The organism is Bradyrhizobium sp. CCBAU 051011 (genome assembly GCF_009930815.1).
Lineage (GTDB): Bacteria > Pseudomonadota > Alphaproteobacteria > Rhizobiales > Xanthobacteraceae > Bradyrhizobium.
On the sequence record NZ_CP022222.1, the window covers coordinates 1,770,884 to 1,827,936 of the forward strand.

51 protein-coding genes and 1 riboswitch (2 of these 52 running past the window's edge) are annotated in these 57,053 nt (G+C 63.3%); of the genes, 33 read left to right on the plus strand and 18 right to left on the minus strand.

The features are described 5' to 3' along the window. On the plus strand, positions 1-518 hold the 3' end of the coding sequence (locus ACH79_RS08505) for an amino acid ABC transporter substrate-binding protein (RefSeq protein WP_161850616.1). It extends 523 nt beyond the left edge of the window; only the last 518 of its 1,041 coding nucleotides appear in the window; its start codon lies beyond the left edge, outside the window; its stop codon occupies positions 516-518. 261 nt (positions 519-779) lie between these two features. Here ACH79_RS08505 and ACH79_RS08510 read toward each other — a convergent pair whose 3' ends face one another. Together ACH79_RS08510 and ACH79_RS08515 are read right to left on the minus strand one after the other, a co-directional pair. Next, positions 780-1,916 (minus strand): acyl-CoA dehydrogenase family protein, encoded by a 1,137-nt coding sequence (locus ACH79_RS08510; RefSeq protein WP_161850617.1) that lies wholly within the window; start codon positions 1,914-1,916, stop codon positions 780-782. 132 nt (positions 1,917-2,048) lie between these two features. Continuing rightward, entirely contained in the window at positions 2,049-3,233 is a 1,185-nt protein-coding gene (locus ACH79_RS08515; RefSeq protein WP_161850618.1) for an acyl-CoA dehydrogenase family protein, read from the minus strand. A 161-nt stretch (positions 3,234-3,394) separates the two neighbouring features. Here ACH79_RS08515 and ACH79_RS08520 point away from each other — a divergent pair, with 161 nt between their 5' ends. Both ACH79_RS08520 and ACH79_RS08525 read left to right on the plus strand, forming a co-directional pair. Continuing rightward, complete coding sequence (locus ACH79_RS08520) at positions 3,395-3,940, plus strand: carboxymuconolactone decarboxylase family protein (protein ID WP_161850619.1); 546 nt, start codon at positions 3,395-3,397, stop codon at positions 3,938-3,940. A 247-nt stretch (positions 3,941-4,187) separates the two neighbouring features. Next, positions 4,188-4,682 (plus strand): VOC family protein, encoded by a 495-nt coding sequence (locus ACH79_RS08525; protein ID WP_161850620.1) that lies wholly within the window; start codon positions 4,188-4,190, stop codon positions 4,680-4,682. A gap of 101 nt (positions 4,683-4,783) precedes the next feature. Here ACH79_RS08525 and ACH79_RS08530 read toward each other — a convergent pair whose 3' ends face one another. The 3 genes from ACH79_RS08530 to ACH79_RS08540 form a co-directional block, all read right to left on the minus strand. Next, positions 4,784-6,049 (minus strand): MFS transporter, encoded by a 1,266-nt coding sequence (locus ACH79_RS08530; RefSeq protein ID WP_202639202.1) that lies wholly within the window; start codon positions 6,047-6,049, stop codon positions 4,784-4,786. 149 nt (positions 6,050-6,198) lie between these two features. Continuing rightward, entirely contained in the window at positions 6,199-6,561 is a 363-nt protein-coding gene (locus tag ACH79_RS08535; protein ID WP_161850622.1) for a nuclear transport factor 2 family protein, read from the minus strand. Between the two features lie 27 nt (positions 6,562-6,588). Beyond that, positions 6,589-7,833: an MFS transporter gene (locus ACH79_RS08540; protein WP_161850623.1), complete on the minus strand. Its 1,245-nt coding sequence runs from the start codon at positions 7,831-7,833 to the stop codon at positions 6,589-6,591. Between the two features lie 209 nt (positions 7,834-8,042). Here ACH79_RS08540 and ACH79_RS08545 point away from each other — a divergent pair, with 209 nt between their 5' ends. Next, positions 8,043-10,112 (plus strand): prolyl oligopeptidase family protein, encoded by a 2,070-nt coding sequence (locus ACH79_RS08545; RefSeq protein WP_161850624.1) that lies wholly within the window; start codon positions 8,043-8,045, stop codon positions 10,110-10,112. A gap of 149 nt (positions 10,113-10,261) precedes the next feature. On the opposite strand, the gene ACH79_RS08550 is transcribed toward ACH79_RS08545, so the two are convergent. Beyond that, positions 10,262-10,756 (minus strand): type II toxin-antitoxin system HicB family antitoxin, encoded by a 495-nt coding sequence (locus ACH79_RS08550; protein WP_161850625.1) that lies wholly within the window; start codon positions 10,754-10,756, stop codon positions 10,262-10,264. Between the two features lie 93 nt (positions 10,757-10,849). Between ACH79_RS08550 and ACH79_RS08555 the strand changes: the two genes are divergently transcribed. Next, on the plus strand, positions 10,850-11,719 hold the full coding sequence (locus ACH79_RS08555; protein WP_246738471.1) for a protein-L-isoaspartate O-methyltransferase: 870 nt from the start codon (positions 10,850-10,852) through the stop codon (positions 11,717-11,719). A 15-nt stretch (positions 11,720-11,734) separates the two neighbouring features. Here the strand turns inward: ACH79_RS08555 and ACH79_RS08560 are convergent, their stop codons facing one another. After that, positions 11,735-12,421: a DUF938 domain-containing protein gene (locus tag ACH79_RS08560; RefSeq protein WP_161850627.1), complete on the minus strand. Its 687-nt coding sequence runs from the start codon at positions 12,419-12,421 to the stop codon at positions 11,735-11,737. 33 nt (positions 12,422-12,454) lie between these two features. After that, entirely contained in the window at positions 12,455-12,844 is a 390-nt protein-coding gene (locus ACH79_RS08565; RefSeq protein ID WP_161850628.1) for a helix-turn-helix transcriptional regulator, read from the minus strand. A gap of 218 nt (positions 12,845-13,062) precedes the next feature. Here ACH79_RS08565 and soxC point away from each other — a divergent pair, with 218 nt between their 5' ends. The 10 genes from soxC (at position 13,063) to ACH79_RS08615 (ending at position 21,054) form a co-directional block, all read left to right on the plus strand. Next, a complete protein-coding gene (soxC, locus tag ACH79_RS08570; protein WP_161850629.1) occupies positions 13,063-14,307 on the plus strand; it encodes a sulfite dehydrogenase in 1,245 nt (414 codons plus the stop codon). Further along, on the plus strand, positions 14,291-14,965 hold the full coding sequence (locus ACH79_RS08575) for a c-type cytochrome (protein ID WP_161850630.1): 675 nt from the start codon (positions 14,291-14,293) through the stop codon (positions 14,963-14,965). Before soxC ends, ACH79_RS08575 begins: the two co-directional genes overlap by 17 nt. Positions 14,966-15,015: 50 nt before the next feature. After that, positions 15,016-15,369 carry a sulfur oxidation c-type cytochrome SoxX gene (gene soxX / locus ACH79_RS08580; RefSeq protein WP_161856277.1) on the plus strand — a complete coding sequence of 118 codons (354 nt, stop codon included), beginning with the start codon at positions 15,016-15,018 and terminating at the stop codon, positions 15,367-15,369. A 38-nt stretch (positions 15,370-15,407) separates the two neighbouring features. Continuing rightward, entirely contained in the window at positions 15,408-15,893 is a 486-nt protein-coding gene (soxY, locus tag ACH79_RS08585) for a thiosulfate oxidation carrier protein SoxY (protein WP_371419453.1), read from the plus strand. Positions 15,894-15,974: 81 nt separating this feature from the next. Continuing rightward, positions 15,975-16,286 carry a thiosulfate oxidation carrier complex protein SoxZ gene (soxZ, locus tag ACH79_RS08590; RefSeq protein WP_161850632.1) on the plus strand — a complete coding sequence of 104 codons (312 nt, stop codon included), beginning with the start codon at positions 15,975-15,977 and terminating at the stop codon, positions 16,284-16,286. Further along, positions 16,283-17,149, plus strand: coding sequence for a sulfur oxidation c-type cytochrome SoxA (gene soxA / locus ACH79_RS08595; protein WP_161850633.1), 867 nt, complete (start codon positions 16,283-16,285; stop codon positions 17,147-17,149). Before soxZ ends, soxA begins: the two co-directional genes overlap by 4 nt. A gap of 8 nt (positions 17,150-17,157) precedes the next feature. After that, the gene (locus ACH79_RS08600) at positions 17,158-17,475 is read left to right on the plus strand and encodes a hypothetical protein (protein WP_246738472.1); all 318 of its coding nucleotides are present in this window, start codon (positions 17,158-17,160) and stop codon (positions 17,473-17,475) included. 84 nt (positions 17,476-17,559) lie between these two features. Then, entirely contained in the window at positions 17,560-19,308 is a 1,749-nt protein-coding gene (gene soxB, locus ACH79_RS08605; RefSeq protein ID WP_161850634.1) for a thiosulfohydrolase SoxB, read from the plus strand. Next, positions 19,305-19,766, plus strand: coding sequence for a hypothetical protein (locus tag ACH79_RS08610; RefSeq protein ID WP_371419377.1), 462 nt, complete (start codon positions 19,305-19,307; stop codon positions 19,764-19,766). The genes soxB and ACH79_RS08610 overlap by 4 nt, the downstream gene beginning before the upstream one ends. Positions 19,767-20,013: 247 nt before the next feature. Continuing rightward, positions 20,014-21,054: an MBL fold metallo-hydrolase gene (locus ACH79_RS08615; protein ID WP_161850635.1), complete on the plus strand. Its 1,041-nt coding sequence runs from the start codon at positions 20,014-20,016 to the stop codon at positions 21,052-21,054. Between the two features lie 91 nt (positions 21,055-21,145). Here ACH79_RS08615 and ACH79_RS08620 read toward each other — a convergent pair whose 3' ends face one another. Genes ACH79_RS08620 through ACH79_RS08630 form a run of 3 tightly spaced genes read right to left on the minus strand, consistent with a single transcriptional unit; the run spans position 21,146 to position 23,798 of the window. Further along, complete coding sequence (locus ACH79_RS08620) at positions 21,146-21,976, minus strand: ABC transporter substrate-binding protein (protein ID WP_161850636.1); 831 nt, start codon at positions 21,974-21,976, stop codon at positions 21,146-21,148. Further along, positions 21,976-22,758, minus strand: coding sequence for an ABC transporter ATP-binding protein (locus tag ACH79_RS08625; protein ID WP_161850637.1), 783 nt, complete (start codon positions 22,756-22,758; stop codon positions 21,976-21,978). The genes ACH79_RS08620 and ACH79_RS08625 overlap by 1 nt, the downstream gene beginning before the upstream one ends. Continuing rightward, positions 22,755-23,798, minus strand: a complete 1,044-nt coding sequence (locus ACH79_RS08630; RefSeq protein WP_161850638.1) for an iron ABC transporter permease — start codon at positions 23,796-23,798, stop codon at positions 22,755-22,757. Before ACH79_RS08630 ends, ACH79_RS08625 begins: the two co-directional genes overlap by 4 nt. A 135-nt stretch (positions 23,799-23,933) precedes the next feature. Beyond that, positions 23,934-24,134: riboswitch (cobalamin riboswitch) on the plus strand. Between the two features lie 111 nt (positions 24,135-24,245). On the opposite strand from ACH79_RS08630, the gene ACH79_RS08635 reads away from it, so the two are divergent. The 3 genes from ACH79_RS08635 to ACH79_RS08645 all read left to right on the plus strand — a co-directional run bounded on the left by ACH79_RS08635 (position 24,246) and on the right by ACH79_RS08645 (position 27,263). Continuing rightward, complete coding sequence (locus tag ACH79_RS08635; RefSeq protein ID WP_161850639.1) at positions 24,246-26,522, plus strand: TonB-dependent receptor; 2,277 nt, start codon at positions 24,246-24,248, stop codon at positions 26,520-26,522. 126 nt (positions 26,523-26,648) lie between these two features. Beyond that, complete coding sequence (locus ACH79_RS08640; RefSeq protein ID WP_161850640.1) at positions 26,649-26,819, plus strand: hypothetical protein; 171 nt, start codon at positions 26,649-26,651, stop codon at positions 26,817-26,819. 171 nt (positions 26,820-26,990) lie between these two features. Further along, positions 26,991-27,263, plus strand: coding sequence for a hypothetical protein (locus ACH79_RS08645; protein WP_161850641.1), 273 nt, complete (start codon positions 26,991-26,993; stop codon positions 27,261-27,263). 25 nt (positions 27,264-27,288) lie between these two features. On the opposite strand, the gene ACH79_RS08650 is transcribed toward ACH79_RS08645, so the two are convergent. After that, positions 27,289-27,531 carry a hypothetical protein gene (locus ACH79_RS08650; RefSeq protein WP_057860418.1) on the minus strand — a complete coding sequence of 81 codons (243 nt, stop codon included), beginning with the start codon at positions 27,529-27,531 and terminating at the stop codon, positions 27,289-27,291. Positions 27,532-27,693: 162 nt separating this feature from the next. On the opposite strand from ACH79_RS08650, the gene ACH79_RS42905 reads away from it, so the two are divergent. Beyond that, the gene (locus tag ACH79_RS42905) at positions 27,694-27,849 is read left to right on the plus strand and encodes a hypothetical protein (RefSeq protein WP_202639204.1); all 156 of its coding nucleotides are present in this window, start codon (positions 27,694-27,696) and stop codon (positions 27,847-27,849) included. 116 nt (positions 27,850-27,965) lie between these two features. On the opposite strand, the gene ACH79_RS08655 is transcribed toward ACH79_RS42905, so the two are convergent. Continuing rightward, entirely contained in the window at positions 27,966-29,213 is a 1,248-nt protein-coding gene (locus tag ACH79_RS08655; RefSeq protein WP_161850642.1) for a hypothetical protein, read from the minus strand. A 172-nt stretch (positions 29,214-29,385) separates the two neighbouring features. Between ACH79_RS08655 and ACH79_RS08660 the strand changes: the two genes are divergently transcribed. Both ACH79_RS08660 and ACH79_RS08665 read left to right on the plus strand, forming a co-directional pair. Continuing rightward, positions 29,386-30,603, plus strand: coding sequence for an MFS transporter (locus tag ACH79_RS08660; RefSeq protein ID WP_161850643.1), 1,218 nt, complete (start codon positions 29,386-29,388; stop codon positions 30,601-30,603). 179 nt (positions 30,604-30,782) lie between these two features. Then, positions 30,783-32,525 carry an amidohydrolase family protein gene (locus ACH79_RS08665; RefSeq protein WP_161850644.1) on the plus strand — a complete coding sequence of 581 codons (1,743 nt, stop codon included), beginning with the start codon at positions 30,783-30,785 and terminating at the stop codon, positions 32,523-32,525. Between the two features lie 138 nt (positions 32,526-32,663). Here the strand turns inward: ACH79_RS08665 and ACH79_RS08670 are convergent, their stop codons facing one another. Next, a complete protein-coding gene (locus ACH79_RS08670; protein ID WP_161850645.1) occupies positions 32,664-33,938 on the minus strand; it encodes an MFS transporter in 1,275 nt (424 codons plus the stop codon). A gap of 267 nt (positions 33,939-34,205) precedes the next feature. Here ACH79_RS08670 and ACH79_RS08675 point away from each other — a divergent pair, with 267 nt between their 5' ends. Genes ACH79_RS08675 through ACH79_RS08690 form a run of 4 tightly spaced genes read left to right on the plus strand, consistent with a single transcriptional unit; the run spans position 34,206 to position 38,865 of the window. After that, positions 34,206-34,901, plus strand: coding sequence for an ABC transporter ATP-binding protein (locus ACH79_RS08675; RefSeq protein ID WP_161850646.1), 696 nt, complete (start codon positions 34,206-34,208; stop codon positions 34,899-34,901). Further along, on the plus strand, positions 34,898-37,360 hold the full coding sequence (locus tag ACH79_RS08680) for an ABC transporter permease (protein WP_161850647.1): 2,463 nt from the start codon (positions 34,898-34,900) through the stop codon (positions 37,358-37,360). The genes ACH79_RS08675 and ACH79_RS08680 overlap by 4 nt, the downstream gene beginning before the upstream one ends. Further along, positions 37,350-38,435, plus strand: a complete 1,086-nt coding sequence (locus ACH79_RS08685; protein WP_161850648.1) for a lipocalin-like domain-containing protein — start codon at positions 37,350-37,352, stop codon at positions 38,433-38,435. Before ACH79_RS08680 ends, ACH79_RS08685 begins: the two co-directional genes overlap by 11 nt. Positions 38,436-38,466: 31 nt before the next feature. Continuing rightward, positions 38,467-38,865 (plus strand): MAPEG family protein, encoded by a 399-nt coding sequence (locus ACH79_RS08690; RefSeq protein ID WP_161850649.1) that lies wholly within the window; start codon positions 38,467-38,469, stop codon positions 38,863-38,865. 93 nt (positions 38,866-38,958) lie between these two features. On the opposite strand, the gene ACH79_RS08695 is transcribed toward ACH79_RS08690, so the two are convergent. The 3 genes from ACH79_RS08695 to ACH79_RS08705 form a co-directional block, all read right to left on the minus strand. After that, positions 38,959-40,152, minus strand: a complete 1,194-nt coding sequence (locus tag ACH79_RS08695; RefSeq protein WP_161850650.1) for an ABC transporter substrate-binding protein — start codon at positions 40,150-40,152, stop codon at positions 38,959-38,961. A gap of 177 nt (positions 40,153-40,329) precedes the next feature. Next, on the minus strand, positions 40,330-43,482 hold the full coding sequence (locus ACH79_RS08700) for an efflux RND transporter permease subunit (RefSeq protein WP_161850651.1): 3,153 nt from the start codon (positions 43,480-43,482) through the stop codon (positions 40,330-40,332). Continuing rightward, positions 43,479-44,642, minus strand: a complete 1,164-nt coding sequence (locus ACH79_RS08705; RefSeq protein WP_371419454.1) for an efflux RND transporter periplasmic adaptor subunit — start codon at positions 44,640-44,642, stop codon at positions 43,479-43,481. The genes ACH79_RS08700 and ACH79_RS08705 overlap by 4 nt, the downstream gene beginning before the upstream one ends. 563 nt (positions 44,643-45,205) lie before the next feature. Here ACH79_RS08705 and ACH79_RS08710 point away from each other — a divergent pair. The 8 genes from ACH79_RS08710 (at position 45,206) to ACH79_RS08745 (ending at position 55,027) form a co-directional block, all read left to right on the plus strand. After that, on the plus strand, positions 45,206-46,360 hold the full coding sequence (locus ACH79_RS08710; RefSeq protein ID WP_161850652.1) for an iron-containing alcohol dehydrogenase: 1,155 nt from the start codon (positions 45,206-45,208) through the stop codon (positions 46,358-46,360). 17 nt (positions 46,361-46,377) lie between these two features. After that, entirely contained in the window at positions 46,378-47,928 is a 1,551-nt protein-coding gene (locus ACH79_RS08715; RefSeq protein ID WP_161850653.1) for an AMP-binding protein, read from the plus strand. Between the two features lie 286 nt (positions 47,929-48,214). Beyond that, positions 48,215-49,807 (plus strand): ABC transporter substrate-binding protein, encoded by a 1,593-nt coding sequence (locus ACH79_RS08720; RefSeq protein ID WP_161850654.1) that lies wholly within the window; start codon positions 48,215-48,217, stop codon positions 49,805-49,807. 164 nt (positions 49,808-49,971) lie between these two features. Further along, complete coding sequence (locus ACH79_RS08725; RefSeq protein ID WP_161850655.1) at positions 49,972-50,919, plus strand: ABC transporter permease; 948 nt, start codon at positions 49,972-49,974, stop codon at positions 50,917-50,919. Next, positions 50,909-51,817, plus strand: a complete 909-nt coding sequence (locus ACH79_RS08730) for an ABC transporter permease (protein WP_371419378.1) — start codon at positions 50,909-50,911, stop codon at positions 51,815-51,817. The genes ACH79_RS08725 and ACH79_RS08730 overlap by 11 nt, the downstream gene beginning before the upstream one ends. Then, complete coding sequence (locus ACH79_RS08735; protein WP_161850657.1) at positions 51,817-52,830, plus strand: ABC transporter ATP-binding protein; 1,014 nt, start codon at positions 51,817-51,819, stop codon at positions 52,828-52,830. Before ACH79_RS08730 ends, ACH79_RS08735 begins: the two co-directional genes overlap by 1 nt. Continuing rightward, positions 52,827-53,819, plus strand: a complete 993-nt coding sequence (locus tag ACH79_RS08740) for an ABC transporter ATP-binding protein (protein ID WP_161850658.1) — start codon at positions 52,827-52,829, stop codon at positions 53,817-53,819. The genes ACH79_RS08735 and ACH79_RS08740 overlap by 4 nt, the downstream gene beginning before the upstream one ends. A gap of 179 nt (positions 53,820-53,998) precedes the next feature. Next, a complete protein-coding gene (locus ACH79_RS08745; RefSeq protein WP_161849768.1) occupies positions 53,999-55,027 on the plus strand; it encodes an IS110 family transposase in 1,029 nt (342 codons plus the stop codon). 340 nt (positions 55,028-55,367) lie between these two features. Here the strand turns inward: ACH79_RS08745 and ACH79_RS08750 are convergent, their stop codons facing one another. Then, positions 55,368-57,053: the 3' portion of an acetyl-CoA carboxylase biotin carboxylase subunit gene (locus ACH79_RS08750; protein ID WP_161856281.1), read on the minus strand. The gene runs 276 nt beyond the window's last position; 1,686 of the gene's 1,962 nt are visible here — the last part of the coding sequence; its start codon lies off the right edge, out of view; its stop codon occupies positions 55,368-55,370.

Genomic DNA, 57,053 nt, shown 5'->3' on the forward strand with positions numbered 1-57,053 from the left:
ACATGAAATATACGGAAATGAAGTTTCCCAAGCTGGAAGACGTTCTCAAGGCCTATGAGGGTGGCAAGTGCGACACCTTCACCGCCGACGTCTCTCAGCTCTACGCGCTCCGCCTGAACCTGATCCAGCCGAGCGACCACGTCATCCTGCCCGACGTCATCTCCAAGGAGCCGCTCGCCCCCGTGGTGCGCCAACGCGACGACGACTGGATGATGATCGTGAAGTGGACGCTGTATGCGATGATCAATGCCGAGGAGCTCGGCATCACCTCGAAGAACATCGACGAGGCGCTGAAGTCGAAGAAGCCCGACGTGATGCGGCTGGTCGGCACCGAAGGCGCCTATGGCGAAGATCTCGGCCTCCCTAAGGACTGGGCCGCCCGCATCATCCGCCATGTCGGCAATTACGGCGAGGTCTACGAGCGCAATGTCGGCGAAGGATCGAAGCTGAAGATCCCGCGCGGCCTGAATTCGCTATGGAGCAACGGCGGCATCCAATACGCGCCCCCGATCAGGTAAAGTCTCTCCGCCGTCATTGCGAGGAGCGTAGCGACGAAGCAATCCATTCTCCAGCGGTGCTATGGATTGCTTCGCTTCGCTCGCAATGACGCGGAAATAGTCTGGGTCGCCCGGCTTGACCGGGCGATCCAGTATTCCAGAGACGTTAATGATCAAACGAGAGGCCGCGACGTACTGGATCACCCGCCCCAGTGCGCAATTGCGCACAAGGCGGGTGATGACATGCGCGTGTGAGGCGCTTCGCTCACCCCGAAATAACAATCAGTAACTCTTCATCCGCGCCAACTGGTCGGCGTGGTAGTTGCTGTCGCCGAACAATTCCTGGCAGACCCGCGCGCGCTTCATGAAGAAGCCGATGTCGAACTGGTCGGTCATGCCCATGCCGCCGTGCATCTGCACCCCCTCTTGCACCGCGAGCGTCGCGGTCGTCCCCGCGCGCGCCTTGGCGACTGCGACCGCCGCACCGGCATGATCGAAATCGCCGTCGAGCGTCTGCAGCGCCTTCAGCACGGCCGCGCGGGTTATCTCGATGTCGATATAGAGCTGGGCGGCGCGGTGCTGCAGCGCCTGGAATTCGCCGATCAATTTGCCGAACTGCTTGCGCTCCTTCAGATAGGTGACGGTGCGGCCGAATACCTCTTCGCTTAGGCCCACCATTTCGGAAGCGACCGCGCCGCGGCCGATGTTGAGCACGCCTTCGAGTAGCTGATAGCCCTGATCGACCTCGCCGAGCACCTGATCGGCGTCGACCTCGACATTGCTGAACTCGATTCTGGCGGCGTTATGCGCATCGACCATCACGGTGCGTTCGATCGCGATACCCTTGGCCTTGGGGTCGACCAGGAACAGCGTCAACCCATTGCGCTCACCGGGCGCGCCGCCGGTTCGGCCCGCGACGATCAGGAGATCGGCGGTATGGCCGTCGATCACCAGTGCCTTGGTGCCGTTCAGCTTGAAGCCATTGCCCGAGCGGACCGCCTGCAGCTTGGTCTGCAGCGGGCGATGCTTTGTTCCTTCATCGATCGCGAGCGCGGCCAGGAGCGAGCCGTCGGCGATGTCAGGCAGATGCGCCGATTGCTGCGCCTCGCTACCGCCATGTAGCGCTGATACGGCGAGCACCGCGGTCGACAGGAACGGCGACGGCATCAAGGTGCGGCCGATTTCCTCCATCACCACGCCGGCCTCGACATAGCCGAGCCCGCTGCCGCCAAAATTTTCCGGCACCAGTAATCCGGAAAAACCCATCTCGGCGAACGCCTTCCAGAGGTCGCGGGAGAATCCCGTGGCGTCCTTGCTGTCGCGCAACTGGCGCAGATGCGACACCGGCGCCTTGTCGCTGATAAGGCCACGCGCGCTATCGCGCAGCATGGATTGTTCTTCGGTGAGGACGAGTGGCATGGGGAGAATTCCGGTTTCAAAAGTAACGCGTGATTGTTGGGGCGTCATTCCGGGGCGCGTCGCAGACGCGAACCCGGAATCTCGAGGTTCCGGGTTCGACGCTTCGCGTCGCCCCGGAACGACGGAGAATGCTCACGCCCCCGGCAGATCGAGGATGCGCTTGGCGACGATGCCGAGCATCACCTCCGATGTGCCGCCTTCGATCGAATTGGCCTTGGTGCGCAGCCATGCGCGCGGGCGGGCGCCGCCTCGGGAGCGGTCGCTTTCCCATTCCAGCGCGTCGATGCCGCCGGCCGACATCAGGATTTCGTGGCGACGCTTGTTGAGCTCGGTGCCGTAATATTTCATCGCCGAGGAAAACGCCGGATGCGACTGCCCGGCTTTCGCCAGATCGATCGCGCGCTCGGCCACGGCGGCGAATGCCGCCTCGTCGATGTCGAACGCAGCGATCTGACCGCGCAGCATCGCATCATCGAGCCGGCCGGAATCATCGCTACCGACGGAATCGGCGGCAACTTGTCCGAGCGGACGGCCAACGCCGCGCTCTCCCGTGCCTGAGATCATCGCGCGCTCGTGCTGCAGCAGGTATTTCGCGACATCCCAGCCACGGTTGACGGTGCCTACCACATGCGACTTCGGCACGCGCACATTGTCGAAGAAGGTTTCGCAGAACGGCGAATAACCGGAGATCAGGAGAATTGGCTTGGTCGACACGCCCTTCGAGGCCATGTCGAACAGGATAAAACTGATGCCGTCGTGCTTCTTCGCCGTGGGATCGGTGCGCACCAGGCAGAAGATCCAGTCGGCGTAGTTGGCATACGACGTCCAGATCTTCTGGCCGTTGATGATGTAGTCGTCGCCATCGCTCTCGGCGCGGGTCTGCAGTGAGGCGAGGTCCGATCCGGCGTTCGGCTCGGAATAGCCCTGGCACCAGCGGATCAGACCGGCGGCGATTTTTGGCAAATGCTCTTTCTTCTGCGCCTCGTTGCCGTACTTCAACAGCGCCGGCCCAAGCATCCAGATGCCAAAGCTCGACAGCGGCGCCCGCGCGCCCATCGCCGCCATCTCCTCTCGCAGCACCTTGTGCTCGGCGCGATCGAGCCCGCCGCCGCCATATTCCTTCGGCCAGTCCGGCACCGTCCAGCCCTTGTCGCGCATCCGCTCGAACCAGACGCGCTGCGGCTCCGACGAGAATTTTGCGTTGCGCCCGCCCCAATAGGTGTCGTTCTCCGAAGTCATCGGACGGCGCATTTCCGGCGGGCAATTGGCCTCCAGCCAGGTGCGGGTTTCACGGCGGAATGTTTCCAGATCGGACATATCAGGCGTTTCCATGTGGGATGTTGGAGGTGACCTTAGCCGTCACATCGCGGAATTCAATATATGTCTGACGTCAGCCCATGCAGCGCCGACGGTGGTCACAATGCCCGATCAGGTGTATTCGCAGAGCCGTAACGCTTGAAAAACAAGAGGAAACGGGCATGCGGTTGAAGTTGCTTTCGCCTGGCGAAATGAATGCCGACCAGAAAGAAACCTACGACGAGGCGATATCAGGCAAGCGCGGCGCCCCGCCGGCGCCGATGATGGCCTGGCTCAACAGCCCGCAGATGGCGCGACATGCCACGCGGCTCGGCGAGCAGCTTCGTTTCAACACGATGTTTCCCGCAAAATTGTCCGAGATCGCGATCCTCGTTACCGCGCGACACTGGACGTCGCATTACGAATGGTTTGCGCATAAGCGGCTGGCGCTGAAGGGCGGCATGGATCCGAAGATCATCGAGGACATCCGCGACCGCCGCACGCCAACGTTCGACGACCCCAAGGGCAAAATGATCTACGACCTCGCCAAGTCGCTGCATGAAGGCAAAGGCGTGTCGCAGGCGCTGTATGACGAAGCCGTAAAAGTGCTCACCGAGCGCGGGATCGTCGAAGTGATCGGGCTGTGTGGTTACTACACGATGGTGTCCATGACGCTGAACACGTTTGAGTTCGGACTGCCGGAGGGCGAAGTATCTGATCTTGCGTGATCTCTCCCTCTCCCCGTTCTTCACGGGGTCGAGACGAGCGAAGCTCGCTCTTGGAGGGTCGGGGTGAGGGGCTGCCTCCGCGAATTGTGACTTCCCGATATACCTGTTCCCCCTCACCCGGACTTTCCGCTTCGCGTAAAGTATAGCCGAGGCCCTGCTTCGGCGTTCTTAATTGGACGGCCGCCAGAGGCGGCCTACGCCTCTCCCCGCAAGCGGGGCGAGGTTTAAGAATCGCAAGAGAGACAACATGCCCCAGAATCCACCCATCATCGCCGGCACCCGGATCGGGCACGTCCATCTCAAGGTCGCCGATCTCGAACGCGCGCTGGGGTTCTATTGCGGCGTGCTCGGCTTTGAGGTGATGCAACGGATGGATTCAGGCGCTGCGTTCATTTCGGCCGGCGGCTACCACCATCATATCGGGCTCAACACCTGGGAAAGCAAAGGCGGTCACCCACCTCCGCCGGGCACCACGGGGCTGTTTCACACTGCTATTCTCTATCCCTCGCGCCCGGCGCTGGCGGATGCGCTCTATCGCGTGATTGAGGCCGGCATCGAACTCGATGGCGCCAGCGACCACGGCGTCAGCGAGGCGCTCTATTTGCGCGATCCCGATCAAAACGGCGTCGAGCTCTATCGCGACCGGCCGAAGGAAGAATGGCCGCGCGCGGCCGATGGATCGCTCGCGATGTTTACGAAGCGGCTGGATCTGGAGGATCTGCTGCGGCAGCGGGAGGCGTAGCCTCCACCGTCATTGCCTGCGACAAACGCGAAGCGTTTGCGCAAGGGAGCGAAGCGACGAAGCAATCCATACTTCCCGCGACGGAAGCATGGATTGCTTCGCTACGCTCGCAATGACGGGGTTTTACCACGCACCATAATCAGCACCGCGGCCACCAACTCGACGCCGATGCAGGCATAAAACGGCAGCGTATAACTTCCCGACAGATCGCGCAGCAACCCCACCACGCCTGGCCCGAACGCGTAGGTGATCTGGTTGATCGCCGTGATCAGACTGATCAGCACGCCGAACGAGCGCGGGTCGAACTCGCGTTGCACGATCAGTGCCGGCAGCGTGATCAGATTGCCGACCGAGAAGCCGAATAGCGCGCAGGCGGCGATCAACGCATAATCATTATGGACGTTGATGACGATGACCAGCGCGACCGCCTGGCTGACAAAGGAGAGCGAGGACGCCAGCCGCTGGTTCATCCGGTCGATCACGAAGGAAAACAGCACGCGGCCGACCACCGCCATCGCGGTCAACAGCGCCATCGCAATCGCTGCCTGCTGCCGCCCGATCACCGAATCCAGAAAAGCGATCAGGTGCACGATGAAGCCGACCTGCGCGAACAGCACCAGCGCAAACGCGATCGAGACCGAGAGGAAACCGATATCGCGAAACGCCCGCGCGCGGATTTGCGTCGGCGACGGCGCGTCCGCGGCATCGACCGCGCCCGCACTCAGATGGAGCGGCGGCCGTCCGACCAGCAGCAGGATCACCGGCACCATCAGCGCGACCATCACCGCGGCCGAGAAGGTCATCGCGCCGGAAAAGCCGAAATAGCCGATCGCGGTTACCAGCAGCGGCACGCCGACGATGCCGCCAAAACTCGCGCCGTTCAGCGCCAGGCTGATCGCCATGCCGCGCTTGTCGTCGAACCACAGCCCGAGCGTAGTGGTGATGATGGCAAGGCTTGTCCCCGCCCAGCCGAACGCCAGCACGCCGTTCGCAAGGAAAAGCTGCCAGGGTTCCCTGACCTGACCGATCGATATCGCCGCCGCAGCCATTGCGAACGTCCCCGCGATCAGGCAATTGCGCGGACCGAACGCCTTGATGGCCTCGCTGACAAAGGCGACCAGCGCTGCGCCGAACAGATAGAAGAACGTGGTGCCGGACGAGATCAGCGACGCCGGCCAGCCGTGCAGCCGCTGCAATTCCGCGACATAGACGCTCTGGCCGTAGAAGCCGAGCCCCCAGCCGAACGTCGCCAGCAGGAAGCAGACGACGACGATGCGCCAGCCGTCGTAGCGGATCGAGGCTTCATCGCGAGAGGTGTAGTTAAGCGCGTCCAAAATGGTTCTTCTTGTGCTGTCTCGCTCCGTCATGGCCGGGCTTGTCCCGGCCATCCACGTCTTGATGTCCATCAGCAAATAAAGACGTGGATGCCCGGGACAAGCCCGGGCATGACGATAAGTACTAGCAGAGTCAGAAGGGCCATCGATTCGACGAACGCCGAACTGTCAGCAGATGGCAACTAGGCGGCCGGCTTCGACGGATCGTAGAAGAACCGCTCGCGCCAGACCTTGTCGCCGCGCCATTCCTGCAGCGCGACCTCGTCGAACCGCCCGGTCTTGCCGGACTGGAACACGAACTCGAACACCCAGTGGATTGCGACACGATCGCCCTCGACGATCGAGGTCACGCAGGTCGAGGTCACGCTCTTGACCCGCTCCAGCACCGCGCGCTCGTGCGCCACCAGGACGTCGCGGCCGACCCGCGGCGGCGCCTCGTTCTCCTGCATGCTGGCGTCCTCGGTGTAGAAGCGCTCGATCGCCCCGGCATGATCGCCGGAGACGACGGCTGCAATGAACTCATCAAGACGGGCGCGCGTCGGCATGGAAGGCCTCCGGTAATTGAGTGAGAACTAGATACCCGGACCGGGAATTCCGTCCACCGGCCGCAATTTAGCCCGCCGCTTGGCAAATGACGCAAGAGCCAGGACGGCAAGGCCGAGCAGCACCGGCGGGAACACCACCATGTTGACCATGGACCAGCCGTAATGCGCCAGCAACTGGCCGGACGAGAACGACCCCAGCGCCATCATCCCGAACACCAGGAAATCGTTGAAAGCCTGCACCTTGTTGCGTTCCTGCGGCCGATGCGTTTCCAGCACCAGCGCCGACGCGCCGATAAAGGCAAAGTTCCAGCCGATGCCGAGCACGATCAACGTCGCCCAGAAATGCATCGCGGTGATGCCGGCAAGGCCGATGCCCGCCGCAGCCGCTTCCAGCAGCAGGCCGACCGCCACGATGGCCGGCGCGCCGAAGCGCGCGATCAGCGAGCCCGTGAAGAAGCTCGGCCCGTACATCGCCACGATGTGCCACTGAATGCCGAAATTTGAATCGCTAACGGTGAGCCCGCACATCTTCATGGCGAGCGGCGCCGAGGTCATCACGAGGTTCATCATGGGATAGGCAATCACCCCGCACAGGGCAGCGGCGATGAAGCGCGGCTGCCGCGCGATCTCGAATAGCGGCCTTCCGCCATGCATATCCGATGGCGCCGGCTTCGGTGCATCGACACCGGACAGCACCGCCATCGCCACCAGCGCGACAAACGCCTGCATCACGAAGCTGAAGGCAAACAGATAAGGCGGCCAGATATCCATGGTCCACTGCACAAGCTGCGGGCCAAGCACACCCGCGAATACGCCGCCCGCCATCACCCAGGACAAGGCTTTGGGACGGAACGCAACGCTGGCGCCGTCGGCGGCGGCAAAGCGATAGGACTGCGCCACCGCGCCATAGAGCCCGCCGAGAAAAGTCGCGAAGCAGAACAGCCAGAACGACCCGTGCAGGATCGCGGCCGCGCCGAGCGCGCCGGTCAGAACGCCGCAGAAGGTGCCGATGATGAACGCGACACGGCGACCATAGGCGCGCGAGATCGCACCTGTCGGCAGCGTACCGGCGGCGAGGCCGAGCACATACATCGAGAGCGGCACGGTGGCGAGCGAAATGGACGGCGCCAGCGTCGCGCCGACGATCGAGCCGGTGGCGAAGATGACCGCCGAATTTGCGCCGGTCAGCGCCTGCGCCGCGGCGAGCCGCAGCACGTTGGCGCGCGCGCGTGCGTCATTGGCGATCTCTTCGGCAGCAGTCGTATCCAGCATCGGCCTTCCCGCCCGGCGCTCCCGGGCAGGGAGCCTCATTGATTTGCGCGGCACTATGAAGATGTGAAGGGACGCGATCAACCGGCGCAAACGGGCGCGCGCTATGCGAAGCGCGCACATTGGACAGTGCACGGAGAACAGATTACATCAAGGCCGCCCCGATCGTGCCTGGTGCAATACACGCAGCCGGCATTTCTGGAGTACAAACCATGCCAATCGACGACAGGCCGACCGTCGCCGCGCCCGACGATGATCCCTATCTCTGGCTCGAGGACATCGAAGGCCAGCGCGCGCTCGATTTCGTTGACCGGCAAAGCCGGCTGACTCTGGAAACCTTCGGCGGCCGGCAATTCGTGGCCGATCGCGACGCGCTTGCTGCGATCTATGACCGATCAGACAACATTCCCTATGTCACGCGCCGCGGCGGGCTCGTCTACAATCTCTGGAAGGATGCCAAGAATCCACGCGGTGTCTGGCGACGCACGACGCTTGCAGACTTTCGCAAGACGGAGCCGGACTGGGAAACGCTGCTGGACATCGACCGCCTCGCCGCCGAGGAGGACAAGGATTGGCTGCTCAACTGGACAGAGCCGCGGCCGGGCAACGATCCGCGCGTGATCGTCGCCCTTTCTCGGGGCGGCAGCGACGCGGTGACGCTGCGGGAATTCGATCTAGATAGCAAAACTTTCGTTGCAGGCGGCTTCACCCTGCCGGAAGCCAAAAGCGGCGTCCAATGGGTCGACGGCGACACCCTCTTGCTTTCGAGCGCCCTTGGCGAGGGCATGGCGACGACGTCCGGTTATGCGAGAACGGTCCGACTATGGCGCCGCGGCGAACCTGTGGAACAAGCACCGGTGCTGTTCGACGTGCCGGCAGATCGGATGGGTGCGTATTGTGGCGTTGACGACACCGGGCCGACGCCGCGGGTGTGGTTCATCGATCGGATCGATTTCTTCCATCAGAATATCTGGCTCGGCACCGAGGCCGGCCCGCGGTCAAAACTCGATCTGCCGACCGACGTCTGGCTGGAAGCGCATCAGGACTGGCTGGCCGTGAAACTGCGAGGAGCCTGGACGGTCGCAGGCAAGACCTATGCGCCGGACAGCGTGCTCGGCATCTCGCTGTCAGCCTTTCTGGCTGGCGACCGCCACTTCACCATCGTGTTCGAGCCAGGGCCGCGGCGGGCATTACAGGGATTTTTCTGGACCGCCGGCAAGCTCGTATTGTCTGTTCTCGACGAGTTGCAGCCGGTGTTTGAAATCTGCACGCCATCGGCAAACGGCTGGACGCACGCGCGATTGAAGGGCCTTCCCGAAATCGGCGTGGTCGATGTCTGGCGCCTCGACCGTCACGAAGCTGAAAGCAACGGCGACCTGCTCGCCAATGTGCAGGATCCGCTGACGCCGCCTTCGCTGATGCTGATCGAAGGCGTCGCCGCGCCAGCGCTATTGAAGCAGGCGCCGAAGACCTTTTCCGCCGACGGACTCATCGTCACCAGCCATGAAGCGATTTCGGTAGACGGCGAGCGCATCCCTTATGTGCAGACCGGTCCCGCCGCCGAGACCGGCGATGCCCCGGTCTATATGAGCGCCTATGGCGGCTTCGGCCACGCGGTAAGACCCTATTACAGCTCCGCGCTTGGCAAGCTCTGGCTGGAGCGCGGCGGCACCACGGTTCAGGCCAATATCCGCGGCGGCGGCGAGTTCGGTACGCGCTGGCATGATGCCGGCCGCTACGCCGGAAAGCGGCTGGCGCATGATGATTTCGCGGCCGTTGCAGCAGACCTCGTCAAACGCGGCGTGACGCGCGCCAACAGAATTGCCGCCGAGGGCGGATCGAACGGCGGCATCCTGATCACCAACATGCTGGTGCGCTACCCCGAAAGGTTCGGCGCGCTGTTCTGCACGATCCCGCTGGTCGACATGCGCCGCTACACCAAGCTGCTCGCGGGCGCGAGCTGGATCGCGGAGTACGGCGATCCTGACAAACCCGCGGAGTGGGAGTGGCTGAAAACCTATTCCGCCTATCACACTGCAACACCGGGGCAGAACTATCCGCCAATCCTGATCGCCACCACGCGCCGCGACGATCGCGTGCATCCCGGCCACGCCCGCAAGATGGCGGCCAAGCTGCAAGCCATGGGATACGAAGCCTATTTCTACGAACCGGCAGCCGGCGGTCACGGCTACGGCAAGGACAATCGCGAACGCGCCGGCTTCATCGCGCTTGGATACGCGTTTCTCAGAGAGAAGATCGGCTGGACAGATGGCACCGTGTAGCTGACTTGCGCCGGGGTGTAGGGTGCGCAAAGGCGCTTGCGCCGTGCCCACCATCACACTCTGCTCGGAATGGTGGGCACGCTTCGCTTTGCCCACCCTACAACGTGCTACGCGTGTTACGCTCCGATTCCGCCACACGAAAACGGCTCTCACGGCCGCTTCTTGCCTGATCTCTTTTCGGCTCGCACCGCACCTGTTTTGTGGACCTTTGAGCGAGGATCGACGACGCCGGCGTGCGGGAAGCCCGGAGTCCAGTCGAGCGCGATCGTGGCGGCAAAACCGAAGAAGCTGGAACGGCTCATGCCAAGCTCCGTGGCGCGCTTGTCGATCCGCGTAATCAGGCTTTTCGGCAAATAGACATTCACCCGCTCGGACGGATCGGGCGGGTCAACCCCGACAATGAAATAGGCGACGACGTCGGCGCCCTTGGGCAGGGCGATCTGCTCGATCGGCGTCGGCTCGGGCAACGGCCTGCCCTGCTCTGCCATTCCGTCCACCGCCCGCGCCAGCGCACCCTCCGCTCTCTCGATCGCCTCTTCCTGCGATCGCCCGCCGGCGACGCAGCCCGGAAAATCGGGAAACCACGCCCCGAGTGCACCGCGCGGACCGCGCTCCAGCACTGCCGGATAAAGCCGCTTCTTCAATCTGGCCTCCCCACGGTTGTTATGCTATTTAACACACACTTTGGTGTGTCAAATCACACAACACGATAACATAAAGCCAGGATGGAGGACAAAATGGATGCGCAAGCCGAACTCCGGATCGTGCGTGCCGCATACGCCAAGCAGGTACTTGCCGCCGCGGGCGTCGAGGATGCGCGCCTCGCACAGGCGTTTGCCACTATTCCCCGCGAGGATTTTCTCGGCCCGGGTCCGTGGCTGGTGCGACGCTGGCTACGCGACTATGTGTCGACGCCCGATGCCGACGCCGTCTATCTCTATACCGACGATCTGGTCGCGCTCGTGCCCGAGCGCCATGTCAACAACGGGCAACCGTCGTTGCACGCCCATCTCATTCATCAGGCCGCACCGGCCGCAGGCGAGCATGTGGTGCATGTTGGAACGGGCACGGGCTATTACACCGCCATCCTCGCGCATCTCGTCGGACCGTCCGGGCGGGTAACGGGAATCGAGTATGACGGGCCCCTCGCCACGCGCGCCAGAGCCAGCCTGACGCCCTATGCGAATGTTGCCGTGATCGAGGGCGACGGCACGCAGGTGCCGTTCGACGCCGCCGACGTCATCTACGTCAATGCCGGCTGCACGCGGCCGGCTCCACGCTGGCTCGATAGCCTTGCCGATGGAGGTCGCCTGATTATGCCGATGACGTCGGATCAGGGATTTGGCGGCATTGCGCCGGAGCGCATGGCGAGCGCCGGCGCGGTGTTCCGAATTGAGCGAAGGGCAACGGACTATCATGCATACTGGATCTCGCCCGTTGCGATCTTTCCCTGCGCCGGCGGCCGCGACGAGGCGTCCGAACGAGCACTGGCCGAAGCCTTTGCCCGCGGCGGCTTGCAGAAGGTGACGCGGCTGTACCGCGACCAGGACATTCCCGATGAACGCTGCTGGCTTCGCGGGCCGGGCTGGTGCCTCGCCTACAATTGACGCGCCGAAAGGCGACTACGCCGACAGGTCCGATCGCTGGAAAGCCAGGATCATATTGTTGGCGGGCATCTGCACGGTTTCGACCAGGACGAGACCCACGCCAGCGGCGAGCTTCTCCACTTCGGCGATATCGCGCACGCCCCACTCGGCATCCTGCTGGCGCAGGCTGGTGTCGAACACGGCGTTGCTCATCGCGGTGTGCTTGCCGTCGCGCTTGAACGGACCATAGAGAAACAGCCGTCCGTCGCTCCGCAGATAGCGCGCCGCGCCCGTGAACAGGCCTTCGGCCACGCGCCAGGGCGCGATGTGAATCACGTTGGCGCAGAACACCGCCAGCAATTCTCCCGGCCCGCTGCCATCATGCATTTGCGGACACCAGGCGGGATCGGAGAGATCGACCCGCAGCGGCGGGCGGATGTTCGGCAAGGCGGTATGCGCGCGCCATGCTTCGATGCTCTTCAGGTGCCGTTCGTTGAGATCGCTCGGCCACCAAATGATGTCGGGCGTGTGTGTTGCGAAATGCACCACATGCTGGCCGGTGCCGCTGCCGGCCTCCAGCACGTCGCCGGATTTGCCGGCGAGGAATTTCTGCAGCACCGCCCAGATCGGTGCATGGTTGCGGTGGAACGCTGCTGCATCGAGCCTGCCGTCGGCTTCGACCGGCCGGCCATCCTTGCCGAACTCAACCACAAACTCAGCCATCTCAATTCGGTCCTGCAAAAAAGTGGCGCAGCATCACTTTAGATCGCCGCAGAAAATCTCTTTCAACACCCCGAGCACACGCAATGCGCGCTGGTCGGCGACCCGATAATGCAGCGTCTGCGAGGTGCGGCGGAATTCCACCAGGCCGTCGGCGCGCAGTTTCGCCAGATGCTGCGAGAGCGCGGACTGGCTCAGTTTCACGACGCCGACGAGTTCTCCGACCGTCATCTCGCCACGCACGGCAAGAAAGCAGAGGATCAGCAAACGCTTCTCGTTGGCCAGCATTTTCAGGAGCTGCGCGGCCTCGCCGGCCTGCTTCGCCAGCTTTTTCAGCGCCGCCGCGTCGTCGGCGCCGGGTGCGAAGGCGGTCTCTTGCTCGGTCGCTTGTTCAGTCTCTTGGGCGGCCGTGGCGGCTGCTCTCATCACTGCAAATCCGGTATCGTTTTCCGTGCCCGCGAAGCACAGATATCACAATAGCGCCTCGGCCTTTCTTTAGCATTGACTAAATTAGCAAGTGTGGATACTTGTTCCAAAAAGCAAGAAATGATGCGGCGATGTGGCCGCCAGGGGAAGAAAACGTGCGGCCAGACCCGTTACGCAGCAAAGCTGTTCTCCTTGATCCCGCCGCCCCGGATACAACGATGGGCCGCCGCAGCTTCCTCGGCCTCGGCGCGGTCCTGACCGGCAGCCTCGCCCTTGGCGGCAAACGTGCCACCGCCAACCCCGCGCAGGAATCTCCGCCCGCCGACGCCCCATGGTCGCAATCGATCGGCGCGGGCGTGGTTGATCGGCCCTACGGCCGGCCTGCCGATACCGAAGCCTCCGTGATCCGGCGCAACGTGCCTTGGCTCACGGCCGGCACGGAATCGTCGGTGAGCTTTTCGCCGTTGCAGGAGCTGCACGGCATCATCACGCCGAACGGGCTCTTCTTCGAGCGCCACCACGCGGGATGGCCCAGCATCGATCCGGCACAGCACAAGCTCATGATCCACGGTCTCGTGGAGCGCCCGCTGCTTCTCACGATGAAGGATATCCTGCGCTTCCCGCAAACCACGCGCGTCCATTTCATTGAATGCCCGGCCAATGGCGGCATGAACTGGCGCGCCGCGCAGATGAATTCGCTGCAGTTCAGCCACGGCATGGTCAGTTGCGCCGAATGGACCGGCGTGAAGCTGTCGACGCTGCTGGAAGAGGTCGGCATCAAGAAGGAGGCGAAGTGGGCGATGGTCGAAGGCGCCGACGGCGCGCATATGAACCGCAGCCTGCCGCTCGACAAATGTCTCGACGATTGCCTCGTGGTGTATGCGCAGAACGGCGAGGCGTTGCGGCCCGAACAGGGCTATCCGCTGCGGCTGGTGGTGCCGGGCTGGGAAGGCAACGTCAACATCAAGTGGCTGCGCCGGGTCAAGCTCGGCGAAAAGCCATGGCACAGCCGCGAAGAAACTTCGAAATATACCGACCTGATGCCGGACGGCACCTCGCGCGGGTTCACCTGGCTGATGGACGCGAAATCGGTTGTCACCTTTCCCTGCCCGGAAAAACCGCTCGATGGGCCCGGCCTCTATGAAATCAGGGGACTGGCCTGGACCGGCAACGGCAAGGTCAAGCGCGTCGACGTCTCCACGGATGGCGGCGTCAACTGGCAGACCGCGCGGCTGCATGAACCGATATTGTCGAAGGCGCTGACGAAATTCACGCTGCCGTGGCGCTGGGACGGCCGTCCTGCACTGGTCGCATCCCGCGTCATCGACGAGACCGGTTACGTGCAGCCGACGATTGCACAACTGCGCGCGCAGCGCGGCTCGAACTCGATCTACCACAATAATTCGATCCAGACATGGCAGGTCAAACCGGACGGAAGCGTGTTCAATGTACAGCTCGCGTAAGATTGGCCTGCTGATCGCCGCCACCGTGCTTGCGGCCGCCGGCAATGTCGCGGGCGCGGCAGAGCCCGGCCATTTCGGTTACGGCAGCGTGGCGACGCCGGCGCAGATCGATGGTTGGGACATCGACGCGCGCGGCGAGGACGGAACAGGCCTGCCTCCCGGCAAGGGCACGGTCGACCGGGGCGCCGAGGTCTACGCCGAGCAATGCGCCGCCTGTCATGGAACCTTCGGCGAAGGCGAAGGCCGCTTTCCGAAGCTGGTCGGCGGCGTCGGGTCGCTCCGGAACGAGCGCCCGGAGCCGACGGTGGGCAGCTACTGGCCGTTTGCCCCGACCCTATGGGACTATATTAACCGCGCCATGCCGATGCCCGCGCCGCACACATTGTCAGCGGATGACGTTTATGCTTTGACCGCCTATATTCTGAGCCTGAACGATCTCGTTCCCCATGATTTCGTTGCCGATCGCAACAGCTTGCCGAAAGTCAAAATGCGCAATCGCGACAATTTCATCTGGACCGACCCGCGCCCCGATACGACGGCAGCGCCTTGCATGAACGCCTGTGTGAATGCCGCCGATGTCAGGATATTCTCGACGGCCGAAGGCAGGAATCTGACGCCGCGCACGACCGGGCCGCTCGACACGATGCAACCAAAATAGAGATTACGGAAACGCCTGTGACCGATCATTCCCCGACGAAACCCGCAAGGCTGCCTGCGTTACGGCTTCCTGCGTTCGCGCTGGCACTGGCGATCGGCGCTTTCGCATCCGCAAGCTCCGCGCAGGCGCAGTCCGCGGTGGACGAAGGCCGCAAGCTCGCCTTCGACCGCAGCAAGGGCAATTGCCTGACCTGTCATGTCATCAAGGGCGGCGACCTTCCCGGTACGATCGGGCCCGAGCTGGTCGACATCAAGAGCAAGTATCCCAAGCGCGAGGATCTCGTCGCCATTCTCCATGACGAAACCCAGCGCAATCCGCTGACCGTGATGCCGCCGTTCGGACGAAACCGGATTTTGACCGAAAAGGAAATCAACGCGGTGGTGGATTTCCTGCAGACGCTTTGAACGCGGCGCAATGCTTTAGGAGAGTTTGAATGAACACCATGGAAAATGATTTTTCAGCGACGCGCCGGCTGATCCTGAAAGGCGCCGGCGTGTTGACGCTGATCGGCCTTGGCATCGCATCCCTTGATGTCACGAAGGCATTCGCAGCCGCCAACGATAAATATCCGGAAGACGCGTTCAAGCAGAAGAGCGATGCCGATGTCATCAAGACGCTCTATGGCAAGACCGCCGAGCCCTCGGACAAGGTGAAGCTGGACGCACCCGAAATCGCCGAAAACGGTTCCGTGGTGCCGATCTCGGTCTCTACGACGCTTGGCAACGTGACCTCGATCGCGTTCCTCGTCAGCGAAAATCCAAACGTGCTGATCGCAAAATACAACATTCCGGCAGGCACCATGCCGAACGTCGCCAACCGCATCAAGATGGCCAAGACCAGCAATGTGACGGTGCTCGTCGAAGCCGGCGGCAAGCTCTACAGCGCCAGTAAGGAAGTCAAAGTCACCGTCGGCGGCTGCGGCGGCTAACGGGCACAGCGCATGATCCGGAAAAGTGGTTACCGGTTTTTCGACAAGATCATGCGCAAAATGTGAATCAGGAGAGCATAAATGGCATCGACCATTCGCGTGCGCGCTACTTCGAGCGGCGAGACCACCGAGGTGCAGGCGCTGATCCAGCACCCGATGGATTCCGGCTTCGTCAAGGATTCCAAGGGCGAAATCATTCCGCCGCATTTCATCCAGCAACTAACCTTCGAACATGACGGCAAGAACGTGTTCGCAGCCGATTGGGGCGGCGGCATTTCGAAGGATCCCTACGTCAAATTCACCTTCAAGGGCGGCAAGAAGGGCGACGAGCTGAAGATACGCTGGGTCGACAACAAGGGCGCGACCGACACCACCACGGCGAAGATCCAATGAAGTTGCGATCCGCGATCTATCTGGCTTCCGCCGCGCTTTCGCTTGCGCTGTTGACGCTTGCCAGCACGCTGCCCTCTGATGCCGCCGACAAGGTCGATCCCGTCGCCGACGCCAATGCGTTCAGGAAATTCTTCACCGACAAATTCCCCAAGGTGAAGCTGGAAGACTTCGTCAATGGTCCCTACTCGATGAACGAGGACCTGTACAAGCAATGGCAGGAGAAGGAGCAGTTTCCGCCTTACGAGTTCTCGCTCGAAATGGGCAAGGAAATGTTCTCAAAGCCGTTCAAGAACGGCAAGACCTATGCCGATTGCTTCGCGAATGGCGGCATCGGCGTCCGCCAGAACTACCCTTACTTCGACGAGAAGGAAGGCAAGGTCATCACGCTTGAGCTGGCGCTGAACCGCTGCCGCGAAGCCAACGGCGAAACGCCCTATTCCTATGTCAGGGACGAAATGGCGGCGCTGACCGCCTACATGGCCTTCACCTCGCGCGGCAAGCCGATGGACATCAAGATCCCGGACGATCCGCGGGCGCTCGCAGCCTACGAGGCCGGCAAGGAATATTTCTACACGCGCCGCGGCCAGCTCAACTTCTCCTGCGCTACCTGCCATGTGCAAAGCCCGGGCGAGCGCATCCGCGCCGAAATCCTGGCGCCCGCGCTCGGCATCGTCAATGCGATGCCGATCTACCGCTCGGAATGGAGCGGCATGGGCACCACCAGCCGGCGCTTCACCACCTGCAACAGCCAGATCCGCGGCGTGCCGCTCAGCCCGCAGGACGACGAATATCGCAACGTCGAATACTACCTGTCCTATGTCAGCAACGGGCTACCGATATCGGGGCCGGGAGCGCGGCCATGAGGAACTCGATGCCGAAATCCGCATTTGTCCCGATCCTGGTCTTGGCGCTGGTCGCGGCGGGCGTGACGAGTGCGCGCGCCGCAGGCTCGGAGGACGATTTCAAGGCGGCTTATGCTGCGGCTGAAGCCGCCAACAAGGAAGCCGGCAAGCTCCGCAATCAATGGACCACCACGGCGAACACGCTGGCGGCGGCGAAGAAGGCGGCCGATGCTGGCGATTTCGACAAGGCCACCGCGTCGGCCAAGGAAGCCGAGGCCCTGGCCAAGGCTTCGATCTTCCAGGCCACCAGCGAGAAGACCCGCTGGAGAGACATGGAAATTCGCTAGAGCATGATCCGGAAAAGTGGAAACCGGTTTTCTGCCAAGATCATGCCCTACAAGGAGACGCCGTTACGACGCGCGGAGACCCGCATGACCATCCGCCGCCGCGATTTCCTGACGCTCGCGGGCGCCGCCACCCTGTCGGGCAGCCTGCCACGGCTGGCACGCGGCGCCGACAATGCGGGCGTCTACGATCTCGAACGCTTCGGCAACGCCCGCATCCTCCACATCACCGACGTGCACGCACAGCTCCGGCCGGTATTTTTCCGCGAACCGAGCGTCAATCTCGGCGTCGGCCCGATGCACGGCAACCCGCCGCATCTGGTCGGACGCGCCTTTCTCGACCGCTTCGGCATCCGGCCCGACAGTGCCGACGCCTACGCCTTCACCTGCGTCGAGTTCGAAAAGGCCGCCGGGCGGTTCGGCAAGCTCGGCGGTTTTGCTCATCTGAAGACGCTGATCGACCGGCTGCGCGGCGAGGTCTCGTCCGGGCGCTCCCTGCTGCTCGATGGCGGCGATCTCTGGCAGGGCACCGGCCTTGCCAATACGCTGCAGGGCGCCGACATGGTGGATGCCGCCAACCTGCTCGGCATCGAGGCGATGACCGGCCATTGGGAATTCACCTATGGCGAAAAGGTGCTGCGCGCCAATCTCGAGCGCTTCAAGGGCGAATTCCTGGCGCAGAATGTCTTCCTCACCGAGGAAGCCGCCTTCAACGATGCCAAGGCGTTCGATCCGGCGTCGGGTCGCGTGTTCAAGCCATCCGTGATCAAAGAGATCGGCTCCTATCGCGTCGCCGTGATCGGACAGGCGTTCCCCTACGTGCCGATCGCCCACCCCAAGCGCTTTACGCCGGACTGGAAATTCGGCATCCGCGACGAAGAGCTGCAAAAGCTCGTCGACATGCATCGCAGCAACGACAAGGTCGATGCCGTTATTCTGCTCTCGCATAACGGCATGGATGTCGATCTCAAGCTCGCCAGCCGCGTCACCGGCATCGACGTCATTCTCGGCGGCCATACCCATGACGCCGTGCCGCAGCCGATTGCCGTGACCAACGCGGGCGGCACCACGCTCGTCACCAATGCCGGCTCGAACGGCAAGTTCCTGGCGGTACTCGATCTCGACCTCGGCAAGGGCAAGATCAAGGATGTGCGCTACCGGCTGCTGCCGGTGTTTTCGGAATTGCTGAAGCCCGATCCGGCGATGCAGGCGCTGATCGACAAGATTCGCGCGCCACATGCGGCGGCGCTGGACGAAAAGATGGCATCCGCCGACCGCCTGCTCTATCGCCGCGGCAATTTCAGCGGCAGCATGGATCAACTGATCTGCGACGCGCTGCTCGGTGAATTGAATGCCGAGATCGCGCTGTCGCCGGGGTTTCGCTGGGGGACCACCGCGCTGGCGGGCCAGCCGCTGACGATGGAAGACGTGATGGCGCAGACCGCCGTCACCTATCCCGAGACCTACGTCCAGACCATGACCGGCGGCCAGATCAGGGACGTGCTGGAGGACATCTGCGACAATCTCTTCAACACCGATCCCTATTACCAGCAGGGCGGCGACATGGTGCGCGTCGGCGGGCTGCATTACACCTGCAGCCCGAACGAGACGGTGGGCAAGCGGATTTCCGATGTGAAGCTCGACAACGGCCGTACGCTGGAGGCCGGCAAGCGCTACAAGGTCGCGGGCTGGGCTTCGGTCAACGAGCAGACCGGCGCGCCGATCTGGGATGTGGTCGCCAGGCATCTGAGATCGGGCAAGCCGCCGAACCGGGCCGCGCCGGGCGTCACGCTGAAAGGCGTTGACGGCAATCCGGGCATTGCCGGACAGGCATGACCGCCTTTTCAACCATGCTTCGCGCGACGGCCGCGGCGCTTCTGATCGCAGCCGCCGCACCTGACGCCCGCGCCCAGCAGACGCCGCTGCAGGACAAGCCGTTTGCCGAACACAAGATCGTGCTGCAGCTCTCCGATAACGACGCGCGCAAGCAGGGACTCGTGCTCAGCGTCGCCAGCAATCTCATGAAGCACTACGACCCCGACAAGGTCGCGATCGAGATCGTCGCGTTCGGTCCCGGCATCGACCTGCTGCGCCCGGAAAATCCCAATCGCAAGATGGTCGAGAGCCTGGTCGCGCAAGGCGCGCGCTTCGATATCTGCCTCAACACCGTCGATACGCTCGAACGCGAGAACGGCAAGCGGCCTGAATTCATTGCCGCGGCAACGCCGGTGCAGGTCGGCGTGGCGCAGATTCTGTTTTTGACGGAGAACGGATATACGCTGGTGAGGCCGTGACGCGCGTCGTCACTGCGAGCGAGCAGATCGATGCTGCCTCACTGTCATTGCGAGCGAAGCGAAGCAATCCATCTATCCCTGCGCTGCGGCATGGATTGCTTCGCTTCGCTCGCAATGACAGGGGCGAGCCCCAAGGCGTAAAACTTCTTCGACAAGGTCGCTTCTTATAGATGAAAGTTGTTTGAGAAGGCCGTCAAATTAGAATAATATCCTGCCCGAGGCTCGGATTGAGAGCGCGGCAGCAACCATGATCTTTCGCCAACTATTCGACAGCGTTTCCGGCACCTACAGCTACCTGCTGGCGAGCCGCGCCGGCGGCGAAGCGCTGATCCTCGATCCCGTGCTGGAAAAAGCGGACCGCTACTGCCAGCTCCTGCGCGAACTCGACCTGCGGCTGGTGAAGGCGGTCGATACCCATCTGCATGCCGATCACGTCACGGGCCTTGGCGAACTGCGCGACCGCACCCAGTGCATCACCATCATGGGCGAGCAGAGCAAGGCCGACGTGGTCTCGATGCGGGTTTCCGACGGCGACAAGGTGACGATCGAGGGGCTGTGCCTCGATGTCATGTACACGCCCGGGCATACCGACGATTCCTATAGTTACCTGATGGGCGATCGCGTCTTCACCGGCGACACGCTCTTGATCCGCGGCACCGGCCGCACCGATTTCCAGAACGGCTCTTCCCGTGCGCAGTATGAATCGATCTTCAATCGTCTGCTGAAACTGCCCGAGGAGACGCTGGTGTTCCCCGCCCATGACTACAAGGGCGATACGGTTTCCACCATCGGCGAGGAGAAGCGCTACAATCCGCGGCTGCAGGTCCGCAATGTCGACGAATATATCGAGTTGATGGCCAACCTGAAGCTGCCGAACCCGAAGATGATGGACGTCGCGGTGCCCGCCAACATGCATGTCGGCCTGCATCAGGAGGAGCTTGCCAAGCAGGGGCTGGCGCTCTCTGCTGGCGACGCCATCAACAGTCTCGGTCGGCCCGATATCCTCTTGGTCGATCTGCGCGAAGCGAGCGAACGCGCCAAGCACGGTACGATCGCGGGCGCGCTGCATGCGCCCTACCCTGGTATCTCCGAGAGCCTCAAGCCCGGCGGCATGCTCCGCGAAGTCGCCGCCGCCACCGGCCGCCGCGTGGTGTTCTTCTGCGCCTTCGGCGAGCGCTCGGCGATGGCGGTGGCCGCCGCGAAGAATGCGGGCCTTGTTAACACCGCGCATATCGAAGGCGGCATCGACGCATGGAAGAAGATCGGCGGGCCGGTAGTGATGGGGTGAGGTTTTATCGTAGCCCGGATGGAGCGAAGCGAAATCCGGGACGCCGCGAAAAGATTCCCGGATTGCGCTTCGCTCCATCCGGGCTACAAATTTACTTTCCTACCCGCTTCAATTCCGCCGTCAGAGCGTCGAGCGCATCCGCCAACAACACGCCGCCGCACTCGGTCATGCGCTCCGGGATCACGATACGCTTTGCGGGCGGATAGAAGCGCTCCAACGCCGGATGCAGCAGGAAGGCCTGACCGTCATCGCGCGCGACATCGCCGGCCTGCGAAACCACAAGGAAATCGGGCCGCAAATTCACGATCGCCTCCAGCGAAGCAAAGCCGCCGAAGGCAAAACCAAGATCGCCGGCCGCGCTGCGCAGCCCGGTTTCGGCCAGCAGCGAACCGACAAAACTGTCGCTGCCCGCCACCCAGCCTCGTCGCGACAGCGGCAGCACGCGATAATGCCGCTCCGAAACAGCCTGACGGGCGCGCGCAAGCGCAGCGTCAAGCCGCGCGATTTCCGCCGCCGCGCGATCGGGATGCCCGGTGATGTCGCCGGCCTCGCGGATCTGCTGCCTCGCTTCATCGAGGGTTCGCGGCACGGCGAGTTCGGCAAGACGAAGCCCTTTCGCCTTCAACAACTCCCGTGTCGAGCGCTTGTCAAACGCGCTGGCGACGACGATGTCGGGCTTTATCAGCAGCACGTCCTCGGCTCCGCCCGATAGCACCGGATAGCGGCTGAGGTCGCCCGCCTGCGATTGCCAGCCGTCGCGAGAGAACCGGCTCAATCCCAGGATCTGGTGGGGGTCCGCGAGCATCAGCACCAATTGATCGGTGCAGACATTCATCGACACCAGGCGCGGCAGATTGGCGGCAGGCGCTGTACCCGGCAACCCAAGCGCCATCGCCACCGCTAAAAGTGCCGGCCGCCGCATCAGACATCCGCCCAGGGCACGATCACCGCCTCGCGCTGATACTCCGCGCGATAGGCCGAGATCCGGAACACATCCGCCATCACCTGTTCGGACAGCGCCTCTGCCGGGGCGCCCTGCGACACCAGCCGGCCTTCGCGCAGCACCAGCACATGGTCGGCAAATCGCGCGGCGAGCCCAAGATCGTGCGTTACCACGATGACCAGCACGCCCTTGTCGGCGGTCGCGCGCAAATTCTGCATCACGTCGATCTGGTGCCGCGGGTCGAGCGAGGCGGTAGGCTCGTCGGCCAGGATGACCGGCGCCTCCACCGCCAGCGCGCGGGCCAGCGCGACGCGGCTGCGCTCGCCGCCCGAGAGTTCGGTGACGCGGCGATCGCTGAATTCGAGCACGTCGACCGCCTGCATCGCACGCAGCACGGCCTCCGCGTCCTTCGGCGACAGCCGTGCCGGATCGGTCGCGCCATGCGGATAGCGGCCGAGTGCTACGATATCGCGCGCCGGCAGCGGCCAGTGCACGACATGCCCCTGCGGCAGGTAGCCAAAGCGTTTTGCGCGCTCGCGCAGCGGAAGCGTGGCCAGTGTTTGACCGCCGATCGCGATCTCGCCTTCGGACGGGATCAGCCCGGCCAACGAGCGCAACAGCGTGGTCTTGCCGGCGCCGTTCGGCCCGACCAGGGCAACCAGATGTCCCGCGTCAAGCGCGAGCGAAACGTCAGTCAGCACGACGCGGCCGGCGAGCCGCACGCCTAACTCCCTTGCGCTCAGCAATGATGTCTCGCTCATGCAACGCCTCCGCTGAGCGCGCGGCGTTCGCGCATGATCAGATAGAGAAAGAACGGTACGCCGATAATCGAGGTCAGCACGCCGACCTTGATATCCGAGGTCGAGGGAATGATGCGCACCGCGATATCGGCCGCGAGCAGCAGCGCCGAGCCAGCAAGCGCGCTCGGGATCAACAGCCGCCCCGGATCGTGACCGATCACGGGCCGCATCAGATGGGGCGCGACCAGGCCGATGAAACCGATGGTGCCGGTAACCGCGACCGCACCGCCGACGCCGAGTGCGACGCCCGAGATCACGAACAGCCGGAGGCGGCCGACATCGACGCCGAGGCTTTGCGCGGTTTCCTCGCCGAGACTGAGCGCGCGAAAGGCATGGCGCTGGCTGAACAGCATGATCGCGCCGGCAATGATGAAGGGAAACGCCAGCATCACATGCTGAAAACTGCGGTCCTCCAGCGAGCCCAACAGCCAGAACGCGATCTCCAGCACCACGAAGGGATTGCTGGAGAGGTTCATCACCAGCGCGGTGGCAGCACCCGCGAAACTCGATATCGCGAGCCCCGAGAGGATGAGGATCAGCAGCCCGGCATTGCGGCCGGCGATGGTGAGCAGCACAAACACCGAACCGAAGGCCGCAGCGATCGCCGCAACCGGCAGCGCGTAGGAGCGCACATCGGCCAGCCCCAGCGCAATCACCAGCACGGCGCCGAAGGCGGCCGATTGCGGCGCGCCGAACAACGAGGGCGAGGCCAGTGGATTGCGGAGCAAGCCTTGCAGCGAAGCGCCCGACAGGCCAAGAATAGCGCCGATCGCGAGCGCCAGCAGCGTGCGCGGCAGGCGGATCTCCCGCACGATCACCTGCGATACGTCGCTGCCGGCGCCCAACAGCGCTTGCACCACTGAAAGCGGCGACAGCCGCACCGGCCCGATGCCAAGCGAGATCAGCATCAGGAACACAACGAGGACGGAAAGCGCCGCCACCGCGCCGATCCGCCGGCGCGTGGCAATCTCGTTGGTCAGGGTTACGGCCTCAACACTCATCGATCGTCCTAAAGCAGTTTTGCCCGCTCCGGTACAGACGGTCGGGCACGCGTGCTCATGCGGCAAAAATAGCGCACTCGTCCAGTAGGGATCGCTCGGCGCGCTGGGGCGGATTGACTCAGACTTTGACAGACTTCTACCATAGTTCCCGACGGTTCCCGTTTTGGGGATCAAAAGGGAATGCGGTGCGGGGAAAATCCCCCAATTCCGCGGCTGCCCCCGCAACTGTAAGCGGCGAATCCTTCGTCACACGCCACTGGGCTCTCGGTCCTGGGAAGGCGACGATGGGGTAACGACCCGCGAGCCAGGAGACCTGCCGTCAGCCGTGGTCACACGCGAAGATGTCGGTCGGGGAGTACAGACATTAGCTTCACCTAAGCTCGGTTAGCATACGGTGAGACTTGGTTCGCTGTGACGTGCCACTGACGTCATACCGAGGTCTGAACCATGTCTTCCACCAACAGAGCCGCTACGCGCCGCCGCGTCTGGCTTGCTTCCAGCTTCCTCATACCGATCGTGTCGCTCGGCATTTCCGGCGCAGCGGCACAGACGCCGCCTGAGCAATTGCCGCCGATCGAGATAACCTCGCCCACGGACCTGAATCGGACCCGCGCCAAACCGACCTATGATGAAGGATCGACCTCGCGCCGCGTCGTGCCGGCGGCAGCGCCCCCGACCGGCACACGGCCCGCAGCCGGGACCGGTTCGGGCGCCTCATCGCAAAGTGCTTCGCAAGGCGCGGGCGGCAGCGGCGGCCGGCAGTTTTCAGGTATTGTCGGCACGGCGTCGACCGTTATTACCGCCGAAGAGATCGCGCATTCGCCCGCACAAACGTTGCAGGAAATCATCGCGCAAACGCCCGGCGTGCAACTGACGAGCCTGTATGGCGGCGTCAACGGCGCCAAGACCAGCGTCGACCTCCGCGGATTCGGCGCTTTCGCGACCTCAAATACGCTGGTGCTCATCAACGGCCGAAGGCTCAACGACATCGACATGGCCGGCGTCGATTTTTCGACCATTCCACTCAATTCGATTGAGCGCATTGAAATCACCCGCGGCAACAGCGGCGCGGTGCTCTACGGCGACAACGCGGTCGGCGGCGTCGTCAACATCGTCCTGAAGGACGGCGTCGGCGGCCCTCCTGTTGCCATGCGCGCCGAGGCCGGCGCCGGCTCGTTCAACCAACGGCTTGCGAATGTCTCGGCCGCTACCAATTACGGACCTTGGTCGACGTCCTTCTATGGCAACGCCATCAAGTCCGACGGTTACCGGGTCAACAACGCCCTCGACCAGCGCAACGGGGTCGGCAATCTCAATTATTCCACACCGGACCTCAAGGCCTTCCTTACGGTGACCGGCGACGACCAGAAGCTCGGTTTCCCGGGCGGACGCACCGTCGATCCCTCCATCGGACTAGATCAACTCGTCACCGATCGCAGAGGCACCAATACGCCGTTCGATTACGGCAACCAGCAGGGCGCCAGCGCCACCACCGGCTTTACCAAGACAATCATGAATGGCGTCGACCTGATTGTCGACGGCGGCGTTCGGAAGAAGGACACGCAAAGCGGTTTCTTCGGCGCTGTACCGTTTGCCTCGCCACTTCCGAGCTTCTCCTCCACCTATAACGACGCATCCTTGCTGACCTGGTCGATCACGCCGCGATTGAGCATCAAGAACTCGATCTTCGGAATTCCCTCGCAGATCCTGACCGGCATCGATTATTACGACGCGACATTCAATCAGGACCGCGGAGCGTTCAAAGGCCTTGCGCCGACCCACATCTACGACCTGTCGCAGCAGACGCTGGCCGGCTACTGGCAGCACACGGTCGGCCTATTGCCGACGACCGATTTCTCCTATGGCGCCAGGGTTCAAAATACCAGCCTGAGTGCCCGGGATCGGTTTGATCCCAATGCACCCGGTTGCGCCATGTTCTTCAATTGCAGCCCCGCGGCCTCTCCATTGGACAGCAACGAAACACAGTACGCGCTGCATGTTGGCCTCGAGCATCGCTTCAACAGCGTGTTCTCGGTATTCGGCCGCGCCGCGCGCGCATTCCGAACCCCGACCGTCGACGAGCGCGTCTCCAGCGGTCCCTTCTTCGTTCCAGGGACTTTCCAGTTGAAGACCCAGACCTCGCACGACATCGAGGGCGGATTCCGCATCAAGAGCGGTGGCTTCCAGATGCAATCGAGCATCTACAGCATGGACCTCGAGAACGAGATCCACTTCATCCCGGCGCTGTTCTTCAACGTGAACCTCGATCCGACCCGCCGCTACGGCTCCGAGACCAGCGCCTCGCTGCGTGTCAGCGATACGGTGACGCTCCGCGGCGGCATGGCCTATACGCGCGCTGTCTTTCGCGAGGGGCCGTTCGCAGGCGACGACGTCCCGCTGGTATCCCGCTATACAGCCATGGGCGGCGTGACTTGGAATATCTGGCAGAACTACCTGGTGTTCGACGCCACCGTACGTGCCTGGAGCGAGCGCTTCATGGACAACGACCAAGCCAACACCCAGCGGCCCATTCCGGCCAGTGCTACCGCCGATCTGAAGCTTAGCGGACAGTACGATCGCTTCTTCTGGTCGGTGGGCGTGAACAATCTGTTCAACGCACTCTACTATGACTACGCGATCGCAAGCTCGTTTACGCCCGGCCGCTTCTCGGCCTACCCGCTCCCCGGCCGCACCTTCATGGTGAAGGCCGGCGCGACGTTCTGACCCGAGCCGCCGGTTCGGCCGAAGCCGGGCCGGCTTTTCCTGACCTGACGAGAAGGTATTCTCCTCGACATATTGCCGGGGAGAATACTTTTTCATGCCCGAACCGCGTCCATTCCGCTGATTGCAATGAGCACCGCGGCCACCGAACTTCTGCAGCGGGAAATATCCAATCCCGATACGCAATGGAGCCTCGGCACATTCGGCGCCACCGCCGAGTTCTCGCGCGACCCTGGCGAGCGGAACTGCACGGGCATGATTGATTTGGAAAGAAAGCGACATCTTTTCGACCAAAAATAACGCTTTCTGTGATCAGATCCCGTGATAAATGAAGCCGCAAAACCTCTCGACGATTTCTGTGGCAACTCGAATGGCGTGACAGCAACGAATGTCGAAGCTGCCGCCGATTCCTAAACAGATTCGGGTGGGCCTGGGGTCAAAAACAACATAGTAGATTGAGACAGACTTGAAATGACGAATGACGATCAAGGCCGCGACGACCGGGCGGCAAAGGCGGCCGAGGCCGCCAAGTCCGCGATGGCCGAGCGGGAAGCCGCCACGAAAGCCACGCTCGATAACATGGCGAGGTTGAGGGCATTGCGGCTGGCGCGCGAAGCTGCCGAGCCGCCGCGCGCGCCCGCGACGAAGAAGGCGCGCGCCGCCAAGGCACGGAAGCCGGCGGAGAAGGCCCCGGCCCTTTCCGACTGGCTGGCGAACCAGCAAAGCGGCGGACGGCGAATCTGAGCGAGCCGCGCAAAAGTCCGGTGCGTTACGCCGGCCCCGGCCAATCGATCAGCGATCGCGTCTTGTTCTCGGCATCGTAGACCTGCACCTGCAGCATCTGGAAGCGGTTCTTCAACGCCATGCCCGCTTCCTCCGCCGCCTCAACCGTATCGTGATGCGACTTGAAGTGACCATCGACCACCAGCGAGTAACCGGAGGTTGGCGCCTTGTCGGCACGGATGGTCTTGCGCGGCTGCGGTTCATCCAGCGCAATGCGGGGCTTCTTCATACTGGCTCCATGTAAGGCCCTTCGGGCTGCAGCCGCAAAAAGGGCGGGAAGAATTGTCTGATCGGCGCTAGGATGCCGGCCAAACGCGGCAGATTGAGGTCATGCCGTTACCCTGAGTCGGCGCGCAGCGCAAACGCCGATTGATCCGGCAGGAGGCATCACATGGACGGAACGGGCAGGAAGAACGAACCTCCGAAAAAAGCGGACGACAAGCCGAAGAAGCCGGAACGCATTCCGGCCGAGGACGAGGATTATGAGGACGGCGACATCGCAACGCCGAAGCGCGACCGCACGGGTAATGACGACGAGCCGTTGTGAGCGCAGCATACCAAGGTGTCATCGCCTGCGAAGGCGGGCGATCCAGTACGCCGAGACTTTCCGTACAACGTCGGCGCCGCGGAATACCGGTCAAGCCGGGCGATGACGGGCTGTGTCTAGTCAAGCTCCTCCCCCTCGATCGCCCGGATACTTCGGAGATCAAGCATATGCGCGCTAAACCCGCCCCGCGCAAGTTTGACCGCGAGCTTCGGCGAGGCCAGCAGCAATGCCGCCGTCATCGCCAGCGGCACGGCACTGAGCCAGTCTAACTGCACTGGCATGAGTTCTTCGCTGCTGCCGGCATAAGGCCCTCTCCTCGCAACGAGATACCGGCACTCCCTGACAATGTCGCGCCGCGTGCCGCCGCGCGCCCCACATCCGAGCAACGCCTGTATCGCCAGATGCGTAAGCACGCCGTTGCTACTTGCGGGCAATGCTTCCGGCGTTTCGCCGAGCGAGATCCGAAGCAGGAGCCCGACCAAATCGACACCGGATCGATACGCATTCATCGGCTCGACCAGCCGTGGATTGCAATCGATCAGCAAGGGCGGATCGTTATCGCCGCGCATGAGATAATCAACGGATAGCGCGCCATGCCAGTCGAGCGCCTGTCCGATCTTCTCGAGATAGGTCCGCACCACCGGCCGGCTCACGCTCTGCTTGATGGCCTCGCCGCCGCCGATACCCGCGGCCACCTGCCGATAGGCATGAAAGCCGATCAGTTGGCCGCGGCAGAACACCGACTGCGCCTTCTCGGTGGTGCCTGCGATGAGGTCTTGCATCAGCACTTCGCTGGTGAATGCATCGCTGGCCGCAAGATCGCGCAGCGCGCCTTCGAAATCGTCCGCGCTGTGCACGAACCAGATGCCGCGGCTCGCGGTGCCGACGGAAGTTTTCACGACGGCCGGAAAGCGGATCGCGTCACGGACAGCCTGAGCCGATGTGACGATCCGCGTCAGCGGCTGCGGCACCTCCAGCCGATCGAGCACGCGGCTGAATCCGGCCTTGCTATGCGCTTGCCGATAGTTCTCAAAATCCGGCAGCGCGATCCCGGCGCGGCCCGCGATGCGGTGCGCGACCCGCGCAAATAAAAATCCCTGCTCATGCGTCGGCAGCAGAACATCGAATTTTCCATCGGCCAGAAGCTGTTCGATAAGGGCCAGATAACCGGCCGGGTCATTCCGCAGCCCGGGACAGCGGTGAAATTTCCGAACGAAGCGAGAAAACCGCGAAAGACACCAGGGCGAGGGATCGCAGACCTCGACGTGATGGCCCGACAGCCCCAGAATAGTCACCGCCTCCCGGGACGAGGTACTGGAACCTTCGGAGACGAGCACCCGGAGCGGCTTAGCGGGATCAGGCATATCGGATCATTGCCGCGCCAAGCCGCCTTTGTCTTCCGATTTCCTGAGCCATTCGCACGCCCCTGCCCTCCGCCGGGGCAGCCATGCAGCTGCATTCATGGACAAATAACGGCCTGCCTATATTTTCAGCCCGCCCAGCCGGGCCGCAAGTCACACAGGATTTTGAGCTGACATGGTCGATATTCTGGCCGCACCGCAACAGGCCAAGGCGGACACATCGCTGCGCACGCTCGCGGCGATCTCGGTCGCCCATTGGGTCAGCCATTTCCATCTGTTCGTGCTGCCGATGCTGTTTCCGTTCCTGAAAGAACAGCTTGGCGTCGGCTATATCGAGCTGGGTTTTGCGCTGACCGTGTTCGGCGTCGTCTCCGGCCTGACGCAGGCTCCGATCGGCTATCTCGCCGACCATATCGGCGCGCGAAAGGTTTTGCTGATCGGTCTCACCGTCGGCGGCCTGGCGCTGATCATGCTCGGCCTGCATCTGAGCTACGCCTCGCTGATCGCCTGCGCCGCCCTGCTCGGCCTCGCCAACAGCGTCTATCACCCCTGCGACTATGCGATCCTGTCGACACATATGGATACACGGCGGATGGGCCGCGCGTTTTCGGTCCATACCTTTGCCGGCTTCCTTGGCGGCGCGGTGGCGCCCGCGATCATGGCTGCGCTGGTGGCCGCCGTCGGCGGACTCGGCGCGCTGATCGTGGCCGGCGCGGTTGGGCCAGTGGTGGCGCTGCTGTTGATTGCCGTGAAAATTCCCGATGCGAGTTCTGCCGATCGCAAGGTCGACGGCGCAGCGGCGCCGCAGCAGCAGAGCATCGTGACGCCGGCGCTCATCGTGCTGACGATCTTCTTCATGCTGCTCGGCCTTTCCAACGCCGGCATCAGCAATTTCGGCGTGGTCGCGCTGATGAGCGGCTATGGCGTGACATTCCACGCCGCCAATATCGCGCTTACCGCCTTTCTCGGCGCCAGCGCAGCCGGCGTGCTGGCCGGCGGCTATCTCGCCGACCGCACCAAGCGTCACGGCAATGTCGCTGCCGCCTGCTTTGCGATCAACGCCATCATCATCACGATTATTGCGGCGACCAACCTGCCGCCGGTCGTGCTGACCGCCGCGATGGGGCTGGCCGGATTCCTCGGCGGCGTCATCGCACCCTCGCGCGACATGCTGGTTCGTAACGCTGCTCCCGCGGGGGCCGCAGGCCGCGCCTTCGGCATTGTCTCTACCGGCTTCAATTTCAGTGGTATTCTTTCGCCGCTTTTGTTCGGCTGGATCATGGACCAGCACCTGCCGCATTGGGTTTTCGGCGCGTCCGTCGCCTTCATGGTGCTGACGGTCCTGCTGGCGCTGGTGACCGACCGCAAGCCGGCGGAACCCGTCAAGGCATAACGCGGTCTCTATTTTACGCGTTTTCTTCACGCGAACCGGTACCCATCCCCGGATCAATTCCGAGGGCATGCTTCGCGCGAAAACGCTTCCGATGCATTCCTGAACCCCATCCCCGGCGGTTGACTGTGCCTTGTGACGCCGGATGATGCAGCAACAAGAACAGCACCGGGATGGAAGCCATGACCTCGACCCCCGACCTCGTGATCCGCGGCGGCACCATTGCCGATGGCAAGGGTGGTGAATTGTTCGAAGCGGACGTTGCGATTGCAGGTGGCCGCATCGCCGAAGTCGGCAAGGTTGCCGCGAAGGGCAAGGAAGAGATCGACGCCAGGGGCAGACTGGTCACGCCGGGCTTTGTCGACGTCCACACCCATTATGACGGACAGGTCACCTGGAGCCAGGACATCACGCCCTCGTCACAGAACGGCGTCACCACGGCGATCATGGGCAATTGCGGCGTCGGTTTTGCGCCGTGTCGTCCGGCTGACCATGTCAGGCTGATCCAACTGATGGAAGGCGTCGAGGATATCCCCGAGCCGGTACTGAGCGCCGGCATTCCCTGGGCGTGGGAGAGCTTCCCGGACTACATGGACTGGCTGTCCAAACGAAACTTCGACATGGACATCGGCGCGCAACTGCCGCACGCGGCGCTGCGCGTCTATGTGATGGGCGAGCGCGGCGCGCGCCGCGATCCCGCAACGCCGGAGGACAACAGGGCGATGGCGGCGCTCGCCGGGGACGCCGTGCGATCAGGCGCATTGGGATTCTCGACATCGCGCACTCTCAACCACCGCACCTCGACGGGCGACTACACGCCGACGCTGAAAGCGGGCGAAGATGAATTGACCGCGATCGCCGGCGCGATGCATGGCGTCGGCCGCAGCGTGCTGCAATTCGTGCTCGACCAGAGCACCGTACACGAAGACCTGCCGATGATGCTGCGGGTCGCTGAAAACACCAGGTGCCCGATCTCATTCTCCGTCGCCCAGGCCGACAAGGCGCCGCGGCGCTGGCGGCAGACGATGGACACCATTAACGAAGCCGCCGCCCGCGGCCTCTCGATCACGACCCAGATTGCCGCGCGGCCCGTCGGGTTGCTGCTTGGGCTGGAATTGTCGCGCAATCCGTTCCAGACCCATCCGAGCTACCGCGCCATCGCCAACCTTCCGCTGGCGGAGCGGCTCACGCATTTGCGCCGGCCCGAGGTGCGCGCGGCCATCCTGAACGAGACGGCGACGGCAACCGACGACCCGCTGTTCTTCCGGCCGAACTACGACAAGATGTACCTGCTGGGTGATCCCCCTGATTACGAGCAGCCGCCGGAAAATGCGCTCGGCCCGCAGGCCCGCCGTCAGGGCCGACAGCCGGAAGAACTCGCCTATGAGGCGATGCTGACGGACGAGGGCCGCGGCATGCTCTATGTGCCGTTCCTCAATTATGCCGACGGCAATCTCGATGCCGTGCATGAGATGCTTCGCGAACCCAGCGCCGTGCCCGGCCTTTCCGACGGTGGTGCGCATTGCGGCATCATCTGCGACGCCAGTTTCCCGACCTATCTTTTGACGCACTGGACGCGCGACCGCAGCCGCGGCGAAAAGCTGTCGATTCCGTTCGTAGTCGCCGCGCAGTCGCGCAAGACCGCGCTCTCGGTCGGCCTCTACGATCGCGGCGTGATCGCGCCCGGCTTCAAGGCCGACGTCAACGTGATCGACTACGACCGCCTGCATCTGCATCCGCCGAAGGTGCATTACGACCTCCCCGTCGGCGGCCGCCGCCTGATGCAGCAGGTCGACGGTTATGATGCCACCATCGTCTCCGGCGTGGTGACACAGCGCGGCGGCAAGGCCACCGGCGCCCGCCCGGGCAAACTGGTGCGCGGTGCGCAGGGTTCAAAACCGCAGTTCGACGCGGCGGCGAGTTAGCTGGGGCATCGCCTCATACGCGGTGTCGTCCCTGCCGGCAGTAAGCCGTAGCCCGGGTGAAGCGAAGCGCAACCCGGGATTCTCACAGGCGGATGGGCTTGCCCCGGATTTCGCTTCGCTCCATCCGGGCTACGAACCTCACGCGAATTTCGGCTGCGCGGCGGCCTGCGCCATCAGCCTTGCGCGTTCCGTGTTCGGCCAGAGCAACAGCAGGCCAAGCAGGCCCGATGCCGCCATGATCACGGCATTGATGGTGAAGCCGGTCATGTAGCCGTCGAGCGGCACCGCCGCGTTCTGGATCACCGCGCCCATCACGAACGGAGCGATCATCCCGGCCAGCGTATAGATCGCGCCATAGATCGCGATGACGGCGCCGCGCTGCTGCACCGGCGTGAATTCGCCGAGCATCGGCGGGCAGACCACATAAATCGAGCCACAGAGCCCGGAACCGATCACGAGAAAGGCGATCTGCCATCCGGCACCGTTGACGTATGGCAGCACCGCAAGGATCAGCCCGCCAATGATCAAGGGTACCGAACCGAGCACGCCACGGGCGCCGCGCGTGGTGTAACCGCGCGTCAACATTACTTGCGAGATCCAGCCCGTCAGCAGCACGATGACCGCGCCGAATACCCAGGGCAAAACCGAAATCCAGCCCGCATCCTTTTGCGAGAAGCCGAGCCCCTTGACGATGAATGGCGTGAACCAGGTCAAGCCGAGCGACAGCGCCCAATAGGCGCCGAAGGTGGCAGCGACGCAGCCGATGAAGGTCCGCGACGTCAGAAGCTGCATATAGGGAACGCGCGGATCGGCTGATGCCGTCGTAACGGTCTGAACCAGCGGTCCTTCCTTGCCCATCACCAGCCACGCCGCCACCCACAGCAAGCCGACCACGCCAAGCGCGCCGAACGCATAGTGCCAGCTATGATTGACGATGATCCAGTTCAGCGCGGGCACCGCGAGAATCACACCGAACGCCGAGCCCTGCGAGAGGATGGCGGTTGGTAGCGTCCGCTTCTCGTCGGGAAACCATTTGTAGATCGCATGCGCCGCCACAGCGAATGCCGGACCCTCGCCGGCGCCAAGGATGATGCGGCAGATAACGAGCGTCGTGAACCCGACGGTGCCGACCATGGGAAATTGCGATATCGACCAGATGATGGCCATCACAAGCAGCACCCAGCGGGTGTCGACGCGGTTGACGATGAAACCGACGACGATGGCCGAGATTGAAAACAGGAAGAAGAACGAGGAGCCAAGGAAACCGAATTGCTCCGGCGACAGTTTCAACTCGTCCATGATCGGCGCGCCAGCCAGGCCAACCACGATCTTGTCGGCGAAGTTCACCAGCATGAACAGAAACAGCAGGAAGGTGATCTTCCAGGCGCCCTTGGGCGTCGCTTGCGCGGTCATGGCAGGTTTCCCCGTTTTGTCTTTGCTGGCTCTGTGGGATTGGCCGGTTCCAATGCTACAAGGGGGTTCCCGCGCAAGGCAACCCGGATTTTCACACAAGGCGCCCGCGCCGCAAACTGCTAGCTGAAAGGGCAGGCGCAGGCCACAACTGGATCACGATCACGCGGTAGCGCGATTGAGGCCGTGATCCGGTGCAACAGCGCTGATATGTTGCAATGCCATCACGTCAGGGGGAGCTTACATGGTCAAATCGGTCCATCTTCGCGCATGACCAACGGCAGTCCCATCGTGCCCAACGTGACCGGTCATGTTCTTCACGTGACCGGCCTGACCAAGAGCTACCGCGCCGCCGGCGAAGAGGTCGCGGTGTTGCGCGGGGTGAACCTTATGGTCGCTGCCGGCGAGAGCGTAGCGCTGACAGGGGAATCCGGCAGCGGCAAGAGCACGCTCCTGCACTTGATCGCCGGCCTCGATGCCGCCGATGGCGGCGAGATCAGGCTGGCCGATGCGTCGGTTTCCGAGCTCAGCGATGCCGGCCGGGCGGAATTGCGCCGCGACCGGCTCGGCCTGGTGTTTCAGCAATACAACCTGATTCCGAGTCTCACGGTGGAAGACAACCTGGTTTTCCAGTCGCGCATCGCCGGCCGTCATGATGCGGCCTGGCACCACGAACTGGTCGAGCGGCTCGGGCTCGGCCGTTTCCTGAAACGCTATCCCGAACAATTGTCCGGCGGCCAGCAGCAGCGTGTCGCGATCGGCCGCGCGCTGGCAACAAAGCCGCTGCTACTGCTCGCGGACGAGCCGACCGGCAATCTCGACGAGGACACCGCGGACGAAGTGCTGGCACTGGCGCGCGATCTGGTGACGCGCAGCGGCTGCGGGTTTCTGATGGTGACGCACAGCGCACGGCTCGCCGCAACGCTCGACCGGCAGGTCAATCTCCATGCCGGAGTGATCGCGTGAAACGCGCGCTGTGGACGCTGGCCGTGCTGCTGAGCCATTGGCGGCGGCATCCGATGCAACTCGCGACCCTGCTGATCGGGTTGATCTCGGCGACCGCGCTGTGGAGCGGCGTGCAGGCGCTCAACCAGCAGGCACGCACCTCCTATGACCGTGCCGCCGCCATGTTCGGCGGCACGCGCACCGCCATGCTGGTCGCCCGCAGCGGCGCAGCGCTTCCGCAACAACTCTTCGTCGATCTGCGCCGCGCCGGCTGGCCGGTTTCGCCGGTGCTGGAGGGCCGCATCCAGATCGAGGGACGGTCGTTCCGTCTGTTGGGCATCGAGCCGGTGACGCTACCCGGCGAAGTCGGGAACGCGCCGACAATCGGCAAGGCCGGCCTGCAATCCTTCATGACACCGCCGGGCGAAATGCTGGTCGCGCCGGAAACGCTTGCCGATCTCAAGCTCGCCGAGGGCGCGCGCCCACAAGCCAATGGCGGCGCATCACTGCCGCCGCTTCGCGTGCAGCCGAACCTGGTGCCCGGCGTGCTGGTCATCGACATCGGCATCGCGCAGAGCATCCTGAAAATGCCGGACCAACTTTCGCGCCTTCTGATCGGCAAGACGACAAGCAGGCACGCGCCGCTCGAAAGCGTTGCCGGCGACAAGCTTCGCCTGGTTAAGCCCGATGCCGAGACCGACCTCGAGCGCCTCACCGACAGTTTCCACCTGAACCTGACTGCTTTCGGATTGCTGTCGTTCTTTGTCGGCCTGTTCATCGTCAATTCGGCGATCGGTCTCGCCTTCGAGCAGCGCCTTCCGACCTTGCGCACCCTGCGCGCCTGCGGCGTCTCCGCGCGGATGATGAACGTCGTGCTGGTGATCGAACTGGTGTCGCTGGCGCTGGCTGCGGGGCTGATCGGCCTCGTTTGCGGCTACTTCATCGCCGGGGCGCTGCTGCCCGATGTCGCCGCATCGCTGCGCGGGCTCTACGGCGCGCAGATTCCGGGACACCTGACGCTCAAGCCGCAATGGTGGATCGCGGGCGTCGCCATCAGTATTCTCGGCGCGCTCGCTGCGGCCGCCGCCAGCCTGACCAAGGCGCTGCGACTGCCGCTACTCGCCACCGCCCAGCCTTTCGCCTGGCAACAGGCGCAGCGGCGCTGGCTGACTTATCAGAGCGCGCTGGCGCTCGCGGCGTTTGCAGCGGCTGGCTGCTTTTTGTGGTTTGGCGATTCCCTGATTGCGGGCTTTGCCGTGCTCGCCGCACTGATGCTCGGCGCCGCGCTGATCCTGCCGATGCTTCTGGAGATTGTCCTGTCGCTTGGCCAGCGCTACGCGCGGGCCCCGCTCGGCATCTGGTTCTGGGCTGATAGCCGCCAGCAACTGTCCGGCTTGTCGCTCGCCTTGATGGCGCTTTTGCTGGCGCTGTCAGTCAATGTCGGCGTCTCCACCATGGTCGAGAGCTTTTCCCGCACCTTCCTGGTTTGGCTCGACGGGCGGCTGGCGGCGGATGTCTATGTCAACGCCGCCAACGACGAGCAGGCGCACGAGATCAGGGCGTGGCTGCGCGAGCGTCCCGAGGTCGAGGCGGTGCTGCCCGGCGGCCGCGCCGATACGCAATTGGCCGGCGCGCCGCTCGAAGTGCTGGGTCTGCCCGATCACGCCACCTATCGCGACAACTGGCCGCTCTTACAATCGGCAGACAATGCCTGGATCAAGCTTCGCCCCGGCGACGCCGCGCTCGTCAGCGAACAACTGGCGCGGCGGCTTCATCTTTCCGTCGGCGACCGCATCGAGGTGCCCGCGTCAGGCGGCAACTGGACGCTCAACGTGGTCGGCATCTATGCCGACTACGGCAATCCCAAGGGCCAGATCGCGGTAAACTTCGCTGCGCTGACGCGGCGCTTTCCGGAGATCCCGCTGACGCGGATGGGATTGCGGGTTACACCGGCGAAAATCCCGGCGCTGATCTCGGCGCTGCAGGAAAAATTCGCCCTCGACAACCGCAACGTTGCCGATCAGGCAACGATGAAGGCGGAATCGACACGAATCTTCAACCGCACGTTTGCGGTGACGGCGGCGCTGAACGCCTTCACGCTCGGCGTGGCCGGCGTTGCGCTATTGACGAGCCTGCTGACGCTGGCCAATTCCCGCCTGCCGCAACTGGCGCCATTATGGGCCATCGGCGTCACCCGTCGGCGGCTCGCGGCGATCGAGCTCCTGAAGACGATGTCGGTGGCGCTGATCACCACACTCTTCGCGCTTCCTTTGGGTCTGCTGGTCGCGTGGTGCCTGCTCGCGATCGTCAACGTCAAGGCTTTCGGCTGGCGGTTGCCATTCCATGTCTTTCCGATGCAACTGTTGTGGCTCACCGGCGTTGCGATGGTGGCGGCGCTTGCGGCTTCCGCGCTTCCCGTCATCAGGCTGGCGCGCATGCAGCCCGCGAGCCTGATCAGGATTTTTGCCAATGAACGGTAGCGGCCCGATCACCCGCCGCGGCTTCATCGGCGGCGCGCTCCTTGCCGGGCTGGGCGGCAGCGCGTTCGCACAGGGCTTTGCGGGTTTGAGCGAAAGCGCGGATGGATTTGCGCCTGTTGTCCCCGACAGGACATTCGCATTTCCCGCCGACCACGGACCGCATCCACAATTCCGCATCGAGTGGTGGTATGTGACGGCCAATCTCACGGATGCGCGCGGAACGGCCTACGGCGCACAGTGGACGCTATTTCGCCAGGCGATCGCAGCAGGCGACCCGCAGGAAGGCTGGGCCAACCAGCAGATCTGGATGGGCCATGCCGCCGTCACGCGCGACGATACCCATCGCTTCAGCCAGACGTTTGCGCGCGGCGGCGTCGGCCAGGCTGGCGTCGAGGCGGCGCCGTTTCACGCCTGGATCGACGCCTGGGAGATGCGCGCCCTCGATTCCGTCAACGACGACAATATCGCACCGTGTGCGCTGAAAGCATCGGGCGCCGATTTCAGCTACGCGCTGCGCCTCGATGCGGAGCGGCCGCTGACGCTGCAGGGCGACGGCGGCTACAGCCGCAAATCACTGCGCGAACAGGCGTCTTATTATTACAGCCAGCCGCATTATACGGCGGCGGGCATTCTCACCATTGACGACAAGCCCATCGACGTTACCGGCATGGCCTGGCTCGATCGCGAATGGAGCAGTCAGCCGCTGGCCGCGGACCAGAGCGGATGGGACTGGCTCTCGCTGCATTTCAATTCGGGCGACAAATTGATGCTGTACCGGATGCGCCAGAACGACGGCCAGCATTACGGCTCCGGCAAGTGGATCGCGCCCGACAACACGGTCGAGACCCTGGGCTCCGACGACATCGTCATGACGCCGCTGACCGTCACCAAGATCGAAGGACGAAAGATCCCGACTGCCTGGCGCATTGCGGTCGCAAAAATGGCACTGGCGATCGAATGCCGGCCGCTCAATCCCAGGAGCTGGATGGGCACGAGCTTTCCCTATTGGGAAGGCCCGATTCGCTTTGAAGGCAGCCACACGGGAGTGGGCTATCTGGAAATGACGGGCTATTAAGCCCGCGCACGAAACAGGGGGAAACTTGGTGATGTATCATCTCACCGCGCTCGTCACCTTGCTGGCGATCCTGGTCTATTTCTACTCGTCAGTTCTGGTGTCGCGGGCGCGCGGCACGTTCGGCGTCAAGCTGCCGGCAATTTCGGGCAATCCGGATTTCGAGCGCGTGTTTCGCGCGCAGATGAATACGCTGGAATGGCTGCCGATCTTCCTGCCGTCGCTGTGGCTGTTCGCGATCTATGTCAGCGACGGCATTGCCGCCGCGATCGGGTTGGTGTGGGTGATCGGCCGCATTCTCTACGTGCTCGGCTACGCCAGGGCGGTCAAGGACCGCAGCCTGGGTTTTGCAATCCAGGCGCTGGCGACGATTGCGCTGTGGGTGGGCGCGCTCGGCACCATCGTGTGGCGGATTGTTCAGCAAGCCTTGTAGGGTGGGCAGAGGAGCGAAGCGACGTGCCCACCATCCATCAGCGAACGAGCTGCGAGATGGTGGGCACGCTTCGCTTTGCCCACCCTACGGCTTTTACTTCACCAGCGGGCAGCCCGAATCCTTGGCCGCGGGAAACGCCTTGTCGCCGGGCACGACGGCGAGCTGCTTGTAGTAATCCCACGGCTTCTTCGACTCCGACGGCTTCTTGACCTCGAACAGATAGAGGTCGTGCACCATGCGGCCGTTTTCGAGCACCTTGCCGCCTTGCGCGAAGTCGTCGTCCACCGGAAGCTCTTTCAGCTTTTTGGCGACCGCCTCGGTGTCCTTGGTGCCGGCGGCCTTCACCGCCTTCAGATATTGCAGCGTCGCCGAATAGGTGCCGGCCTGGATCATGTTCGGCATCCGGCCGGTGCGCTTGAAGAAGCGTTCGGCGAGGTTGCGGCTCTTGGGATCGCGGTCCCAGTAATAGCCTTCCGTCAGCACCAGACCTTGCGCAGCGTTGAGTCCGAGGCCGTGCACTTCGGCCAGCGTCAGCAACAGGCCGGCCAGCTTCTGGCCGCTCTTGACGATGCCGAATTCGGCGGCCTGCTTGATCGAATTTGTCGTGTCGAGGCCGGCATTAGCGAGGCCGATGATCTTGGCCTTCGAGCTCTGCGCCTGCAGAAGGAACGAGGAGAAATCCGACGAGTTCAGGGGAATGCGGACCGCGCCCAGCACCTTGCCGCCCTTCGCCTTGACGAAATCGCCGGTGTCTTTTTCCAGCGCATGGCCGAAGGCGTAGTCGGCGGTCATGAAGAACCAGCTATCGCCGCCGGATTCCACAAGCGCGCCGCCGGTGCCATAGGCGAGCGCGTGGGTATCGTAGGCCCAGTGAAAGCCGTAGGGCTGGCAGGCATCGCCGGTGAGGCGCGAGGTCGCTGCGCCCACGACGATGTCGATCTTCTTCATCTGCTTGGAAAGCTCGTGAATCGCGAGCGCGACCGAGGAGGTCGTCAGCTCCGTGATCATGTCGACGCCTTCGACCTCATACCAGCGCCGCGCGATCGCGGTGGCGAGATCCGCTTTGTTCTGGTGATCGGCGGAGATGATTTCGATCTTGTGCCCGAGCACCTCGCCGCCAAAATCCTCGATCGCCATCTTGGCGGCCTCGAACGACCACTTGCCGCCATAATCGGCGTAGACGCCGGATTGGTCATTAAGAATACCGATCTTGACGCCCTGCGCCGATGCCGGCGCGGCGAGCAAGAGACCACCCAGCGCAACGGCGGCCAACAATCCCGACTTCATTTTTTTCTCCCGGAATTTTTGGTCAGGGGAACCTGGCGACATTATTCAATAACCCCGCAAGTGCCCATCCATTTCGGATAGACCAAAAGTAGCGGGAACTTTGAAGTGGGGCACGTCAAAACCTGCCCGTCATTCCGGGGCGCACGGAACGCGAGCCCGAAAATGACGACGGTGAATTCACACCGCAACCGGCTTCTTGCCCTTCCCGTCCGCGAGATTGCGCACGATGACGTAGAAGATCGGCGTGAAGATCAGGCCGAACAGCGTCACGCCGAGCATGCCGAAGAAAACCGCGACGCCCACCGCCTGACGCATCTCGGAGCCGGAGCCCGACGAGATCACCAGCGGCAGCACGCCGAGGATGAAGGCGAACGACGTCATCAGGATCGGCCGCAAGCGCAGCCGGCAGGCTTCGATGACAGCCTCCAACCGCGCCTTGCCCTCGAGCTCGATATCGCGCGCGAACTCGACGATCAGAATAGCATTCTTGGCCGCCAACCCCACCAACACCACGAATCCGATCTGGGTCAGGATGTTGACGTCCTGTCCCATGATCCGCACGCCAATGGTAGCGGCAAGCAGGCACATCGGCACGATCAGGATGACCGCGAACGGCAGGCTCCAGCTGCCATATTGCGCCGCCAGCACCAGATAGACGAACAGCACGCAGATCGGAAACACGAGGAGGCCAGCTTGGCCGCCGGTCACCTGCTGATAGGACAAATCTGTCCATTCAAAGCCGAAGCCGGTCGGCAGCGTCTGCTCGGCAAGCTTCTTCATGGTGTCGATGGCAGTCGCCGAGCTGGTGCCCGGCAGCGTGTCGCCCTGCAGCTCGGAAGCTGGATAGAGATTGTAGCGTGCGACGCGGTCGGGGCCGGAGATATCCTTGAAGTCCACGAGGCTGCCGAGCATCACCATGTCGCCGGCAGCGTTGCGGGTGCGCAGGCGTGAGAGATCGGCGCTCTCTTTCCGGAACGGCAGATCGGCCTGTGCCGTGACGCGATAGGTGCGCCCGAACAGGTTGAAGTCGTTGACATAAGTCGATCCGAAATAGGTCTGGATCGCCTCATTGATGTTCGCGATTGGCACGCCGAGCTTCTGCGCCTTCACGCGGTCGATATCGACGAACAATTGCGGCGTGTTGGCGGTAAACGGCGAGAACACCTGGGTCAGCCCCTGTGCCTTGCGGGCAGCGCCGACCAGTTCGTCGGTCGCAGCCGCCAGCAGTTCAGGGCCGCGCACCTGGCGATCCTGGATACGCATGGCGAAGCCGCCGCCGGTACCGATGCCGGGCACCGCCGGCGGCGGAATGACGACGATGAACGCGCCCTGGATGCTCGCAAGCCGCTTGCGCAGCTCACCGGCAATTGCGTCGGCGGACAGTCCCTTCTTGTGGCGAACCTCCGGATCTTCGAACACGGGGAATAGCGCCGCGGCGTTGCTCGCTTGCGTGCGGGTTGCGCCCGAGAAGCCCGCAAACGCCGCGACCCGGATGATGCCGGGCGTATCGAGCGCTCTTTTCTCGATCTCCCTGACGACCTCGGTCGTCCGCGCCAAAGAGGCCGCGCCCGGAAGCTGCACGGAGACGATGACGTAGCCGCGATCCTGCGGCGGAATGAAACCCTGCGGTGTGGTGACGAGCAACCATCCGGCGCCGCCGATCAGCGCCACATAGACCAATAGCATCACCACCGAATGCCGGATCACGAAATCGGCGGCGCGGGCGTAGCCATGCGAGAGCCGGTCGAAGCCGCGATTGAACGCGCCGGCAAACGCGTTCCAGCCGCGGGCGATGAAATTCCAGCGCGCCGGCGGCCGCTTGTCCGCATGCGGCTTCAGGATCTGCGAGGCCAACGCGGGCGACAGCGTCAACGAACAGAAACATGAAATCGCGGTCGCCACCGCAATGGTGACGGCGAATTGCTGGAAGAATTGCCCTGATATGCCGCCGAGAAACGCCGTCGGCACGAACACCGCGCACAGCACCAGCGCGATCGAAACCAGCGCGCTGCCGACCTCTTCCATGGTACGGAGCGCCGCATCGCGGCGGCTCATGCCGTGCTCGAGATGGCGCTCGACGTTTTCGACTACCACGATCGCGTCATCGACCACGATGCCGACCGCAAGCACCAAACCGAACAGGGTCAAATTGTTGATCGAGAAGCCCAGCGCAGCCATCACCGCAAAGGTGCCGACCAGCGATACCGGAATCGCGATGATAGGAATGATGGCCGGTCGCCAGCCCTGTAGGAACACGACCACCACGAGCACGACCAGCGCCATCGCTTCGTAGATCGTCTTGATCAGCTCGCTGACGGACTGCGCAATGAATTCGGTCGGGTTGTAACCGATATTGTAGTCGAGCCCCTGTGGAAAGCTGGCTTTCAGCTTTTCCATCGTGTCCGAAATGCCCTTGGCGGTTGCCAGCGCGTTGGAGCCCGGCCGCTGGGTCACCAGCATGGCGACGGCGGATTTCCGCAGCATGAAGCTGTTGGTCGCATAGGCGAGCGCACCGAGCTCGATCCGCGCGACATCGCGCAGCCGCACGATACGCCCGTCGGCACCGGCCTTGACCACGATCTCCTCGAACTGTTTGGGATCCTTCAATCGGCCGGTGAAGGTAAGATTCGGCGAAAAGGCGCGGTCGGCAATCGGCGGTTCGGCGATCTGGCCGCCCGCGATCTGCACGTTCTGCGACCGGATCGCCGCAACTATTTCGCCCGCTGTCAGACCCAGCGTGGAGACCTTGTCGGGATCGAGCCACAGCCGCATCGAATAGTCGCGCGCGCCGAAGATCTGGATGTCGCCGACGCCGTCGAGCCGGTCCAGCTGGTCGCGGACTCGCAGCAGCGCGTAGTTACTGATGTAGAGCTGGTCGAACGTGTCGTCCGGCGACAGCATGAACACGACCATCAGGATGTCGGGGCTGTTCTTGCGGGTGACGACGCCGCCGCGCTGCACTTCTTCGGGCAGCCGCGGCTGCGCAATCGCGACGCGGTTCTGCACCAGCACCTGCGCCTTGTCGAGATCGGTCCCGAGCTTGAACGTAACTGTTATCGTCAACTGTCCGTTCGAGGTCGCCTGGCTGTAGAGATACAGCATGTCCTCGACGCCGTTGATTTCCTGCTCGATCGGGGCGGCGACGGTGTCAGACACGGTTTGCGCCGAGGCGCCGGGATATTGCGTGGTAACCGTCACCGTCGGCGGAACCACTTGCGGATATTCCGCGACCGGCAGCGTGGTGTAGGCGATCGCGCCAACGATCATCAGCACGATCGACAGCACCATCGCAAGAATGGGCTGGTTGATGGAAAGCCGGCCAAGATTCATGTCTTGCCACCGGCCGGCTTGACCTCGGCGGTCTGCGGGGTGACTTTCGCACCCACGCGCGCCCGCTGCAGGCCGTCGACGATGACGCGGTCTTCAGCTTTTATCCCTTCGCGGATCACGCGCAGGCCTTCATCCAGCGGCCCAAGCGTCACCGGCTTCGCCTCGACCGTATTGTCGTCCTTGACGACAAAAACGATCTTGCGCGACTGGTCGGTCGCAATCGCGGTATCAGGCAGCAACAACGCCTCATAAGGCGCACTGCCGATGATCCGAACGCGGCCGAACTGGCCGGGGAGGATCGAAAGATCCTTGTTGGGGATGACAGCGCGGCTGCGCAGCGTCCCGGTCGAGACATCAAGGCGGTTGTCGAGGAAATCCATCTTGCCGTCGTGCGATGGCTTGGTCTCGCCCGTGAGCGTTACCTGGACCGGGTTCGGCGTATCACGCGAGCTCGGCCGTTTGCCTTCGAACCAGAGCCGGCTGTTCCTCTGGTAAGTCGCTTCATCGACGTCGAAATAGATGTAGATCGGATCAAGCGAGACGATCGAGGTCAGCAGCGTGGATCCGCCATCGCTGCCCTGCACGAGGTTGCCGGGCGTGACGAGATGTCGGCTGACGCGGCCGGTGATCGGCGCCATCACATGGGTGAATTCGATGTTGAGCTTGGCGGCCTTGAGCAATCCTTCGGCCTGCATTTCCGCCGCGCGCGCCGCCTGCAGAGTTTGGCGGCGCTGGTCGACGATGGAATCCGACACGGCCTGGGTCTGGTTCAACGTCAATGCGCGATCGAGTTCGCGCCTGGCAAGCTCGGCCCTCGCCCGCGCGTCGGACAATTGGCCGTCGGCCTGCTCGGCGACCGCCTCGAACGGACGGGCGTCGATCACATAAAGCAGATCGCCCGCGCGCACGATGCTACCGTCGCGGAATTCGACACTGGTCACGAAACCGCCGACGCGGGCGCGAACCTGGACTTCCTGAACCGCCTCGAACCGTCCGGTGAATTCATCCCAATCCGTAACCGTGCGTTTCACCGGTTGCGACACGGTGACCGTTGGCGGCGCCGCCGCCGGCTGTTGCGCCGCCTTGTCGCCGCAGGCGGACAGCGCCAGCGCGAGCAGCGGGGCCAGCCAACCGAGGCGACGAAGTGCGGGAATATCAATGTTTGCCGGTGCAGCCGGACTTTCCAATTGCTCGGTCGTGCTCAATCCCATCTCTCCTGCACTCACAACATCCTGATCGATGGAAGCGGCTGCCATGGAACCTTGAAGGGCGGAGGCCACAGATGTGATCAGTTCCCAGTCTCGTCAAGAACCCGGCCGGATCAAGCACAATCGTTATGCACCCGCATAGCCAACGCCTGCGCCACGCGTATTTCAGGCTTTCCGCACTGCGATGAGGGCGGGATCCGCCGCGACGAGGGCCCAGCTAATCGCCGCCTGATGACGAAAACGTGACGCCACACGAAGGCGTCTTGCCGCCCTGCCGCCCTCTCGTCATTCCGAGGACGCGGGCTCCGGAATGGCGGGGATGCTCAATCATAGGATGATTTTCGCTTCGCGATATTCATTGCCATGGGTACCGGTGTCGATGGGTATCGCTGCGCTCCACCCATCCTACGAGACCTTCCCGAGCATCATCTTCGGGCATGACGCCGCGAATTTCCTCCGCTAACCTTGTGGCAAGGCCCGCGACAAGGGCCAGAAAATGTCCGGGGAGGACAAGGGTGCACCGAGGGCGTGTCGTGTTCGGCGCGATGGACGAGGTCGTGTTCGGGCGGCCGGCGTCCGAGGCGCTCGTCGAGCAGTTGAACCGGCTCGGCGCTACACGCACCTTTCTGATGGTCAGCGGCACCCTCAACCGCCAAACCGATGAAATCGAGAACATCCGCCGCGCGCTGGGACCACGCTGCGCCGGTACCTTCGACGCGATGCCGCCGCATACGCCCCGCTCGGCCGTCATTGCCGCCACCGAACAAGCCCGCGCCGCGAATGCCGATCTCATCGTCACCATCGGCGGCGGCTCCATCACCGACGGCGCCAAGGCAGTGCAGCTTTGCCTCGCCAACGATGTCCGCAAGCCTGAAGACATCGACCGGATCAAGGCGGGGCGCGGCGGTTCGCCGCAACTGGCAGCGCCGACCGTGCGCCAGATCAGCGTGCCGACGACGATTGCCGGCGGCGAGTTCTCCGCTACCGCCGGCGTCACCAATGAGAAGACGAGGGTCAAGGAAGGGCTGCGTCATCCGCTGATCATGCCGCGCGCGGTGATCCTCGATCCCTGGCTCAGCCTGCACACGCCGGAATGGCTGTGGCTCTCGACCGGCATCCGCGCCGTCGACCATTGCGTCGAAGGTATCTGTTCGCGCGAGGCGCATCCTTACGGCGACGCGCAGGCGCTGAAGGGCCTGTCGATGCTGGCGCAGGCGCTGCCGCGGGTAAAGGCCGATGCCAAAGACCTCGATGCACGAATGGATTGCCAGATCGGCACCTGGCTTTCGACCGGACCGCTGGCCTCCGGCGTGCCGATGGGCGCCAGCCACGGCATCGGCTACGTCCTCGGCGCCGAGTTCGGCGTACCGCACGGCTACACTTCCTGCGTGATGCTGCCGGCGGTGATGCGCTGGAACAAGACGGTCAATGCCGAGCGCCAGGCGCTGGTCGCTGGCGCCATGGGGCACCCGAACGAGGACGCCGGCGGCGTGCTCGACCGCTTCATTCGCAGCCTCGGCATGCCGCGCAGCCTGCGCGAGGTCAAAGTCGGCTCCGAGCATTTCGACCGTATCGCGCAGGCCGCGATGGCGACGCCCTGGGTGCCGCGCAACCCGCGCAAGATCGAGGGACCGGCGCAGGTGCGCGAGATCCTGGACATGGCCGCGTAAGGAGACCAAAGCCCAACATGTACACCGGCAAGCACGTTCATCTTCGTCCGCTTCAGCCCGCCTTCATCATGGCGTCTTCGGGCGAAACCGTCACCTATCGCGAACTGGATGCCCGCTCCAACCGGCTAGCGCATCTGTTTCGCAAGTGTGGTCTGAAGCGGCTCGATCACTATTCGATCTTCATGGAGAACAACAGCCGCTATCTCGAAGCCTGCGGCGCCGGCGAGCGCTCGGGCCTCTATTATACCTGCGTAAATTCCTACCTGACGGCGGGCGAGCTCACCTACATCCTGACCAACAGCCAATCGCGCATCCTTATCACGTCGAAGGAAAAACTCGATGTGGCGCGCGAGGCGTTGAAGGAATGCTCCCAGGTCGAACTCTGCATCGTCGCCGATGGCGCGGGCGAAAGCGATCGCATTGTCGGCCTGCAAGAAGTAACGGCAGATATGCCGCACACACCGATCGCCGACGAGTGTATCGGCACCGCGATGCTTTATTCCTCCGGCACCACCGGCCGCCCGAAGGGGATTCTACGTCCGCTGCCGGAACTGCCGGCCGATCAGCAATTGCCGCTGTTCGATTTCCTGGTGAAGATCTGGCAGTACCGCGAGGGCATGATCTATCTGTCGCCCGCGCCGCTCTACCACTCAGCGCCGCAGGCCGCCGTCAACCTCACGATCAAGATGGGCGGCACCGCCATCATCATGGAACGGTTCGATCCCGAACATTATCTCGAACTGGTTCCGAAATGGGGCGTCACGCATACCCAGCTCGTGCCGACGATGTTCTCGCGCATGCTGAAACTGCCGGAGGAGGTGCGGACGCGCTACGACCTCTCATCCCTTGAAATCGCGATCCATGCCGCGGCGCCTTGCCCTGCGGCGGTGAAGGACGACATCATCAAATGGTGGGGACCGATCATCCATGAATATTACGGCGCCACCGAGGGTCTCGGCTTCACCTCCTGCGACAGCGAGCAATGGCTGGCCCATCGCGGTACCGTCGGCAAGGTGCTGCTCGGCGAGCTGCATATTCTCGACGAGAACATGAATGAGTGCCCGGTCGGCACACCAGGCACGGTGTGGTTCAAGACCGCCACGCCCTTCGAATATTTCAACGATCCGGCCAGGACCCAGGAGGCCCGCTCGGCCGACGGCAGCATGAGCACGGTCGGCGACGTCGGTTATGTCGATGATGACGGCTATCTCTATCTGACCGACCGCGCGACCTTCATGATCATCTCCGGCGGCGTGAATATCTATCCGCAGGAATGCGAGAACCTTCTGATCACCCATCCCAAGATCGCCGATGCCGCGGTGTTCGGCGTGCCCAATCCGGATCTCGGCGAGGAGGTGAAGGCCGTGGTGCAGCCGATGCCGGGCATTTCGCCGGGGCAGGAACTGGCCGACGAGTTGATCGCCTTCTGCAGGCAGTCGCTGTCGCGCCAGAAGGTGCCGCGCTCGATCGACTTCGAGGCGGAATTGCCGCGGCTTCCGACCGGCAAGCTCTACAAGAGGCTGTTGCGCGACCGCTATTGGGGCAACAAGACCTCGCGGATCGTCTGAAGTTGCGACGATGTGAGATGGTGAAGCCGAACACGACGTCGCAATGCCCGGTGGGTGCGGTGCATCATCGGGTGAGGCATTTTGGCGCGAGCCGCGAGCGGCTGCACCGCAACGAACTTGCCGGTTTCGCAGAAAATGGGCCGGGCGGCGCACGCGTTCCGCCACACGGATTTCGATTACGTCGAATTACCAACTTCAGCACGGACTTGCCCGGTTGCCCGGACGGATCGTCATGCTATCGTCCCATGCAATCGGCCAGTCGAGACCGAATGATGTGGAGGGAATCATGCGGAGCGTTCATGCGCTTGCCGCCGCGGCGGTGTTATTGCTGCCGGCTTACGACCTTGCCTCGGCGGAGCCGAAACAGGGCGGCATCCTCCGGGTCTATCACCGCGACAGCCCGGGCAGCGCCTCGATCCATGAAGGCGCGACCTATTCGATCAACGTTCCCTTCATGCCGGTCTTCAACAACCTCGTCATGTTCAAGCAGGACGTGGCGCAGAACAGCGTGGAGTCGATCGTTCCCGATCTCGCCGAGAGCTGGGCCTGGAGCAGCGACAACAAGAAACTGACCTTCAAGCTGAAACAGGGCGTCAAATGGCACGACGGAAAGCCGTTCACGTCGGCCGACGTCAAATGCACCTTCGATATGCTGATGGGCAAATCGCAGCAGAAGTTCCGGCAGAACCCGCGAAAGTCCTGGTACGACCAGGTCAACGAGGTGACCGTCAACGGTGATTTCGAGGCGTCGTTCGAACTGAAGCGGCCGCAGCCGGCGCTGATTTCGCTGCTCGCGTCCGGCTACACGCCGGTGTATCCCTGCCACGTCTCGCCCGCCGATATGCGCACCAAGCCGGTTGGCACCGGCCCGTTCAAGTTCGTCGAGTTCAAGGCCAACGAGTCGATCAAGCTCACCAAGAATCCCGACTATTTCAAGAAGGGCCTGCCGCATCTCGACGGCATGGAATTCACCATCATCCCGAACCGCTCGACGGCGATTCTCGGATTCGTTTCCGGCAAATTCGACATGACCTTCCCGACCGAAGTGTCGATACCGCTGCTGAAGGAGGTCAAGGCGCAGGCGCCGAACGCGGTCTGCGTGGTCGAGCCGATCAACGTCTCCACCAACATCATCGTCAACTCCTCCTCCCCACCATTCGACAATCTCGACATCAGGCGCGCGCTGGCGCTGGCGCTGGATCGCAAGGCGTTCATCCAGATCATGTTCGAGGGGCAGGCCGATATCGGCGGCACCATGTTGCCGGCGCCGGGCGGCCTGTGGGCGATGCCGAAGGACATGATGGAATCGATTCCCGGCTACGGCCCCGACATCAACGCCAACCGCGAAGAGGCGCGCAAGCTGATGCAGAAGGCCGGCTACGGCCCGGACAAGCGCCTCGCCGTCAAGGTCGCCACCCGCAACATTCCGATCTACCGCGACCCTGCCGTCATCCTGATCGACCAGATGAAGAACATCTATATCGATGGCGAGCTTGACGTCGTCGACACCGCGCAATGGTTCCCGAAAGTCGCACGCAAGGATTACTCGCTCGGCCTCAACCTCACCGGCAACGCCGTCGACGATCCCGACCAGTCGTTCTACGAGAACTATTCCTGCGGATCGGAGCGCAACTACACCAACTACTGCAACAAGGAGATCGAGAAGCTGTTCGACCAGCAGTCGGCCGAGACCGACAAGGAGAAGCGGAAGAAGCTGGTCTGGGAGATCGACAAGAAGTTGCAGGAGGACGTGGCGCGGCCGATCATCTTCCACGGCCGTACCGGGACGTGCTGGAATCCCTACGTCAAGGGCATCACCGTGATGGTGAACAGCTCCTATAACGGCTATCGTTACGAAGACGTCTGGATGGACAAGTAATGTCCAGCCGCGATAGCGTTTTCGAGCGAAAGCCTGCCCCGGACGTGATCCGGGGCGCATCCCGGTTCACGTGAAAAAAACGCATCAAAGCAAGAAGCGAGAGCCCGGTTCTGATTCTTCAGAACCGAAGGGGCTCCAGCCGATGGGTCAGGGAGAGTAGCCGGGTGTTTGCTTACATCGTGCGACGCCTCGCCTTGATGCTCGTGACCCTGGTCGGGATCTCGATCATCATCTTCGTCCTGCTGCGCGTCGTTCCCGGCAACATCGTCGACATCCTGTTCGATGCCGCCGGCTTCGTCGATCCGACCGACAAGGCCAACCTGGAAAAGGAACTCGGCCTCAACCTGCCGATCTACCAGCAATATCTGAACTGGATCGGCGGGTTGCTGCACGGCGATCTCGGCTATTCCTATGTGTCGGAAAAACCGGCGCTGCAGGAAATCCTGCCGCGCATTCCGATCACCGCACGGCTGGCGGCGCTGGCGCTGTTGTTCTCGGCTTCAATCGGCATTCCGTTGGGCGTGTTGAGCGCCGTCCATCAGGGTTCAAAACTTGATTATACGCTCCGCGTCGTCAGCCTGAGCGGCCTGTCGTTGCCCTCGTTCTGGCTTGGCCTGTTGATCCTGATGGCGTCGGTCTCGCTGTTCGGCAGCATGCCGATCTACAATCCGAATCCGAAAACCTGGACGGAAGCATTCGCGATCTACGCCGTCCCGGCGATGGCGGTCGGCTTTCGCAGCGCCGCACTGACCATGCGCATCACGCGCTCTTCGATGCTGGAAATCTTGCGGCAGGATTACATCCGCACCGCGCGCGCCAAGGGCGCTTCCGAGACATCCGTCAATTATCGCCACGCGCTGAAGAACGCCATTTTGCCCGTCATCACCGTGATCGGAATCGAGGCCGCGTTCCTGATCGGCGGGCTGATCGTCACCGAAACCGTGTTCAATATCCCCGGCGTCGCCCGCTTCCTGGTCGAGGCGCTGCGCTGGCGCGATTATCCGATCGTCCAGAACCTCGTGATGCTGATCGCCGTGGTCGTGGTGGTCGCAAACTTCACCGTCGACATGCTTTACGCCGCGATCGACCCGCGCATCCGGTATGGGGACTAGCCGCGTGACCACGATCAATTTCGACAACGAACTGAGGCGAGCCGGCGCGCATTCCACGCATGGCTGGCGCCGGCTATTGTTCCTGGCGCAGCGCTATATGCTCGGCACAATCGGCCTCGTCATCATGGTGCTGTTCGTCTGGATGGCGATATCGGCCGACCTGATCTGCCGCTTCAGCCCGCTCAGCGTCGATTCCGCGCACCGGCTGGCGCCGCCCGACGCCGTGCATTGGATGGGCACCGATTCATTCGGCCGCGACGTCTGGAGCCGGATCGTGCACGGCGCGCGCATCTCGCTCGCCGTCGGCATCGGCGCTACCGCGCTGGGATCCTCGATCGGCGTCATCGTCGGCCTCGCATCGGGCTACCTGTCGGGCTGGGTCGATCTGCTGTTCCAGCGCGTCACCGACATTTTGCAGGCTCTGCCGCTTCTGGTGCTGGCGCTGGTGATGACGGCGGCGCTCGGGCCGTCGCTGCCGAACGTGATTATCGCCATTGCGATCCCGCTGATCCCGACGGTCGCCCGCGTGATCCGCGCCAATACACTGGCGCTGCGCGAACTGCCTTTTGTCGAAGCCGCCAAATCGATCGGCATGAGCGAAACGCGTATCGCGCTGCGTCATGTGCTGCCCAACACGCTGGCTCCGTTGATCGTGCTGGCGACCGCGCAGCTCGGCTCCACCATTCTCACCGAAGCCTCGCTGTCGTTCCTCGGCCTCGGCATTCCCGAGCCCTATCCGTCCTGGGGCCGCATGCTGTCGGAATCGGCCGCCGAATATGTTCGCACCGCGCCGTGGCTGGTGATCTTCCCGGGGGTAGCCATCTCCCTTGCCGTGTTCGGCACCAATCTGTTCGGCGATGCGCTGCGCGACATCCTCGACCCGAGGCAACGCGGCTGATGAACGAGGCGCGTAAGGACGACACCATTCTCGATGTGAAGAACCTGCAGACGGTGTTCTTCACCAGTTCCGGCCTGTTCCGGGCGGTCGACGACGTCTCGTTCAACGTCCGCCGCGGCGAGACGCTGGCGATCGTCGGCGAATCCGGTTGCGGCAAGAGCGTGACCGCGCTCTCGGTGATGCGGCTGGTGCCGGATCCGCCCGGCCGCGTGGTCGGCGGCAAAGTCACATTGGAGGGCACCGATCTCCTCAGCCTTGATGAAGCCGAGATGCGCAAGATCCGCGGTAACCGGATCTCGATGATCTTTCAGGAGCCGATGACCTCGCTCAATCCGGTGATGCGGATCGGCGACCAGATCACCGAAGTGCTGCGCCTGCACCAGGAGATGACGTCGAAGGCTGCCTGGGCCAAGGCAGTTGAGATGCTTCGTCTCGTCCGCATTCCCGAGCCGGAGCGGCGCGCGCAGGAATACCCGCATCAGCTCTCCGGCGGCATGCGCCAGCGCGCGATGATCGCGATGGCGCTGGCATGCCGACCGGCGCTGCTGATCGCGGACGAGCCGACCACCGCGCTCGACGTGACGATCCAGGCGCAGATCCTGGCACTGATCGTCGATCTGCAGAAGACGCTCGGCACCGGGCTGATCCTGATCACGCACGACCTCGGCGTGGTGGCGCAGACCGCGCAGCGCGTCATCGTGATGTATGCCGGCAAGAAGGTCGAGGAAGCGACGGTAGAGGATTTGTTCGAGAATCCCAAACACCCCTACACGCGCGGCCTGATGGCCTCGATGCCGGCGGTGATTTCCTTCGGCGCCAGGACCGACGCGCGGCTGAACGAGATTCCCGGTATGGTGCCGTCGCTGACCAACCTGCCGCCGGGCTGCGCCTTTGCCCCGCGCTGCAGCCTCGCCGTTGACCGCTGCCGCGCCGAATATCCGCCGCTGCAGGAAGTCGATGGCGACCACTTCGCCGCGTGTTGGCGCGCGGCCGAGTTGGTGGGTGCGCCATGACCGACCAACGTCCTCTCCTCGAGGTGACCGACCTCGTCAAGCATTACGCGGTGCGCGGCGGTGTGCTGCGTCGGCGCGTAGGCACCGTGCATGCGGTTGACGGCGTCAGTTTTTCCGTCGGCAGGGGCGAGACGCTCGGCCTCGTCGGCGAATCCGGTTGCGGCAAATCGACGGTCGCGCGCAGCGTGTTGCGGCTGGTGGAGCCGTCGAGCGGCGCCATCAAACTGAACGGCACCGATATCACCGGCCTCAGCAAGACCGAGATGCGGCCGCATCGCCGCTCGATGCAGATCGTGTTCCAGGACCCGTTCGCCTCGCTCAACCCACGCATGACCGCGGGCGATATCGTCGGCGAACCGCTCGGCGTGCACGGACTGGCCACCGGCCGCGCGCAACAGGAACGCGTCGCAGAATTATTCGGGCAGGTCGGCCTGCGGGCGGACCAGATGAAGAACTATCCGCACCAGTTCTCCGGCGGACAACGGCAGCGCATCTGCATCGCGCGGGCACTGTCGCTCGGGCCCAGCCTGATCGTGTGCGACGAGCCGGTGTCCGCACTCGACGTCTCGATCCAGGCGCAGGTGATCAATCTGTTGATCGACCTGCAGCGCAAGAACGATTTTTCCTACCTGTTCATCGCTCACGACCTCGCCGTCGTCGCCCATATCAGCCACCGCGTCGCCGTGATGTATCTCGGGCGCATTGTCGAAATCGCCGACAAGGCCGAATTGTTCGCCAATCCGCGCCATCCCTACACGCAGGCGCTGCTCGCGTCGGTCCCGATCGCCGATCCCAAGGCAAAGCGCCTTGCGCCGATGGTCGACGGCGACGTCCCGAGCCCGATCAATCCACCCTCCGGCTGCGCCTTCCACACCCGCTGTCGCTACGCGATGGACCGCTGCAAGGTGGAACGCCCGGCGCTGGTGGAAGCCGGCGAAGGGCATCAGGTGGCGTGCTGGTTGAATGATGGGACGGGACGGCCGGAGTGAGATTCGTAGATGGGGTAACGGGCCCCGGTCCACCCTCCAGGCAAGCCGCGCTTGCTACGGCGGTGTTGGGTGGCGCGCTTCGCGCGACCTGCCTGGAAGGCGGGCGGTCGTCCCTCACATTGATGGTGTTACGGAGTCAGAGGGATGAGCCTCGCTCCAAGCATCAAGGAGAGACGACCATGGAGCATTATGCCGGAATCGACGTGTCATTGGAATGCTCGAGCGTGTGCGTTGTCGACGCCAATGGCAAGATCGTGCGCGAGGCCAAGGTGGCGAGCGAGCCGCAAGCCCTAATCGCCTGGTTCGGTTCGCTGGGCTTCGGCCTGGAGCGGATCGGGCTGGAGGCCGGACCATTGTCGCAATGGCTGTTTGCGGCCATGAAGATAGCCGGCCTTGCCGTGGAACTGCTGGAGACGCGGCACGTGCGGAAGGCGTTCGAGGCGATGCCGGTCAAGTCGGATCGCAACGATGCCCGCGGCATCGCGCAACTGATGCGGCTGGGCTGGTTCCGGCCAGTGCATTGCAAATCGATGAGTGCGCAAGAGACCCGATCGCTGCTGACGGCGCGCAAGCTGGTGCAATCGAAGCTTCACGACGTGGAGAACAGTCTGCGCGGGATCCTGCGCGGTTTTGGCCTGAAGGTTGGCAAGACGACCGGGCAGACGTTCGCGGGACGGATCGAGGAGCTCGTGGCGGGCCACCCGCACCTGCAAACGATCGCCAAGGCGCTGCTAGCGGTGCGAACAGTGCTGCGGGCCGAGTTCGCAGCCTTCGAGAAGCAGATCCGCAGGATGGTGCGATCCGACATGCAAGCACGGCTGCTGACGTCAGTCCCGGCGGTCGGCCCAATCGTGGCGCTAACCTATGCCAGCGCGATCGACGATCCAGCCCGGTTCAAATCGTCGAAGCAGGCAGGAGCCCATTTCGGGTTGACCCCGAAGAAGCATCAATCCGGCGAGACCGACTACACCGGCCGGATCAGCAAGATCGGTGATGCTTCGGTGCGCACGGTGCTTTACGAAGCCGCCAACGTCATGCTGACCAAGCCGGTCAAAGGCTGTTCGCAATTGAAGAGCTGGGCCATGCGGATCAAACGGCGCGCCGGCACGAACAAAGCCAAAGTGGCGCTGGCGCGCCGGCTCGCGGTGATCATGCATCGCATGCTCGCCGACGGAACACCCTTTAACGCCGCTGCTGCCGCAGCCTAACAGGAGAGACACAACAGTTTTCGGGCGGGTCACAACACCAGGCCTTCTCGAAGCGAAGTCCCTTCGCCGGGACGATGGATCAGGTCAGGCCGTTGCCCACCAGGTCGCCCTCGTGAGCACGCACAACGTAGATTGGTCGACCTATCCTCTTCCAACCCCATCAGGTGGCGGCCCTGCGCCGACCCCGTACAGAAGCGAGACCCCGGCGGGCGGACAACGCAAAGGGATTGACTAATCGAGGCCCGTTACAGAAGGGTGGGCAAAGCGTAGCGTGCCCACCATTTCGCGCACGGCAAGAATGGTGGGCACGTCGCTACGCTCCTTTGCCCACCCTACGCACCTACGCCGCCGAAATCTCGACCACGATCCTGCCCGTCGTCACTTGCTCGCCCTCGGCGACATCGATGGCTGACACCGTGCCGGCAACACCCGCCGTATGCACGTGCTCCATCTTCATCGCCTCCAGCGTCATCACAGGCTGGCCGGCGGCGACCTGCTCGCCTGGCTTGACCAGCACTGCCGCCACCCGCCCGTTCATCGCCGCGCGCACCTTGCCGTCGCCACCGGCGGCGGAGGCAGATTCCGGCGCTGCAAGCGTCAGGTCGCGCACGGCGATCGTGACACCGCGATGCAGGATGTACAGACGATCGCCATCGCGCAGAAACCTTGCCGATTCCATCACACCGTCGGTACGGAAGCGGATCGTATCGCGGCCGAGTTCGTCGATCTCGAAACGAAACTCGCTGCCGTCAACGGCTGCGATATACCCACCATCGCGGCCACGCGCGATGTCTACCTCCAGCACGCCACGGCCGGGATCGATCCGCATCGTCAGCGGAAACGTCGCCGCCAGACTGCGCCCGCTTCGCCAGGGCGGCGCATGCGGATTGGTGACGTAGAGCAACAGCGCCGCCAGTGCGGCCTCCGCTTTATCATTCGCGCGCGGCGCAAGCAGTTCATCACGGTGATTGCCGATGAAGGAAGTGGTCGCCTCGCCCTTGGCGAAGCTGGGATGGCGGAGGCAGGAAATCAGGAATCCCTGATTGGTGGTGACGCCGAAGGCGGCGGTCTGCTCCAGGCCGCAGATCAGCCGGCCCCGCGCCTCGCTGCGATCGGCGCCGTGGCTGATGACCTTGGCGATCATCGAATCGTAGAATGGCGGGATTTCGGAACCGGATTGCAGCGCGTGCTCGGCGCGGACGCCGTCCGGCATCTGCCACAGCGCCATCCGTCCCGACTGCGGCATGAAGTCATGGTCCGCATCTTCCGAGCACAGCCGCACCTCGATAGCATGGCCGAAGAATTTGACGTCTTCCTGCCTGAGCCCGAGCCGTTCGCCGGCGGCAATCCGCAACTGCAGTTCGACCAGATCGAGCCCGGTGATCGCCTCGGTGACGGGATGCTCGACCTGCAACCGCGTGTTCATTTCCATGAAATAGAACTCGCCGCCCTCGTCGAGCAGGAATTCCAGCGTGCCCGCGCCCTCATAGCCGATCGACTTGACGGCCTCCACCGCGACCGCGCCCATCCGCGCCCGCAATTCCGGCGTCACCTTCGGAGACGGCGCTTCCTCGATCAGCTTCTGATGCCGGCGCTGCACCGAGCAGTCGCGTTCGCCGAGATGGATGGCGTTGCCGTAGCGATCACCGAACACCTGGATCTCGATGTGGCGGGGATCGACGATGGCGCGCTCCAGAATGACGGCGGGATCACCGAACGCGCCTTGCGCCTCGGACCGTGCGCTGCGCAGCGCATCCGGAAACGCCGCGGCGTCCTCGACCAGCCGCATGCCGCGCCCACCGCCGCCGGCGACCGCCTTGATCATGACGGGGAAGCCGATCTTCCCAGCTTCCGCCAGCATCACGGCGTCGCTCTGGTCCGCACCCTGATAGCCGGGAACGATGGGCACGCCGGCCTCTCGCATGATGTCCTTGGCGCCGGCCTTGTTGCCCATCGCCCGGATCGCCTCCGGCGACGGACCGATGAACACCAGCCCGGCATCGCGGCAGGCTTGGGCAAAATCCTC

What these genes read in the sequence shown, in the direction of transcription:
- ACH79_RS08545 (WP_161850624.1), top strand. Translation starts at nt 8,043, where the DNA reads ATGCCAATCGACGACAGGCCGACCGTCGCCGCGCCCGACGATGATCCC.
- ACH79_RS08730 (WP_371419378.1), top strand. Translation starts at nt 50,909, where the DNA reads ATGGGGACTAGCCGCGTGACCACGATCAATTTCGACAACGAACTGAGG.
- ACH79_RS08715 (WP_161850653.1), top strand. Translation starts at nt 46,378, where the DNA reads ATGTACACCGGCAAGCACGTTCATCTTCGTCCGCTTCAGCCCGCCTTC.
- ACH79_RS08670 (WP_161850645.1), bottom strand. Translation starts at nt 33,938, where the DNA reads ATGACCGCGCAAGCGACGCCCAAGGGCGCCTGGAAGATCACCTTCCTG.
- ACH79_RS08720 (WP_161850654.1), top strand. Translation starts at nt 48,215, where the DNA reads ATGCGGAGCGTTCATGCGCTTGCCGCCGCGGCGGTGTTATTGCTGCCG.
- ACH79_RS08600 (WP_246738472.1), top strand. Translation starts at nt 17,158, where the DNA reads ATGCCGAAATCCGCATTTGTCCCGATCCTGGTCTTGGCGCTGGTCGCG.
- ACH79_RS08535 (WP_161850622.1), bottom strand. Translation starts at nt 6,561, where the DNA reads ATGCCGACGCGCGCCCGTCTTGATGAGTTCATTGCAGCCGTCGTCTCC.
- ACH79_RS42905 (WP_202639204.1), top strand. Translation starts at nt 27,694, where the DNA reads ATGGACGGAACGGGCAGGAAGAACGAACCTCCGAAAAAAGCGGACGAC.
- ACH79_RS08650 (WP_057860418.1), bottom strand. Translation starts at nt 27,531, where the DNA reads ATGAAGAAGCCCCGCATTGCGCTGGATGAACCGCAGCCGCGCAAGACC.
- ACH79_RS08645 (WP_161850641.1), top strand. Translation starts at nt 26,991, where the DNA reads ATGACGAATGACGATCAAGGCCGCGACGACCGGGCGGCAAAGGCGGCC.
- ACH79_RS08565 (WP_161850628.1), bottom strand. Translation starts at nt 12,844, where the DNA reads ATGAGAGCAGCCGCCACGGCCGCCCAAGAGACTGAACAAGCGACCGAG.
- soxC (WP_161850629.1), top strand. Translation starts at nt 13,063, where the DNA reads ATGGGCCGCCGCAGCTTCCTCGGCCTCGGCGCGGTCCTGACCGGCAGC.
- ACH79_RS08625 (WP_161850637.1), bottom strand. Translation starts at nt 22,758, where the DNA reads ATGAGCGAGACATCATTGCTGAGCGCAAGGGAGTTAGGCGTGCGGCTC.
- ACH79_RS08575 (WP_161850630.1), top strand. Translation starts at nt 14,291, where the DNA reads ATGTACAGCTCGCGTAAGATTGGCCTGCTGATCGCCGCCACCGTGCTT.
- ACH79_RS08525 (WP_161850620.1), top strand. Translation starts at nt 4,188, where the DNA reads ATGCCCCAGAATCCACCCATCATCGCCGGCACCCGGATCGGGCACGTC.
- ACH79_RS08530 (WP_202639202.1), bottom strand. Translation starts at nt 6,049, where the DNA reads ATGACGGAGCGAGACAGCACAAGAAGAACCATTTTGGACGCGCTTAAC.
- ACH79_RS08660 (WP_161850643.1), top strand. Translation starts at nt 29,386, where the DNA reads ATGGTCGATATTCTGGCCGCACCGCAACAGGCCAAGGCGGACACATCG.
- ACH79_RS08555 (WP_246738471.1), top strand. Translation starts at nt 10,850, where the DNA reads ATGGATGCGCAAGCCGAACTCCGGATCGTGCGTGCCGCATACGCCAAG.
- ACH79_RS08675 (WP_161850646.1), top strand. Translation starts at nt 34,206, where the DNA reads ATGACCAACGGCAGTCCCATCGTGCCCAACGTGACCGGTCATGTTCTT.
- ACH79_RS08745 (WP_161849768.1), top strand. Translation starts at nt 53,999, where the DNA reads ATGGAGCATTATGCCGGAATCGACGTGTCATTGGAATGCTCGAGCGTG.
- ACH79_RS08740 (WP_161850658.1), top strand. Translation starts at nt 52,827, where the DNA reads ATGACCGACCAACGTCCTCTCCTCGAGGTGACCGACCTCGTCAAGCAT.
- ACH79_RS08615 (WP_161850635.1), top strand. Translation starts at nt 20,014, where the DNA reads ATGATCTTTCGCCAACTATTCGACAGCGTTTCCGGCACCTACAGCTAC.
- ACH79_RS08735 (WP_161850657.1), top strand. Translation starts at nt 51,817, where the DNA reads ATGAACGAGGCGCGTAAGGACGACACCATTCTCGATGTGAAGAACCTG.
- ACH79_RS08655 (WP_161850642.1), bottom strand. Translation starts at nt 29,213, where the DNA reads ATGCCTGATCCCGCTAAGCCGCTCCGGGTGCTCGTCTCCGAAGGTTCC.
- soxZ (WP_161850632.1), top strand. Translation starts at nt 15,975, where the DNA reads ATGGCATCGACCATTCGCGTGCGCGCTACTTCGAGCGGCGAGACCACC.
- ACH79_RS08540 (WP_161850623.1), bottom strand. Translation starts at nt 7,833, where the DNA reads ATGCTGGATACGACTGCTGCCGAAGAGATCGCCAATGACGCACGCGCG.
- ACH79_RS08610 (WP_371419377.1), top strand. Translation starts at nt 19,305, where the DNA reads ATGACCGCCTTTTCAACCATGCTTCGCGCGACGGCCGCGGCGCTTCTG.
- ACH79_RS08700 (WP_161850651.1), bottom strand. Translation starts at nt 43,482, where the DNA reads ATGAATCTTGGCCGGCTTTCCATCAACCAGCCCATTCTTGCGATGGTG.
- ACH79_RS08630 (WP_161850638.1), bottom strand. Translation starts at nt 23,798, where the DNA reads ATGAGTGTTGAGGCCGTAACCCTGACCAACGAGATTGCCACGCGCCGG.
- ACH79_RS08520 (WP_161850619.1), top strand. Translation starts at nt 3,395, where the DNA reads ATGCGGTTGAAGTTGCTTTCGCCTGGCGAAATGAATGCCGACCAGAAA.
- soxB (WP_161850634.1), top strand. Translation starts at nt 17,560, where the DNA reads ATGACCATCCGCCGCCGCGATTTCCTGACGCTCGCGGGCGCCGCCACC.
- ACH79_RS08620 (WP_161850636.1), bottom strand. Translation starts at nt 21,976, where the DNA reads ATGCGGCGGCCGGCACTTTTAGCGGTGGCGATGGCGCTTGGGTTGCCG.
- ACH79_RS08685 (WP_161850648.1), top strand. Translation starts at nt 37,350, where the DNA reads ATGAACGGTAGCGGCCCGATCACCCGCCGCGGCTTCATCGGCGGCGCG.
- ACH79_RS08640 (WP_161850640.1), top strand. Translation starts at nt 26,649, where the DNA reads ATGAGCACCGCGGCCACCGAACTTCTGCAGCGGGAAATATCCAATCCC.
- ACH79_RS08560 (WP_161850627.1), bottom strand. Translation starts at nt 12,421, where the DNA reads ATGGCTGAGTTTGTGGTTGAGTTCGGCAAGGATGGCCGGCCGGTCGAA.
- ACH79_RS08635 (WP_161850639.1), top strand. Translation starts at nt 24,246, where the DNA reads ATGTCTTCCACCAACAGAGCCGCTACGCGCCGCCGCGTCTGGCTTGCT.
- soxY (WP_371419453.1), top strand. Translation starts at nt 15,408, where the DNA reads ATGGAAAATGATTTTTCAGCGACGCGCCGGCTGATCCTGAAAGGCGCC.
- ACH79_RS08510 (WP_161850617.1), bottom strand. Translation starts at nt 1,916, where the DNA reads ATGCCACTCGTCCTCACCGAAGAACAATCCATGCTGCGCGATAGCGCG.
- ACH79_RS08665 (WP_161850644.1), top strand. Translation starts at nt 30,783, where the DNA reads ATGACCTCGACCCCCGACCTCGTGATCCGCGGCGGCACCATTGCCGAT.
- ACH79_RS08690 (WP_161850649.1), top strand. Translation starts at nt 38,467, where the DNA reads ATGTATCATCTCACCGCGCTCGTCACCTTGCTGGCGATCCTGGTCTAT.
- ACH79_RS08695 (WP_161850650.1), bottom strand. Translation starts at nt 40,152, where the DNA reads ATGAAGTCGGGATTGTTGGCCGCCGTTGCGCTGGGTGGTCTCTTGCTC.
- soxA (WP_161850633.1), top strand. Translation starts at nt 16,283, where the DNA reads ATGAAGTTGCGATCCGCGATCTATCTGGCTTCCGCCGCGCTTTCGCTT.
- ACH79_RS08515 (WP_161850618.1), bottom strand. Translation starts at nt 3,233, where the DNA reads ATGTCCGATCTGGAAACATTCCGCCGTGAAACCCGCACCTGGCTGGAG.